Raw genomic sequence first — 57,671 nt, forward strand, 5'->3', positions numbered from 1 at the left:
ATGATGCTCCATCCTACTCATGAGTTGGAGCCTCCAGCAAACCCGGCGCGGTTCACTTCTTTACGAGGCCGCGCTCGTCATCCTGACCCGATCAAAGGCGCAAAGTGACCTGCAAACATGTGCACTCAAGCTCAAAGAACGTGTTGGCACGAAACGTGCAGCAGTTGCATTGGCGCGCAAATTGGCGGTCACAATGCACGCGATGTTGAAAACTGGATCAGTGTTCAACCCGATTGCTCAACCAAAAGGCCTCTAAAGACCCAATTGCGCTCGACAGCCTGAGCGCGACGAGACGTCCCCGCCGGGACGTGGGTTGAGCCATTCCGTTTGATGGGCTGCACTGGCATTCACTGTTGAGTGCGTCATCCACATTGGAAGCTATGCCTGCAAAACCCGTCATGCGGCGGCTACATATCGACCGCAAAGACGACCCTGCACCCGGTATACGAATACTCAAACCTCAGGATCACAGCGCAAAACCAGCTTTGCCATACACGTTGGAGCCTGAAAAGGTACCGCGAACGCTGGTTTATGGAAAAAAGTGCTTGCGAAACACTATGCGATTAGACGACCCCATCAGCTTTATCCGGAATGCACGTTTCGTCACGGATATGCAGTTCCTATTTGCGCCACAACCACAAGCACAACTTCGGGCCGCCTGACGCATCAGTTTCGCATGCGAAACTGTTCAGCACTGCCTTTGGGTCAACCAGTGCCGCAGGTCGGCCAAAAGCGCTGGCGTCACATTGGCGCCTGCCAGCACGACCCGCCCCCTGCCCGCCTCAAGCGTCACACCGGGCAGGACTTCCTCAACATGTTTTGACGGAGCTACCCTGCCCGCCTTCAAGGCCGCATCCAGCACCTTGCGCTCGGCTGCGGCGTCCTGTGGCGCGGCACCGCGCAACGCTTTTATCAGGTGAGCCCGAAAACGACCGCCCCCCTGCAGGGCTGAAACCAGCGCCAGGCCGACTTTCTCCGGAATGGCCGCCGGGAACCGCAGATCCGCATCAAGATGCTCTACCAGATGGGTGAAGGTCATGATCTTGGACCGTTTGGGGGCGCGAGCCGCGGAAAACAGGCTCTGTACAGCTGAATGTGTGTCTGGAAAGACGCCGGTGCGGGCCGCCTGCACGGCGATGCGGGCGCGTTCATAAAAGCTCAAATCAGCGCGGATCTCGTTTTCCTCGACCATTGCAAGATAGGCCGCCCCGACATCCTGAGGCTGGCGCAGAAAAGCATGGATAGTCTTGAACCGGTCCTCGCCGGTCTCCTCCGACAGGGCCTGTAGTGCCGTGAGCCGCCGCCAGCCTGAAATCAGCCCATAGCGCCCCTGCCCCAGGTCCAGCACCTCGATCGGTATTTGCTGGCCGCGCGCGCGCAGGCTGTCTTGCAGCACCGCCATCTCGTCCGGTGCCAGCGCCACCCGGTCACGCACCAGATGGGTGGCGTCGATGGCCTCAAGCGGCAGCGACAAAACCATACGCCCCTCGGCGCGTGCCCGCTGCAATTCGCCTGCAACCTCCTCAAAGGCGGAATGTTCGGCGGCATCCCCTGTGACATCCGCAATGGGTGGGCGGCGTGCGCTATAGCCAACCCAGCCAAGGGCCGCCTTGGTCTCGAGAGGGGCATCTGTCAGCGTGGCGGGGCTGAGACGTTTACGCTTGGCCATGAGGTTTCCTTTCGCAAAACGGCAAGCAGGATAAGGCAAGACGGCTTACCACCGGGTTTACCTGGCGCGCGCAGAGACTGATATAGGCTCTAACATGGGACATTGGGCACTTTCGCATGCGAAAATTCATTCCGCTGCCGTCTCTGAGGCCCCTGCCCCATGCGCCAACTCATCTCGCCGCCAGACCCCGTATAACAGCCGCTTGAAAGCAGCATAGGTTTCGTCAAAGGTCGCCCTGCCCCGGGCATAGGTATCGCGGTTGAAGTCGCGATAATCCGCCTCATAGATGCCATTGACGCTTTCACCGGCCTGCCCGATCAGCGCTGTGAAATCCTGCCGGAAGGGCGAGAGCGTGCGCCCCATGTAGCTTTGCATCAGGCTGGCCATTTCGCTTTGCTGAGAGGCATCAAAGCGGGTGATCACGGTTTGCACCGCGTCCCATTCAAAGGCGAGTTCCTCGCGGCCCAAGGCACGGGCGGCCATATTCTCGCCCTCCTCAATCGATGAAAACGTCGCATGCAGCATGTCGAAAAACCGCCCCGTGCTGTCAAATTCCACGAAAGAGGCCCCGACAGGCACCAGCAGGATATCGGCTGCCGACAACCCGTTGATGGTGAGATAGCCGAGGGCAGGGGGGGTATCGAGGAAAATGAGATCATACTCCTCCAGCACCGCGCTTTCGGCCAGCGCATCGCCCAAAGCGTCCCACAGCTTCCACGACCGGGCGGCCATGCGCCAGACGGGGATCTGAAACTCGGACCAATAGAGGTTCAGCTGCGCGCCGATCAGATCAATATTGGGCCAGTGCGTTTTTTGGATGATATCGCGGGGCGTGATCTTGAGCGCCTCAGATAGGATGTCATCAAAGGGCAGGGGGGTCTCACCGCGATCCAGTCGGCGCTGGTTTTCTGCCCGCAGATGGGTGGCGTAATGTTTCGCAAGCAGGGGAAAAACGGTCTGCCATTCGTCGTCAACCTGCGCGCCAAAAATCGACGACATGGACCCCTGGCTGTCCAGATCGACCACCAGCACCTTGTAGCCATCCAGCGCCGCAGACATCGCCAGATGCGCACAGGTGGAGGTTTTGCCGACCCCGCCCTTGAAGTTGGCCACAGCAACGATTTTCGCAGGCAATCCCTTGGGACGGTAGGGCAGGTATTCCTTGGCTTTGGAGCCTTCCTGCCCGAAATGTGCCCGCAGGCGCAGCACTTCGTCGAGGGTGAACCACTTGGCGCCGCCCTCGGTCTCGGAAATACCCTGCGGCAGGTCGGGGTTCTGACGCAGCACGCGGCGGAAATGCGCAGGCGCGACAGGGATCAGGTATTTGGTGATCTCCCATGTGGAAAAAGAGCGCAGATGCCGGGCCCCGCTTTCATCCAGACCACGGCCTGCCAGATCGTTGCGCCCCTGGTTGCAGGCCTGAGCGATGCCCAACAGGGCGGTTGTGTCCATGGGTGGGGGGAGTTCCGCACGTGCCTTGTCGGGGGATATATTGAAATAGGGGGGGCTATCGGTCATCTGCTCTGATTCCTTGGGGAAAACGCTTGTAACGCGTTTTCCCCAAGATGCCATAAAAGGGAGTATATGAGAAGAGGGTTGTTACTTCACACTGTTTTTCTCAGCAAAATAGCGACGATTCGTATCCGCGCAGGTCTTCGAAAGGCGGTCCGACCCTCAGCAGTCTTAGTTAATGATATGTTATTATTAGTTACAAGGAATATGTGCTGTCGGAAAAAGGCGTGTATTCAACATGTTCTGAGCTCTTTCCAAAGGAGTGCTGACTCTGAAACCCCGATAGGGTGACTCTGATCCCCCGTTTGAGTGACTCTGAAACCACAAAGCTCTTCCGGTTTTTCTGGACGCAGTTATCCACAGGCTTTAGGGTCCGTGTAAATGAAACCCCGAAAGGCAATCGGGGCAAATATGGGCCTGCCAACGTGCAGTTCCTTGAGGCAAATTCCAAAAGGTCGGGATCAACCCGGTCGGAAAGTGAGCAGGCATGAGCGGGGCAAACCCGACGGGCAGCGCGATGGGTCAGCCCATCGGACAGAGTGACTTTTTCGTGTGCGATTTTTTTGCAGCCGTTCCCAAACACGACCTGGCGGCGATGGAGCATCCGCTGTTTTCGCTCTCGACGCGGCCTGACAGGCGCATTCTGAACTACACCCACAATGATGCTGAAATCACCATCACCCCCAGCGTGAAGGGGCGGGCGACGATCTTTGATGCGGATATTCTGATCTTTTGCATCAGCCAGCTGATGGCCGCGATCAACGCGGGCAAAAAGACCTCACGGCATCTGACGCTGACGGCGCATGATCTGCTGCTGGCCACGGGGCGCGAAACCTCAGGCGATGGCTACAAACGACTGCGCGATGCCTTTGAACGCCTGGCAGGCACGCGCATCACCACCAATATCACCACCGGCGCGCTGGAGACGACCAGCGGCTTTGGTCTGATCGAGAGCTGGGAGATCGTGCGGCGCACGCGGGCAGGGCGCATGGTGAGCGTCAGCGTGACCCTGTCGGAATGGCTTTATCGGGCGGTGCTGAGCAAATCGGTACTGACGCTCAGCCGCGACTATTTTTCCTTACGCAAACCGCTGGAGCGGCGGCTTTATGAGTTGGCGCGCAAACACTGCGGTCGCCAGCCCGTGTGGCGCGTGTCGGTGGAGACCTTGCTGAAGAAATCCGGCTCGACCTCTCCCCGACGGGTATTTCGCGCGATGCTGCGCGAGATCATCACTCGCGACCCGCTGCCGGAATATACGCTGGTTGAGGACCCGGGCGATATCATCGCCGTGCGCCCCCAGACGCTGGTGGATCTGCCCGAGCGCGCGCCGCAGCTGTCGCCAGAGGCGCTGGAAGAAGCCCGCCGTCTGGCCCCCGGCGCGGATATCTACGCGCTGGAGGCCGACTGGCGCACCATGTGGGCCACCAGCGGCGCCCCACGCCTGTTATCCCCCGACAAGGCGTTTCTGGGTTGGGTCAAGAAACGGGAGGGGTGAGGGCGTTGCTTTAAAGCGCCCGGCTCGTAACTTGAGACATAACACGTATCGTCGTTGTCCCGGGAATGAGAAGCAGGGTAGGGTTGCCGCGATACGTGTTTGGAGCCAGGCGTGCTTTGCTTTGCGTCCGCTCATTTGTATTCGATCAGTTCCGCATCCCGGGCCCGCCACCGCCGCCATAGATAATCTAGGACGCCTTGCGCTTCGGCAAATTTTCCGACTGTCAGCAGGATGGCTTGTTCCCATGCGGTGCGGGTGCTGCCATTCCGGCGCGCAATCCGGACGACCTGAAGCGGGTAAAGCACCAGAGCCAACAAGGCGACGGGACCGATGGCAACCCACCCCAGTACCGTTACTAAAGGGATCACCACGGCCCACAGCACGGTCCGTCGCACCTCGGCAATGTCGTGGCGTTCGGGTGCCTGCCCGTACATCGCTGCACCTTGGGCATAAGCATATCCGCCGCGCCGGGCGCGCTGCCAGAACTGACCGAACCGCAGCATTGCTGCATCGTGCAGGGTCATCTCTGTGTCCAGCCGCCAGATTTTCCACCCGAGCCTGCGCATCCGCAGACACATTTCGGGCTCTTCGCCGGCGATCAGGGTAGGGTTGTATCCCCCCACAGCCATCAGCGCGTCCCAGCGCATCAGGGCGTCCCCGCCACAGGCGCGCGCCTCCCCCACGGGCGTGTTCCATTCTGCGTCGCACAGCCGGTTATAGACGGAGTTTTCAGGAAAGCGCTCGCGCCGACGGCCACAGACCACGGCTACCATTGGGTTTTGAGATAGAAACGCCAATGCCGCATCGACCCAATCCGGGTCTAATATGCAGTCGCCATCAAGGAATTGCACGAAACTTGGCACCGCACCTGATTTCAACGCGTCAATTCCCGAATTGCGCGCGCGTGCCGCAGTAAAGGGGCGGTCGGTATCCAAGGAGACGACCTCGGCCCCGGCGCGGCGGGCGGCAGCAATCGAACCATCCATTGATCCACTGTCCACGTAAATGACCCGCGCGAACCTCTGGTCCAAAGAAGCCAGACAGGCCACCAAGCGTTCCCCTTCATTACGCCCGATGATGACAGCGGCGATATCAGCCGTGGTAGAAGACCGCACGGGGCGACCGCATCCATCAGTGCAGGGTTGCGCATTCATCTGCAGGAACCCAGTCTGGGCGGCACATCGGGCCCGTCTGTAGAGACCGCAGGGCGTAAAGGCTGAGGTGTTGGGTCATCGCTGGTGAGGAGCGTTTTCAGCCAGGTCGCCTCCTTGTTGATGTCGAAATCGGCCTCGACCTTTGCGCGACCAGCCTTTCCCATCTGTGCGCAGACCTCAGGATGCGAGAGCAGGCGATCCATCCGCGCAATGAGTGTCTGCGTATCACCTGCGGGAATCACATGGCCTGAGACACCGTCCTCGACCAACTCCCCCACGCCCGCGACCTGGCTGGCAATCACCGGAAGGCGCGCGGCCATCGCCTCCATTAAGACCACGGGCACCCCTTCGGCGAAGCTAGGCAAAACTAACATATCAGCCTCTGCCAGCAAATCCGCCACAGCATCTTGCGAACGATACCCCAGAAACTTGACCATTTCGCCCAGCCCGAGCCGTGCTACCTGCGCTTCCAACTGCTCCCGGTGCGGCCCATCCCCCACGATGGTGATACGCGCATCCGGATGACGCGCGCGCAAGGCAGCTGCCGCATCCAGCAGCAGCGGCACGCCCTTGACCGCATCCAGACGGCCTACAAAGATCACACGTTTGGCAAAGGCGCTGCGTGGGGCCTGGCCATATTTTTTTGGATCAATACCGCAATGTACGATTTTCAATTTTGACCAATGCGCCTGATCTGCAAACATCATCCCTTGGGCACGGCAGAAATGGCTGATGCATGAGACGAACTGCGCGCGGGCCATTTTTTCGTCGATGCGCCAATGCATGGGTTCATAGAAAATCGCTGGGCCATGCATTGTGAAACTGAACGGGATGCCGCTCATGCAAGAGGCCAGCATCGTGACGGAACAGCTGGAGTTTGCAAAATGGTTGTGAATATGACGTACCGATTTCATCTTTAAATGGCGCGCGAGAACAGCTGCTTCCAGGAAGTAAAAGAGCTGCCATAGGCCGGAGCGCAGACCGGCAGGGCGGGTGCGCCATGCCAGACCAATTGCCGCTCCCCAGCGACGCGGGCTCTGGCGGATTATAGCTGCATGCGCGTGGATCAGGGTTATGGGAGACTTCGCCGCTTCCAGAATGCCGAACGTATTCGCCTCTTCTGCTTTCTGTGCCTTTCCTACCACTGTTTCGGCAGGTGCGCGCCGCACGGTACAGGTTTCGACAGACAGGCCCAGGTGACGCAGGGCCATGATCTCACGCTGGATAAACGTATGCGAGACCTTGGGGTATTCGCCGGTCACATAGGCAACCGGGCCTGTCATTTGATGGTCAATCATTTTGCTTCCTTTTGTCCGATAGGCCCAAATCTCGAGGTGCGCCTACTACGGTATATGGACGTTGAAGGTAAAGCGACAGTTGCGACCGATCAAAGTCAAGGCATCCGCGGGGCGAGGGCCAGCTGCGCCTCATTTGAAAATGCTTACCGTCCCCGGGTCCATTCAGATGCGGGACGCCGGACCCTTACTGCAATATGAACCGCCAGATAAACCGCGAAGCTCAGAGGTTTGCGCAGAGCCAGTGCCAGAAGGTATCGCAGACTAGGCCATTCCGTGTGGTCATTCTCCAGCAGCTCAGGATAAAGGCTGCGGATTTCAGCGACACCGGCGTCCTGACGGCGGCGGACCTTGGCTAGGTTTGAGAACCCTTCGATCATGGGCCAGTGATAGCGTGCAGGCACCTCAATACGCTCGGAGGGTGCGAAATTGAGCCTTACAAATGTATCATCCGAGATGATCGCGGGAAAGGCCTGCCATCGGCGCCGTCCTTCGGCGTTCAGGGCAAAAAGGCCTGCACCTGTCGTCCCGTCCTTGAAAAAGGGCAACTGCTGCCAAAGATCAGCATAAGCGCGTGTCACAAAGGTGCGTGCGGTTGAGACGACCTGAGACCCTGTCGCATAAAGCGCCTTTGTGGGGCTCAACGCCGACCTGATCTGCCCAATCAAATCAGGATCACAGATGATATCTGCATCCAGATAGATGCGGAGTCCCGGCTCCAGCCCTTTTTCAGCAGCGTTAAGAGCAGCCGTTTTGCCGGGGTTTGGCAGATCAAGCACCTCTAGCCTGCTATCCCGTTTTTCGAATTCGTTAGCTTTCGCGCGGGCCAGAGAAACAGTTGCGTCCGTACAGGCATTGGCCGCAACAATGACCCGCATCGCACCAGCAGTATCATCTTGCGCAACGAGAGCATTCAGGCAGGCTTCAATATAATGCGCTTCGTTGTGTGCTGGGATGATAATGGCCACAGGTACATTCATATCGACTACCTCTGGCGCTCCCCACCGTGTTGAAACGACAGTGTTTACGGTCATGGAATATTGACCCGTCGCGGGTCGGTATGCATCGCGAGGGTCTGGCGGTACATATTGGTAATGTAGCCGCAGCCAAGAAGCGCGATCGGGGGAAGACTCTGTGCGTTCATTACCGGTACCGGGGTTTAATGCGTGCAAAGTGTACCCTGATTGCCCTGCATCTGTATAGGTGCTGCGGTTTTGTAAGTTACCAAAGTCTAATGGCCTCTCCACGCGTTTCGGCTTGCGGCTTTTGGGACGCTATCGTCAAAAAGAGGGGGTTAGCGAGTGTTCTGCGGCGCATTGATCGCGAAATGATCCCTTTGGTAAAGCGCGCGTTTCGACATAACACGTATGTCAGCGCACTCCTCCATCACCCTGACGCAGATTCATGACCCCGCTCCAACACCCAGTTATAAAACAGCGATACCTGCCGGGCCTTGGCTGACCAAGTGAATGCCTGCATGGCGTGAGCGGCTGCACCCATACTTGACAAAACGGGGGCATCGGTGACAAGCGCTTGAGACGGAGTCCGTAGGGATGCCACGATCTCGGTGTAGGTGCCGATGGGAACTTTATACCATGTGGTCTCAGTAACGAGCTCTCCGGGACCAGCGTAATTTACCGCAATCGGTACAACACTGCGGGCCATGGCTTCGGGCACGACGCCGCCGCCAAATTCCCGAATGGAGGGCAGGGTTATCAGATTGGCGCGGGACAGGAGCGTTTGTACGTCCGTATGCGTCAGCAGACCATGAAACGTCACAGCGCCTTGTATTTTAACTCACTTCTGTCATTAGATTCTTGGAAATTACCTTTTGGCTTGGCTATAGCTTTACCAAAAAGGTAAAAAGTATGCTTTTCGATTATCGTGAAGACGGAAGCAACGTAATTTATCTATTGGACGGGAGGAGCGTAGCCAATGAAACTTGATGTTGGTGTTTTTGCATACAATGAAGCCAAAGGCATCGCGGAATTCCTTGAAAACCTCTTGTCACAATCAGCCATAACTTCGGGTGAAATGGACGTCCAACTTTTTTTGCTCGCAAACGGCTGCACTGACGACACCGCAGACGTTGCGAGGGCTATAATTGACAAGCAAAATCATTCCAACGTCAAAATATGTGAACTTACAGCGTCAGGCAAAAGCCGTACATGGAATACCTTCGTCCATGAAATTAGCCGAGGGGATACCGATATCCTGGCATTTCTGGATGCGGATATCGTATTCTCTACACCAGACGTGTTAGCGCAATTAGTCGAGCAGATCGAGAAACAACCAGAGGCTGCATGTATTGTCAGTAGGCCGGTCAAAGATCTTAGCTTTATGACCAGTGAGCTAACATTTGTGGAGAAGCTCATTGCATCAGGCGACTCGGCAGACGCGAACTGGCACAAGAGTATATGCGGTCAACTCTACATTATGCGCGAGCAAGCTGCCCGCCAGATCTATTTACCGATAGGGCTACCCGTTGAAGACGGGTTCATTCGCGCGATGCTGTTAACCGACAACTTAACCAAGGAAGAAGACTTTGATCGCATAAACGGGCTTGCTTCAGTGTTTCATATTTTCGAGGCTGAGCGCACCATTTCAAGCCTTGTGCGACATCAAGTTCGCATAATAATAGGTAGTGCAGTCAACGCAGCAGTATTCAGTTTCTTGCGCAAACTAGAGCCAGAACGGCGTGTAAACGCCCTAAAAGAAGCCTCTAGGAGTGAAAGCTGGCTGTCTGAAGTGCTCAGGCAGGAACTTCCTGCTTGGCCGCACGGGTGGGTGCCGGTTCACTTTCTCGTTAAACGAACTTCAAATGGATTAAAAACACGCGGCTTTGGACCTGCAGGGTTATCAAAGATTATACTTGCTTTTTTCTTTGACCTTGTTGTGTACGTACTCGCCCAAGCCAGAATGATGAGAGGGACTGGCGTTGGTTTTTGGTGAGGCATCTCGATGGGCGAAATTCGATGCATGTTCTCTTGATGTGACATTGCGATTTTGCGCTTAATATATAGCAAAGAAAATTAGGGTCTGTTGACGTTCAGGATTCTCAAATCACCTGACTTCTGATTCAAGGTTGCAAACAGAGGAGAGCAACCTTGGCCCGAAGAATTTTGAGTGATGCGCAATGGGCCATTATCGAACCGTATTGTCTTGGGAAGTCCGCCGATCCGGGACAGACAGGTGGTGATCCTCGCTTGTTCGTGGAAGCGGTCCTGTGGATCGTCCGCACCGGGGCGCAGTGGCGTGAGCTGCCGGTTGAGTTCGGCAAATGGAACAGCGTGTTCAAGCGGTTCCGCAGGTGGGTCAACGCGGACGCGTTCCATCGCATGTTCAAAGATTTAGCTTCAGACGCCGACTTGGAATACGGTAACCGCCCGATTAGCACCACCTGCCGCGCGAGATGATCAGATCTTATAAGACGTCGTTACTGACGTGGATAATGACGTCGTATGGGGTGAGGGCAGATTTTGCGACATGAGGTGATTGTTGGCATTGAGCGTCGGCGGTTTTGGCCGGACGACTTGAAGTTGTCGATATTGCAGGAGGTAGGGATCTGTGGTGCGACCGTGACGGAGGTTGCTCACCGTCATGATGTAACCCGGCAGCATATCTATCAGTGGCGACGGCAAATGAAGGACAAGGGCCTCTGGCCAGAGCCCGAAGGCATTTCTTTTCTGGCCCTGGATGCGCCAGAGCAGTCGGCGGCTTCCTTGGCCAAACCTGACGACGGTTTGCGCGCTGAGATCGTATTCGCAAATGGCCGTACACTGCGCTGCCCATCCGGTATGGCCGAGGCGGAGATCGTATGCTTGATCCGGCTGGTTGAGACGGCATGATCGGCCCCGGCACGGGAGTCCGTGTTTATCTTGCCTGCGGAACGACAGATATGCGCAAGGGGATCGCTGGCTTGTCGGCCTTGGCTCAGGATGTTCTGCGGCAACGTCCTGCGAGCGGCGCAGTTTTTGCCTTTCGGGGTGGCAAGGGCGACCGGATCAAGCTCTTGTATTGGGATGGCCAGGGGTTTTGCCTGTACTACAAGGTGCTGGAGAAAGGGTTGCGGCGGCGATTTGCGCGTCCTGGGTGAGGATGTCAGCGAGTTGATCGACATGATCGCAGCGCAGTTGAAAGTGATTGAGATCGCGCGGATCAAGAAATCCTGCCGCCGGTGTGAGAAGATTGTGCAGGAGCCTGCACCAAGTCGTCCGATCCCGCGCTCCATGGCCGGACCCGGCCTCCTGGCTTACATCCTCACGTCCAAGTTCGACGATCATGTCCCGCTTTATCGCCAGCACGAGATTTTTGAGCGCATGGGCGCGGACATTCCGGACACCACCTTAGTTGACTGGTGCGGCGCGGCAATGCGGGTATTGGCACCGCTGATTGAGCGCATCGAAACCGATGTCATGGCGAGCGATATCCTGCACGCTGATGATACCCCGATCCGGGTGCTGGATCGTTCTGCTAAATCGAAAGGCTTGGGCAAAGGCGTTAAACAGGGACGCATCTGGACGTACTTGCGTGATCAACGGCCATGGGCCGGGCAAGCACCGCCGGGTGCAGTCTATTACTTCTCGCCAGATCGAAAGGGCGAACACCCCCGTAATCATTTGCGGCACAGCGCCGGTATTCTGCAGGCCGATGCTTACACCGGCTTCAAAGCTCTCTACGAGACACGCGCCGATGGTAGCGCCCAGTTCCGCGAAGCGTAACCGCGCGATTGGTACCGCCTGCCTGATTTTGGCTTGTTGCGTTAAGACACGTGCATAACGACGTCGTTAGTGACGTGTCTTATGTGGAGGGTGTCATGCGCGGTGAGGTTTTAGGTGTTGAGCGTCGGCGTCGCTGGAATGACGATGACAAGTTGGCGATTGTTTCATCCGTCGGAATTGACGGGGCGACTGTCACGCATGTTGCGCATAGGCACGATGTGACGCGCCAGCAGATTTACAGATGGCGACATGAGCTTAAGAAGAAGGGGCTGTGGCCCACCGGCGAGGGTGCAGTTTTTCTGCCAATTGACTTCCATATTGCAGAGGCTGTGACACCACCGCCTGAGCCCACGCCGCCATCTGCTGTGGAGCTTCGCTTGAGCAATGGACGTTGTTTGCGATTTGACACTGCCGTGGACGCCGCCGCGCTGACACGACTGATCCGCGCGGTAGACGCGGCGTGATTGGTCCGGGAACTGGGGTTCGGGTCTATCTGGCTTGTGGCGTCACGGATATGAGGAAAGGCATCGCGGGCCTTTCGGCTTTGACCCAGGATGTGCTGCGTCAGAAACCGGCGGGTGGTGCGGTGTTCGCTTTCCGGGGGCGGCGAGGTGATCGGCTGAAGTTGCTGTATTGGGATGGCCAAGGGTTTTGCCTGTACTACAAGGTTCTAGAGCGCGGCCGATTTCCATGGCCAAGCGCCAAAGATGGTTCTGCGCGGTTGACCTCTGCGCAGCTTGCGATGCTCTGGGAAGGGATCGACTGGCGACGTCCGGATTGGGGCGCTCCGCCCGCGCGTGTAGGGTGATTTACGTCTGTATGGGCGTTATTTATATGGTGCCTCAGCCTGCTTTTTGGTAATCAGACGCATGTCGAAACCCGCTGAAAACCTCTCCGATGATCCTGCTGTATTGAGGGCGATGATCGCAGAACTACAGGCTGAAAACGCCAAAATCTCGGCGACGCTGCGGGTCCATGATCAGCTGGTCCAGGCGCTTCGTTTACGGATCGCTAAACTCCAGAAGCTGGCTTTCGGCAAGTCCTCGGAAAAGATTGAACGCGAGATCGAGCAACTTGAACTGGCGCTCGAAGACTTGCTGGTTGCCGTGGCCGAAACCGATGATGCGCCCATCGATGAAGGGTTGGACGAACCCTCGCAAGAGGCTGCCGATGCGCCCGTTTTGCGCCGCCGCCCGCGCGTCTCGGATATGACCCTGCGGGAGCGCCATGAGCTTGATCCTGGCACGTGCTGTCCTGACTGTGGTGGTGATCTGCGCGTGGTGGGAGAGGATGTCAGCGAGTTGCTGGATATGATCGCGGCGCAGATGAAAGTCATCCAGATCGCCCGCATCAAGAAATCCTGCCGTCGTTGCGAAAAGATGGTGCAGGAGCCCGCACCGAGCCGCCCGATCTCGGGCAGCATGGCGGGACCAAACCTGCTGGCCCACATTTTGGTCTCCAAATTTGATGATCACCTTCCCCTCTATCGTCAGCACGAGATATTTGCCCGCATGGGTGCCGACATCCCAGAAAGCACGCTTGTTGGCTGGTGTGGGCGGGCAATGAAAACCCTGTCGCGGCTTATAGTGCGGATCGAGGCCGACATCATGGGCAGCGATCTGCTGCATGCGGACGATACGCCGATCCGGGTGCTGGATCGGTCAAAGCGCGACAAGGGTCTTGGAAAAGGGGTCAGACAAGGCCAGATCTGGGCCTATGTGCGGGACCAACGCCCCTGGGCGGGGACTTCACCACCCGGTGCCGTCTATCGGTTTGCGCCAGACTGGAAGGAAGAGCATGTCCTTAGCCATCTGGCTGACGCGCGCGGCATTCTGCAAGCCGACGGCTATAAGGGATATGCCAAACTCTACGTGCCTGAACCGGGTGGCGTGCCGCGTTTACGCGAAGCGGCCTGTTGGGCGCATCTGCGGCGTGACTTCCATGATTTTTGGGCATCGACCAAATCCGAGATCGCCCGCGAGGCGCTCGACCGGATCGGCAAGCTCTACGACATTGAGCGTGACATCAACGGTCAACCCGCTGACGTCCGTCATGCCGCGCGGCAAAAGTTGAGCAAGCCAAAGGTCACGGCCTTCTTTGCCTGGTCTGAACAACAACTCCTGCGCATTCCCGGCAAAAGTGATCTGGCCAAAGCCTTCAGGTATGGGTTGAGCCGCAAGGATGCGTTCAGCCTGTTCTTGACTGACGGTCGTGTGGCCATCGACAACAATCCCGCCGAGCGTGCCCTGCGCCCGATTGGAATCGGCAGAAAAAATTGGCTATTTGCAGGGGCGGATACCGGTGCAGAAACTCTCGCACGCGCCATGACGGTCATTGAAACGGCCAAGCTCAACGGTCTCGACCCGCAGGCCTATCTTGCTGACATTCTCGACCGCATTCACGATCATAAGGTCAACCGGCTGGATGAGTTGCTGCCGTGGAACTGGGCACCGCTGAACGCGACCCATTCAGAGGCTGCCTGATGGCTGCGGTGACACATGTCTGCACCATCGACTATGTCGCCAAAATGCTGAGCGAGGACGTCGAGCTTCTCGAAGCGATCATCTCCAACGACGACAACCTCACATATGGCAACATCGTCAGCGTATATGCCGGCGCTGACGAAACCGTCTCCGCACTGACCGACGACGGCATCACGGAGCTGAAGGACATGATCGGCGACGCCCGCGCAATCACCAAAACCTGGCATGAATTCCTTGATGACTTCGTAGATGACGCCGAACTTGTCGCCCGCATCAAGGCTAAATCACCGCGGTAACAATGGAGCGGTTACCGCGAAGCTGCCTGTTGGGCACATTTACGCCGCGACTTCCATGACATTTGGACAGGAACCAAATCCGAGATCGCCAAGGGGGCACTCGACCGAATTGGTAAGTTCTATGATGTCGAGCGGGAGATGAAAGGTATGTCTGCCGATGAGCGCCATGCTGCCCGGCAACAGCAGACCAAACCAAAGGTGGATGCGTTCTACGCCTGGGCCGAGGCCCAACTGACGCGCATCCCTGGCAAGAGCGATTTGGCCAAAGCCTTCCGCTATGGCCTCTCCCGCTGGCTGTCCTTCACCTTGTTCCTGGAAGATGGGCGCGTGGCCATCGACAATAACACAGCCGAGCGCGGAATGCGCCCTATTGGCGTTGGTCGCCGCAATTGGCTCTTCGCCGGATCAGACACCTGAACTGCCCAGATTATGGCGCTGAGGCATTACCAATTGAACAGATCTTCCCCAATTGGGTTTTCCGAGTTGAAATCGGCAATAAGTTGTTCGGCAGATATGGCTCCATCGGTTCCAGAAAGCGAGCTTACGCTTAGGAAATCACGGCTACCGGCAAAAGCTAGGATTTCGATATTTGCCAACCGATCTTCAGCGTCTTCTCCGGTAACGTACAGGACTGAATTTTCATCAAAACGGAAGGTGAATTCATCGCTATGTCCGTCGAATAGGGCGATATCCACGCCGGCCCCGCCATTGAGACCGTCCGTTGATGCGCCACCGACCAAAAGGTCCGCGCCATCACCTCCAAGCAGGTAATCGCGCTGAGCAGTGCCGACCAGAATATTTGCTCCGGCTGTTCCGTTTGTCGTGACACCTTGCAAGAATGCCGTCTCGTCGCGACCTTCGTTGATGCTGCCAAACTGTTCGGCGGCTGAGGTATTGTAGTCGTCATAGGACTGTGAGATCGGGTTCTCGTCTTCTAAATGTGATCGGGTATCCCAAAGACCAAACGGCGTCTCACCCAGGTGAGCAAAGTCATTGACAAGTGTACCGCCTTCCTCCCGGAAGATCTGGGCGGTGATTTTGAGAATTTCCCCCATCTCTTCACTGAGGTTAAGCGCTTGGAACCATTCAGATTCTGCATCGGCGTTGTAGTTTTTCGGTGCAATATGACTGTCTGATTCATACTGGATAAGCTCTAGCCCCCAATCGTCAGCCATACGTTTGTTTTCGGCAAAGTTACCACGCAGATACCCTTGAAGGGGGTCGGTTATACTGTTGCGGAACGAACCGTTGGCTTCACGCACTACAAGCTCGAGTTCCTCCTCGGACAACGAATCAAGCCCATTTTTCAGATAGTCCGCTGCACGTTCGACAAAGAACTGATGTTTTGTCTCCGTAGCACCGCTTTCGAAGAGGGCCTCGGATTCGTCATACCAATGTTGCCGCAAATCATCCAGTCTCGAATTATTGATCCCTTCGAAGTAGCCAGTGACCGCGAGCGTATCGAAGACATCCGACATTTGACCGTCCTGATCATGCTCAGAGAAGTAACGGTCAACACCAGCTTCCACCATCTTCGCAACTTCAAAGTAGACGGTCTGGGTGCCCAGCACCAATTCTGCATCTACCCGCCCCATTTCGGTATTGAGAATGTTGCGGATCTCTGCTGAGCGATACCCGTAGTATTCTCTGGCATCGCGCAGGTTTCCGGCATCTTCCCCATCTGAGCCCAAAAGCGAGGCTTCCCGTACCTGCTCGAAACCGTACGCCCAGTTCCAGACCTCGTTGGAAAGCTCGAATTTCGCGACCAACCCATCGTCCAGATGCTCGTCTACATAAGCGGCAAGCGCTCGGACGTAGTCATCATCTGCCTTGAGGGGAATATTGAACCAGGGATCAGCGCCTGTTTCATTGGCAAGCTGGACCATGACCTCAAAAGGAATTTGTGATCCCAGCGCGAGGGCCCCTTCTTCTGCAATCTCAGGTGAGCTTGTTGCATTGACGCTTCCAGCCCAGGTCGCGCTGTCGACAGAGGCTACATCCTCTAGCGTTTTCACATCTGAGCCGTTCGTTTGCATCCAGCTCAAAAAGCGAAGGGTATGGTGATCCTCAATTAACTCAAGATACCGCGGGTCAAAGATCGCACCGACGTCATGCATGTCCTTGTACTCAGCTTTCACAACCGAGATATCGCGGATGTTGTTCCCGAGACCTCCCGGGTCAGTATCCAAGATTTTTACGATTTTCAGGTCGTCTTCATAACCCCATGTACCGGTCATGCGACCGCCGAGGATATTCCCGTTGGCATCCGATATGACTTCCTGAGAGGACACTTCGAATCCTACAAGGGAAATTTCACCTTCGCCTTTCCACTCGACCACGAAATCCCCGGAGGTCTCTTCACGTATGAAGTCATTTTGATGGTGGATTGAAACGATCATATCATATCCTTGCTGCCAGCCGGGCAGCGCGTCGTTTCCTTCATACATCCGCACCGGATAACCGTTAGCATCCACATAACCCTGCTCTACCAATGCCTCAACTTTGACATTCTCGCCGTCAGCATCTCGGATTGATGGGAATGTGGCTTGTTTCATCAGGTCGAGAAACGCTGGCGATTTCCAATAACTGAAACCACTCAGTCCAACCGCTAAGGACGGATCCGCTAGGCCAACGCCTGCGTTTGCCGCCGCCTGGTCCACGAGGGCTTGCGCATAGCTCTGGTCTTCCTCGGCTGGCGTTATGTCTACAGACACCGCAGCCGTGTCTGATGAGACACCATCGGTAAGGGTATATTCGAAACCTGCGGTTCCTTCCGCTCCCTGCGCTGCGGTAAAGTATATCTTACCACCTTCCATAAAGACCGTTGCCCCGTCAAAGGCCTGCACAGCCGCGACGGTAAGGGGTCCACCATCTGCGCCAGCGTCATTTTCCAGCAGATCTTTTGTATCGAGAACGAGGGTCGTACCACTGGTTTTGACGAAACTGTCGTCGCTGGCCACCACAGCTTCGGTTATAGGCGTATTGGGTGCATTCTCCGGATGCATCAATCTGCCTTCATCAAGAATTTCGCGGGGGCCGCCATTGACAGAATGCTCGATTTCGAGCGTGCTGCCACCCCTCCAGTCGAAATAATCCACGCGAATGTCGTGCCAGCCGGCCGTCTGTACCTCAATGACGCCCTCGGTCTCGGCTGCTCCCCTGCGCCCTTCGTAAGCCGCAGTATCCTGCCCATCGATCTGCAATCGGAACCCATCGTCGGTGAGGTTGTAGAAGGTATGCACGCCTTCCTCGAGCCAGATCTGCCCGGTCAGGCGAATTGCCGCCTGATCGAAGTTCTGTGTTGCATCGGCATCCGCCGAAAGGCTTTCCGCGTCATGGCCCAGCATTTGGGACAGGGGGTTGTAGCCCCAACCGGTTCCTTTGCCGTATTCCACACGTGTAGAGATAAAATCCCCGTCCGCTTCGTCCTCCATCAACGCAAGGGCGTCGCTCATGGACATCAATTCCGTGTCCGAGAAAAATACCTCGCCATAAAGGCCTTTGGGCAGACTATCGTTGGTGATAGCCCCATTGGGGTCCTCGTGCATCAATCGACCTTCGTCGAGAACCTGCCGGGGTCCCCCGTCCACAGAGTGCTCAATTTCGAGCGTACTACCGCCCTTCCAGTCGAAATAATCCACGCGTATATCATGCCAGCCTGCCGTCGTTGTCTCAAAGACGCCTTCGGTCTCGGCTGCACCCCTGCGCCCTTCAAAGGCCGCAGTGTCCTGCCCGTCGATCTGCAACCGGAACCCGTCGTCAGTACGGCTGTAAAAGGTATGCACCCCCTCCTCAAGCCAGATCTGCCCGGTCAGGCGAATTGCCGCCTGATCGAAGTTCTGTGATGCATCTGCGTCAGCCGAAAGGCTTTCCGTGTCATGGCCCAGCATTTGGGACAGGGGGTTGTAACCCCAACCGGTCCCTTTGCCGTACTCCACACGTGTAGAGACAAACTCTCCGTCCGCCTCGTTCTCCATCAACGCAAGGGCGTCGTCCATGGACCGCAGTTCCGTGTCAGAGAAAAATACCTCACCGAAAAGGCCTTTGGAGGAAAGAGCTGATACTGCAACCATGACGAAAATGCTCCTGGAAAAGAATGATAGGAGCTTGGATCGGTTGGGATTGTGGTAAAACTGATACCGCACAGCGTCTTTTCCTTGGTAAGTTCGTGTTGCCGCGTTGACATAATCGCGCCATTTTCAAGGCGCTGGAGCCTAAGGCATTCAAATGCTAGAGATATGACAGATGCCCTAAAAACACGACAAAAATATCTAAAATTTACCCTACCGGGATCGAAGAACGGCCAGATTAGGCAGCGGACTCATAAAACTCGATCCACAGCCTGACCGATGCCAGTTTGATCATCGATAGGAAATTGCGTGACGTCTTCTCGTATCGGGTTGCGATGCGGCGGAACGAGGCTTTCAGCCTGCCAAAGAAACGCTCGATTTTGTTGCGTTCCCGGTAGATTTCAGCATCAAATTCGGCGGGCAGTTTGCGGTTGGCCTTGGGAGGGATCACGTCGATAGCGCCCTGTTCCCAGATCAAGTCTCTGATCCAGTCTGCGTCGTATGCTTTGTCCGCGAGCACATGTTGGCCAGGTTGCAAATTATCCAGTAACGTCTTGCACGGCGGTGCGTCATGGGCTTGGCCGGGTGTCAATTCATATCGGATCGGCAGCCCATCCTGGTTGGTAAGTGCATGTATTTTCGTGCCTAATCCGCCCCGTGAGCAACCTAAACAGCGGCGCGGGTCTTTTTTTGAGAGTCGTGGCGGAATGATGCGCGCGTACGCTGGTCCCTCCGACCATCACTGTGTCCACGTTATGCGCGTCGGCGATGGCGTCCATGATCCGGTCCCAGTGGCCCGCATAGCTCCACCTGTTGAAGCGGTTGTAGACCGTTGTCGGTGGGCCGTATTCGCTGGGCAGATCGGCCCAAGGGATGCCGGTGCGCAGGACGTAGAAAATGCCGTTGACCACGCGGCGGTCATCTACCCGCTTCTTGCCGCGCGTTTTGTTCGGCAAAACAGCTTTGATGAATTCCCATTCCAGATCGCTCATGTCTGATCGCGCCACTTGCATCCTCCCACCCGTTGTTTGGACGAAATGAATCACAAACCTTTGCCTCTAAACAAAAATTAATGAGTGTGCTGCCTAGTTGCGCGCCTCTCCAAGATAAAGACTTACCTCTGGTAACTTTGCAATTCCAGCTTGACATAACGCTACAGGCGAACGTTTTTGTATGTATTTCAGCAAAACAACTGGAACGCTTCTAGGGTTTTGTGTAAGCGGTGTTTTGACCCGACCTTCCCCTTGAGTTTTTGATCTGCGATTCCAGCCCTTGTATTTTTGCGAGGGAGTTTCTCCATGGAGATATCCGATGAGTTTCTCACGGATGGCGATGAGGATCGTCGTAGGTGTCCGCGTTGGCCGCGCGATCTGAAGGCGCGGATCGTGGCTGAGACATTGGTTGATGGCGCGACGGTCAATGGGGTTGCAAGGCGTTATGGCTTGCGTCCGAACCATTTGTCGGAGTGGCGTAGGCAGGCCCGTGAGGGCAAGTTGGTTTTGCCGAACCTGGATGAGGTTGTGTTTGCGCCTTTGGTCGTTGCGGAACCGGAGGTATCGCGGCCGATGTCCGCTGAAGCGCCATCCGCATTGGAGACGATTGATCTGATCAAAGGCGATGTGACTGTCCGCTTGTCCTCGGCGACACCCGCACAGCGTATAGCTGAGCTGGTGGCGGTGCTGTGATCCATCCATCCCATGGGGTGAAGATCTTTGTGGCGACGAAGCCAGTGGACTTCCGCAAAGGTCATGATGGTTTGGCTGCGCTCGTGCAGAGCCACTTGAAGATGAAGCCCTTCGATATCGCCGTTTACGTATTCCGTGCCAAGCGGGCTGACCGCCTCAAGATGATCTGGTGGGATGGGACTGGGCTGGTGATGGCCTACAAGCGGCTTGAGCAGAACCAGTTCAAATGGCCCACCATCAAGGACGGAGTTTTGCGCCTCGACCCTGCGCAATTCGAGGCGCTGTTTGCCGGTTTGGACTGGCGACGTGTGACGTCTCTGGACGTGCCGTCTCCGGCTGCGGCCGAGTGACTCGGGGGGTGTTTTGGACGGGCGGTTATCGCCCTTTTTTGATAGGTCTGCGCTATGACTGCGCCGGACCAATTGCCTGACGATATCGATGCCTTGAAGGCGATGATCATCGCTTCGGAAGAGCGCAATGCGCGCAAAGATGTGCGGATCGAACGTCTTGAGAAGCTGCTGTCAGACTTCAAGCGCGCCCTGTTCGGGGCAAAGTCTGAGAGGGCCCATCCGGATCAATATCACCTAGCGCTGGAGGATATAGAGACAGCAATGGCTGCGGTGCATGCCGAAGACGAAGCTGTTGATCCGCCGAAGACAAAATTAGCCAAACGCAAACCTCGCGGCGTGCTACCCAAACATCTGCCACGTGTTGAAGAGGTCATCGCACCAGAAAGCACCACCTGCGCCTGTGGACATGAGCGTCACGTCATCAGCGAAGATGCGAGCGAGCGGCTGGACATTGTCCCCGCCCAGTTCCGCGTGATCGTCACCCGCCGACCGCGCTATGCCTGCCGCAAATGCGAGGGCAGCTTTGTGCAGGTACCGGCAGTGCCGCGTTTCATTGAAGGTGGCATGCCAACCGAGGCAACTGTTGCCACTGTCTTGGTCTCCAAGTTTGCTGATCACCAACCCCTGTTCCGCCAATCACAAATCTATGCCCGCCAAGGCGTCGAGATCGAACGGTCTACTTTGGCCTCATGGGTCGGTAAGGCAGCGCATGAACTGGTGCCGGTCTACGACGCGCTGCTCAGGCATCTGAAGACATCCACCAAACTGTTCATGGACGAGACACCAGCGCCTGTTCTTGATCCTGGCAGGGGCAAGGTGAAGAAAGGGTATTTCTGGGCACTGGCCCGTGATGATCGGGCGTGGACGGGGCCAGAACCGCCAGGTGTTGCTTTTACCTATGCACCAGGACGATCCGGCAAATACGCATCCCAAATATTGCACGGCTTTAGTGGCATACTGCAGGTGGACGGCTATGCCGGATACAACCGCGTGCTGGATCCACGGGACAATGAACCAATCCAACTGGCCTACTGCTGGGCGCACGCGCGACGGAAGCTCTATGAGCTGACCGAGAACAATGTCGCGCCCATTGCTGAGGAGGGTCTCAGGCAGATTGCGGCGCTTTATCGGATAGAGAGCAAAGCCCGCGGGCTGACAGCCGAAGAACGCCAGGCCATCCGGCAAGACCGATCCGCACCGAAGATTGCAGCGTTCAAAGAATGGCTCGATAGCTCACGTTCGCAGGTCTCTGCCAAATCCCCAACGGGTGAAGCCCCGAAGTACATCGCCAAATACTGGGACGGCTTGATCTTGTTCCTGACTGATGGCCGGATCGAGATGGGTAGCAACGCCGTCGAGCGCACCATCCGCCCCATCGCGAATGGTTGGTCATTATGCACCCCCTTTTTAAGTGCTTGTAAACATTGAAAGCTGCTGGTCGCTTTGTCTGCGACACGGGCGCTTTTTGCGGCGTAGTGCTTGTATTACCTGACCAGATTGTAGGTCTTCGGTCCTGATTTGGTAAGGCGCGCCATCGACAACCTGTTTTGCAGGCAGAATTGCGTCCTTGATCAGCCGTCGGATCACGTGATTGGTCACACCGAGCTCTTTTGCGGCCTCAGATATGGTGCGCCACGGGCTATCCTTGTCAGCGGAGAGGTAGCCGCGGATGTTGTTCACGCGCCTTATGGAGGACACGCGCTTTGCATTCCATGTTTTGTCCTGACCGGTGCGGATGCCCATGCGGTTCAGCGAGGCCGCAATGGATCCATCTGACCATCGCCCTGCCATCTCGCGGATGATCGCTAAGGCCTCCTCGCTGGTTTTTGCACCATGCTCGCCAGTCTTTGGTTTTTTGACCCGCAATTCCGTGTGTCGCCCGCCTTTCCAGTGGACGACCAGCACAATCTCACGGCTTGTGTCATCCACATCGGCGACGATGTCCTCGATCAAGGTCCGGAGCAGTTGCTGGCGAGCACGCATGCTCACCGTAGGTGCCTCCCATGCGGCTTTTAGATCCTGCGCCAATCCGTTCAATGCGCTTGGATCAAAGGTCTCGTGCGCGTCTGGAGAGCTCGCCATGCGTTCCTTGAAGGCTTGGACCCGCGAGAGAGCTTCCTCCCAGCGTTTCTCCAGCGTCGCGGCTATCAGGCGGTTCTCCGGGTCACACGCCGCATATCGACGTTCTGCAAGCGTGGCGTCATATTCCGCTTGCTTCAGTTCCAGCTCCAACAGCTGGCGTCGATCTTCCTCTGCATTGCTCATGTAGATTTGCGCCTGTAGCGCTGCCTCAATGGCCAGCGGGGCAACGGCTTGCAAAACGGCGCTAACAATGGGGGTCTCTGCGCGCGCACCACCGAATGTGAAGCACCGCTTTTGGCCCAAAAGCAGGTTGGGATTGTCACACCGATAGACAGGACGGTGTGTTCGGCCCGCATAGACAACGTGCAGCCGTCTCCCACATTTGGCACAGGACATGAGCCCGGCGAGCAAAGCTCGACCACCGCGGGCCGACTTTGTCCCACCGGCCTTGCCAAACGCATTGCGCGCGAGTTGCGCCTGATTGCGTTCATACGCCCCCAACTCGATATAGGCAGCGTGGTGGTCGTGGAGAACCACCTCCCAATCCTCGGGCGATTTGTGATTTTTGTAGCTGACATGGGCGCGGCCGTCCCTGATCTCCGTCTTCTTCCCAGTTTTACCATAAGCATAAACGCCTGCGTAGAACGTATTTTTGAGAATGCTGATGACATTGCGGTACCGGATTGGCTGCCACTCAAAAGATGTCAGCCGGATACCGTCCGATGGCCGTGGAAAATGGATACCCTGATCAGCCATCGACAACAGGACCTGTCTGGCGCTGCCAAGTTCTTCAAAACGAGTGAATATCCCGCGTATCACCTCCTGAATCCGCACGTCTGGATCAAACATGATCCCGACATCTCGGTCCCAAAGATAGCCAATCGGTGGGGTGTAGCGCAGTTCGCCACGCCTGGCCTTCGCACGGGCAGCGTCCAGCATCCGCGTTCGCAGTATCCCCAGTTCAAACTCGCTGATGCTGCCCTTCATGCCTAACAGAAGTCGGTCGTTCGGGAGGCGAGGATCATAAACGCCATCGTGATCCACAACGCGTGCCTCAACCATGCCACAGATCTCAAGAACATGGTGCCAGTCCCGTCCGTTGCGGGCCAATCGAGAGACTTCTAAGCAAAACACTGCACCAACTTCGCCAGAACAGAGAGCCGCAACCAAACGTTCGAATCCCGGTCGGACAGCGCTTCCACTCGCGGATATCCCGAGATCATCGTCGATGACATCTACCGCTTGGAAACCGTACTGGCGTGCAGAAGACACCAGGTCGTATTGCCGCCGTTGGCTCTCAAGATTGGTCATGACCTGGCTTTGTGTCGATTGCCGGACATAGACTATAGCCCGGCGCTGCAACAACGCAGGCGGCAATATTGCGATAGGTGTGAGGTCATTGTTACCCATCATTTGATCCCTCCTGTGTCAGGCTGGCCGCTTCCAGAAGCAATTGTGCAAGAGCCTGCCTCAGCATCTCTCGCTCCTGCTCGTTCATCGGGGCAGTCACTGGCGGATGAAATGGAAGAGGCAGTTGCGCCAGATTGGTTGTTCTGAGGGTGGTCATGTTCGGCTTCCTTCGATGAGTCGCTCTCATCAAAGCTTCGCCGAAAACCTTGCAATGTCAGAATTGAGGACAAATCCAGCAATCCGGCCACCGACACCTCCGGTGATCCCAATGTCATCAGCCCGCAAACTGTAGCATCCAGAACCCAGGCCGGAGCCATGACAGCAACGCCCGGATCTCGTTCAATCCCCACATACGTCCCATCGCCGCGCCGATAGGACCTATAGACTTTTACATTGGCACCAAAATATGCGTGCCACCTATACTGCACGCGATAAACTGACCCGACATGGGCAGAATGAACGGAAACTGGCCCTTCAGCGCAAGAACGCGCTCTTCGCGGGCCACGACGCCGGCGCCCAGAACTGGGCCATGCTCGCATCGCTCATCGAGACCTGCGAACTCAATAAAATTGAGCCACACAGCTACTTGAGCGGCGTGCTTACAGCCATCGTCAATGGCTACAAAAAAAGGACATCGACCAGCTGCTACCATGGAACTTTAAAGGCTGAAGCAACGCTTACCGCTGACATCGCCAAGTCAGAATATCACATGGCTGAAGTGTGGGTTTTCGGCAAAACGACCCCCTGTGATCAAAGCGCGGTTTTCACAGTGTCCAACACAGCCGCGAGCAGGGTTTCTGCGTTAGCGCTCTTCTTCGCCTCAATATAAACCCGCAGTTCAGGCGCATTTCCCGAGGGGCGGACGTGGATGACGTCTCCGTCTGTCAGTATCATGCGTAACCCGTCCGTCAGATCAAGGTGTGCCTCGTTCTTGCCCAGAGCTGACAGGAAATCAGCGCGGGCAGCGGTATCGTTCTGCCAGCGTTCGATCAGGGTACGGCTTTTGGCCGGGTCCACTTCCTGTAGCCGGTCTGCGACCGTAACCACGGGAGGCTCTTGGGCCACGCGAGCAGCTATACCTCCGCGCCCGGCATAAAGCGTCATCAGGATCGGCAGGGTGCAGTCGCGCGTCACGAGGGCAGGGAGGGGACCTGCGGGGGCCATCGCGTCGAACCCCAGAAGGAAGCCGCCGTTGGCTTCATAGCCTATGACCCGGCCCTGTGTCTCTTCCATCGCGGCGATGACATAGGGCGATCCGATTTGCGTCAGCTTGACCTCTTTGAAGCCCTTCTGGGTCACCCCACTATTCGAAGAAATCGGCGTTGCGATGACCTCTGCCCCCAAGGCTTGTGCTGTGATCTGGCCCAGAATGTCACCCGGCACCACGCGGCCCGTTTCATCCGCCAGCAGGGGGCGATCTGAATCGCCATCGGTCGACACGAGCGCGTCCAGCCCATGGGCCCGAACCCACGCCACGATCTGCGCGCGGGTGTCGGGGTCGACAGCTTCGGTATCGACGGGGATGAATGTGGCGGATCGGCCAAGCTCGACCACCTCGGCCCCCAGACCGTTCAGGATCTGCATCAGGTCATCCCGGCCCACCGCGCTATGGGTATAGACGCCGATGCGCCGACCACTAAGCGCCGCCGCGCCGAAGGCATTCACATAGCGCGCGACATAGGCCTGCGTGGCGGTGGTATCCGTTTCCAGCGTGCCGGGCGTGGCTGGTGGCGCAGGTGTTTCGCCCAAGTGCTGCAGGATCGCGGCCTCGTCCGCCTTGGTGATCTCTCCTTGCGTGGTATAGAATTTCAACCCGTTGCGATCGGCTGGGATATGGCTGCCGGTAACCATCACGGCCCCCGCACCCCGACCTTGCGCCGCCAGTGCCAGCGCAGGTGTGGGCAGGGCCCCGCAGTCGATCACGCGGATACCCCGCGTGCGCGCAGCCTCCATCACATCCCCTGCGATGCGCGGGGAGGAGGGGCGCAGGTCCTGCCCAACACACAGAATTCCGCCCGTATCGCAGGCGGTCAGAAACGACTGCACATGGGCGGTGATGAGCTCCGGCGTCATGCCGGTGACCAACCCGCGCAGCCCGCTTGTTCCGAATTTGACCGTCATGAGGCGCCCCCTAAAGCTGGCTCAGATAGGTGCCGTAATCATTCTTGGCGTATTTTTGCGCCTCGCGGGCGAGATCCTCGCGACTGATCCAACCCAGTTCAAAGGCAACCTCTTCGGGGCAGCCGATCTGTTGGCCTTGCCGTTTTTCGATGGTGCGCACGAAGTTGCCCGCATCGAGCAGGCTGCCATGGGTGCCGGTATCGAGCCATGCATAGCCGCGCCCCATCCGCTGCACGGTAAGGGTCTCTTCGGCCAGATAAATCTCCAGCAGAGTGGTGATTTCAACCTCACCGCGCGCAGAAGGTTTGACGGTGCGGGCTTTGGCGGGGGCGGTTCCATCGACAAAATACAGCCCCGTGACCGCATGGTTGGAAGGCGGCACCTCGGGTTTTTCGATAATCCCGCGCACCACGCCATCATCGTCGAAATCCACCACGCCGTAGCGCTGCGGATCGGCCACCTGATAGCCAAAGACGGTCGCGCCCATGGGCTGCGCATCGGCGGCAGCCATCAGGTCAGGCAGGCCCTGTCCGAAAAAGATATTATCCCCCAGCACCAGCGCCGAAGGGGCCCCGGCCAGAAAGTCCTCCGCCAGAATAAACGCCTGCGCGAGGCCATCGGGGGAGGGTTGCACGATATAGGTCAGTTTGATGCCCCATTGCGCGCCATCCCCCAGCATGCGCCGGAACTGATCCTGATCGCCGGGGGTGGTAATCATCGCGATCTCGCGGATGCCCGCCAGCATCAGCACCGACAGCGGATAATAGATCATCGGCTTGTCATAGATCGGCAGCAGTTGTTTCGACACACCCAGCGTGATCGGATAGAGTCGCGTGCCCGAGCCGCCCGCCAGAATGATGCCTTTGCGCTGTGTTTGGGGGGGGGTCATTAGGTCGTCTCCTCAGGTGTTCAGATCGCTCAGGACCCCGGCCAACCCTGTGCGCCAGTCGGGGCGCTGGATGCCAAATGTCGCTGTGGTTGTGCTGCAATCGAGGCGTGAATTCAGCGGGCGTTGCGCCGGGGTCGGGTATTGGGACGTGGGGATATCGGTGACATCGACGCTGAGCGCGCTTTGCGCAAAGATTTCGCGCGCGAAATCGGCCCAGCTGACATCCGGCGCACCGCTGAAATGATAGGTGCCCGATTTTGATGGGTCTTGGGTCAGCGCGCGCGCAATTTCCACACAAGCGGCGGCAATATCGCGTGCCGGGGTCGGCCCACCGATTTGATCCGCCACGATGGTGAGGGCGTCCCGTTCTGCCCCCAAACGCCGCATGGTTTTGACGAAATTGGCGCCATGGGCGGAAAACACCCAGGATGTGCGCAGGATTGCATGAGCGCCACCTGCCGCTGCGACACCCTTTTCCCCGCCCAGCTTGCTGGCCCCGTAGACGCCCAGCGGGCCGGTCGGCGTGTCCGGTTGCCAGGGCTTCTGCCCGGAGCCATCAAATACGTAATCGGTGGAGATATGCACAAAAGGGATGCCCCGCGCAGCAGCGGCCGCTGCCATCGCAGTCGGTGCCATGGCGTTGACGATCATCGCCGTGTCGCGGTCCTCTTCGGCTTTGTCCACTGCCGTATAGGCGGCCGCATTAATCACCGCATCCGCGTCACACCCGGCAATCACCGCCTCACAGGCCCCGGGGTCAGTCAGATCCGCCACGTCCCGTCCCAGACAGGACACGCCGTCGAAGCGCGCCAGTTCCATGGCCACCTGGCCTGTCCGGCCAAAGACGAGAAGACGCTTCACGCAGCGCCTACAGCATCTAACATGGCCAGATAGAGTTGTGACCCCCATGAGCGTGACCTGTCATAAATTAGATCGCAAACATCTGCTGTGCGCCGAACTAGCTCAGCATAGGTCGCGTCCTTCTCAATAAGCTCGGATAAACAAGCGCGCAGTGCCGCGCCGTCGTTTGCCGGGAACACCAGTGCGCAGGGGGCAAGCAGATCCTTGGCAGGTACGACAGAGCTGAGGACGCTGGGCACACCGTGCGATGCGGCCTCAAACCCAACAACGGCCAATCCTTCGTTAAAGCTGGTCATTGTTGGGCAGACGAGAAGATCAGCTTCTGAGATAGCCTGATGAATACCCTGCGCCGATAAGCGCCCCAGCAACTTCACTCGGGAACTGCCTAACGCTTCAACACGTTCCCGCAACGCAAAATCCGCACTCCCTGCCCCGGCAAAGCTTAAAGACAGGTCAGGATGGTCACGCATCAGGCTGGCAAATGCCTCAAGCAGCAGGAAAACACCTTTATTCTCCTCAACCCTTCCAATGAACAGCAGACGTCTGGCTCTTTGACGCGGTGTTTCCAAATATGTACTCGGTATTTGTGGACACACTAATCTGCCGGCGACCCGACCATCGGTCAACCCACTGACCTGCCGGGCACACTCGTTCGAAATACAAACCGCCGAGCTGGGATAAGTGGCTTGGCGCCGTAACAGCCTGTATTTGAGATTACCTTGGATTCCCACCAACGGACGCCCCATCGGCCAGAATGTGTTATGGATTGAAAGAATGACTGGGGCCCGTCGCGAAAGTGCAGGCCATGCCGTGGCAGGAACATGGGACGATGCAACGATTAAATGAGGCCTGAAGGCATCCATGGCTGCAAGCGTTGCACGAATGCGGCGTGATTGACCAAGTCTGTAACCAATGCGCCCACGGTAGCTGAGGGAGGGAAGACGCACAAACTGAAAAGGGTCAGTGCAATCAGATGGCGGCTCCACTTCGCAAAGAAGCTGCCCGTGCCCATCAAGCAGGGATGCAAGCTCATAGAACATTGTCGAGTACGCAAAAATCGGAACACGAGCATCAGTCTGCCCGTTCTTCCATTGTTCATAAGTGCCGACAACATCGCCAGGACCCGTGATATAGCTGATACGCAATTCGTCTGTTGGCATGAGGCCAAGGCGAGATCGCAGCATTACACCGGCCTCATCAGGCAGGCGCAGACAATCGATGCGGGATTTACTCTCACTCAAAGCCTTATCCTTTACCTATGCGCTTTCCAACACCCTCACGATCCTGCAGGGCGCGCCACCAGTCTTCGTTGTCGAGATACCATTGCACGGTTTTTTTCAGCCCCTCCTCCAGGGTAACGGAGGGGCGCCAGCCCAGTTCTGTGGCAATGCGGGTGGGGTCGATGGCGTAACGCAGGTCGTGGCCGGGGCGGTCGGTGACAAAGCGGATCTGGTCCGCGTATTGGGTCTTTTTCGGAATTTTAGTGTCTAATATGGCACAGATCATCCGTACGATATCGACATTTTTCACCTCGTTCTCCCCGCCGATGTTATAACTGCGCCCTAGCGCGCCCTTTTGCAGAACAGTGAGCAGCGCGTCCGCGTGATCCTCGACATAAAGCCAGTCACGCACGTTCAGCCCTTGGCCGTAGACAGGGATATCCTTGCCCGCCAGCGCGTTCAGGATCACCACGGGGATGAGTTTTTCGGGGAAATGGTAGGGCCCGTAATTGTTCGAACAATTGGTCATGACGATCGGCAAGCCGTAGGTCTCATGCCATGCGCACACAAGATGGTCGCTCGCGGCCTTGGAGGCGGAATAGGGGCTGCGTGGGTCATAGGGGGTTTCTTCGGTGAACTGTCCGGTCTCGCCCAAAGACCCGAATACCTCATCGGTGGAGATATGATGAAAGCGGAACCTTTGGGGCCTATCTTGGGCTGTCCAATAGGCGCGGGCGGCTTCCAGCAGGTGATAGGTGCCGGTGATATTCGTCTCGATGAAATCGCCCGGTCCGTCGATGGAGCGGTCCACGTGGCTTTCTGCGGCCAGATGCATCACCGCATCGGGTTTATGGGTGGCAAAGATCCGGTCGAGGGCCGCACGGTCGCGGATATCGGCGTGCTCAAAAACATAGGCGGGGTCGTCCGCGACACTGGCCACATTCTCAAGGCATGCCGCATAAGTCAGCGCATCAAGGTTCACCACATGGTGTCCTTGTGCAATTGCCTGCCGCACCACCGCAGAGCCGATGAACCCCGCGCCGCCAGTCACCAGAAGTTTCATTGCGCCCCCTCCCAGACGAACGGGCTGTCGAAATCCGCAAGCCCTTGGGCTGCAGCGTCTTTGTATGACAAAACAGGCTCTATATTGCCCAAACCCCAGTCGATTCCGATGGTCGGGCAGTCAAAGCGGACCGCTCCGTCACATTCGGGCGCGTAATAATCAGAGCATTTGTAGATGATTTCCGTCTCGGGCTGGCGGGTTGCGAACCCATGCAGGAAACCGGTGGGCACCAGCATCTGCTTGCCATTCTCATAGCTCAACTCTTCCCCAACCCATTGCCCATAGGTGGGCGAACCGCGCCGGATGTCGACAGCCACATCGAAAAACGCCCCACGCCCGCAGCGCACGAGTTTGGCCTGCGCATGGGGGGGAGATTGAAAATGCAGGCCCCGCACCGTGCCTGTCTGCATCGACAGGGAATGATTGTCCTGCACCCAGGTGAAATCCAGATCCTGCGCGGCCATCTCCCGCGCACTCCAGCTTTCGCTGAAAAACCCACGCTCATCCCCGAACCGTTTGGGTGTCAGAACAAAAACACCGGCCAATTTCGTCTTTTCAATCTGCAACTCTTTATCCTCGCCCTGATCAGGCATTCCATACACCGGGCATGGCGTTGGTTAAACAAGTATCCTTACCATGGGGATATCAGGGGCGGGCTCACGCGGGATGTGTGGGATCCGTTTACCTAAAATCCTCATCATTTGTCCAAACGCCGGTTTTGCGCCCCGGAACCCCATGGTTTCTCACCCTTCGTCAGAGGTGGAGTTGGCGTTTGTGTAAGCATTCAGAACGGTCCCGATAACGTTGGTCTGTTCGCTGATCTCACGCTCGCACGTGTCAAACTGGCTATAGCGGGTCGCATTGGCGCGGGCGACGATCAGCGCACAATCCACATTCTTGAGAAAAGCGCGGGTGTCGTCATTGACCAGCACGGAGGGCAAATCGAAGATCATGATATCAGGCGCATAAGTCGCCTCGATGTGGTCGATGACATAAACGGATTCCTCCGCCAGCAGCAGACGGGTCGGGTCGTTTTCTGCACTGCGGGCCATCGAAACAGCCACGTTTTCCCCGATCCGCAAAGCCTGTTCGCTGAACGCCGTGCGCCCGGCCAGCAGATCCCCGATCCCATGCGCGGGCTCTGCTTCGAAAAAGGAATGGACCGAAGGATCACGCAGATCGAGGTCCATCAAAATGGCGCGCAGGTCTTTCTGGCGGCCCAGCCCCAGCGCCAGATTACAGGCAGTGGTGGTCTTGCCCGAGTTTGGCATCGGGGAGGTAATGGCCAGTCGTTTCCAGCCGTTCTGGCGCATCTGCAACAAGACCTTGGTGCGCAGGATATCGAAAGGCGCGGCACTGGGTCCGGCCTGGCGGGTCACGATGCGCTGTTCACTCAGGTGTTTGTCGGAGACGTCAAAGGAGGACAGCCCTTCCCATAAAGCATCCTGAGGAAGGATCTTGCCCGTACTCTGCCTTAGGGCACTGTGCGGTTTTTCCCGGAATGTCCCCATGGGCGTGCCCCGGGCCTGACGTGCTTTTTCCAAAGCGGCTTGCAGTTTTTCCATACGCGACGTGACCTTTTACCTTACCCAAGCCCCAAACGGGCCAGACCCTTTTGCACAATCAGTTCCAGTGGTAGATACGTGCTGTCGATATACCAAAGAGCCAAAGGAACACTTATCAACACGAAAACCGTAGCACCGATGATGCTTGCGCGGCGGATCAGGCGGCGGCGGCGGCTTTCCATATAAGGAATGGTTGCGATAGGGGTGATATCAAAGCGGCTGACCAACTCTGCCGGACGGCGGATGGTCCGGTTGAGAAATTCAAGCAGGGCAAAATAGGCCCCCGCCAACCCGATGCCAACGGCAGCCCCCGCAATGGCGATCTTGGGCCGGTTCGGGCCGGTCGGCTCATTGGGAACGGTGGCGCTTTCGATGATGGTGATGCGCTGACCCTGTGCAGTGGTTTCGATCCGTTCACTCATCTGCGAGGCGTTCAGATTCAGCACGGCAGCATTGTAGCGGCTTTCGATGATCTCATATTCGCGCTCCAGCCCAGTCAGAATGATGCCATTGCTGGAACTGCGGGTGATCGCTTCCTGTAGCTGAGCCAGCTCGCCTGACGTGCTTTCGATGTCATTCCCGATAAAGCTCAGCCGGGTATCGATCTCGGACAATGTTGCGATCAGGATGGGGTCTTCGGCGGCCTCTTCATCTGCATTTGCAGCCACATTCTCTCCCTGTTCGGCGAGGACACTGGCCTCCAGCCGTTCGATCAGGGCACGCAGGCTGACGATATTGGGGTGTGTCTCGGAGTAGCGCGATAACTCCTGGTCGAGCTGGGCTTCCACCTGCTTCAAACGCTGTTCATCGGCACTGAGAGAAACCTGGCTTTCGCCCTGTCGGACCCTGCCCGTTGCCTCATAGATTCGAACGATATCCGCGCGTTGTGCCTCATAGACACTACGCTCGCGCTCCAGCCGTTCCAGCCGTTCTTGCAACAGCGTTTGCCGCCCCAGCCGGTAGCTCTGATTTTCGGGCAGGGCCGCAACATTGTCGGATTTAAACTGCGAAATCTCGGCGCTTTGCCGGGCCAGCTCTTCCTCCATACGCTGCACTTCCTGTTGGAAAAACTGCAAGGTGCCTGCTGCCCGTGCGATGCGGAAACTGGCGTTCTCGTCCAGAATAATGGTGACATATTCATTGACGACCGCCGCTGCGATCCGGCCGGAACGCGCCTCAAAGGAAATGCGCAGAACGGTCGCCTGATTGCGCCCCTCAGTGCGCCGGATGCGGGTGGCGGTGCGCATCGCTTGTTCGACCTCATCGGGGTCCATTGCACGCAGGTCTTCGAATACGTTCAGCCGGTTGGCGATATCGATCAGATTGGCCCGGGTCAAAAGCCGTTCCTGAATGATATCAAGCTGTTCCAACGCATCTGTCTGAATGGTCGAGCGGACCATTTCATCCGGAATTTGCGGTGCTTCGACCAGTAGGCGCGCCTCTGTGGACCATGTCTCGGGCAGCTTCAGTGCGGTGATGACCCCAAGGCCTGACCCGAGCAACACGAACAGCATCATCACCGGCATGCGGCGCACAAGAAGTTTCCAGTAGAATGCGATATCCAGATTCATTCTGCAGCCTTTTCAGGAAGATCCACCCGGTCGGTCAGGACCAGCAGCGGGGGGGCCGGTTTCAGGATCAGCCCGTCGCGGATCAGCTCGTTGAGGATCGGCTTGCCGACAACCGTATTGCCCGCACTTGCCGCATAGACCAGCGCGAGATCGCACAGCTTGTTGATCGAGCGCGGAATGCCTTCTGCCTCAAGGTGGATATGGCTCAGGGCAGGGGCGGTGATTTCATCCCCCGTGCCACCGACCCGTTGCAGACGGTGTTTGATATAGGCCACGCTGTCGGCGCGCGAAAAGGGGGCCAGATGATAGGTTGCGGTCACACGTTGGGCAAACTGGCGCAATTCGGGGCGTGAAATCAGATCGCGCAGCTCCGGCTGGCCGGCCAGAATGATCTGCAACAACTCGTCCTTGCCCGAATTGATGTTGGTCAGCATGCGCAGCTCTTCGAGCATCTCAGCGCCCAGGTTCTGCGCCTCATCGATGATCAGCACCACATGGCGCCCGGCGGCATATTCACTCACCACAAAGTTCTGGAAATGCTGGAACAGCGACACGTAATCCGTCTCGGATGGCAATGCGACATCCAGCGCATTCAGCACCCAACGCAACAGATCGCCCCGGTCCCCCTGCGCATTGGACACCAGCCCCAGCGTGATGTCATCCTCCACCTTGCGCAGCAAAGCCTGCAGCAACATCGTCTTGCCCATCCCAACCTCACCGGTCAGCATCGTCAAGGGCGCATGCGTCATAAGCCCATATTCCAAAACGGAAAAAGCGCGCGTGTGTGATTTTGACAGGAACAGGAAATCAGGATCGGGCGACAAAGAGAAAGGTCGCTCGCTGAAACCGAAATGTGTATTGTAAAGTTCAGCGGCCATAGCTCTGAAACTTTATCCTTATCCTGATACCGACAGCAAAGACGTAATCATCTTGCGTAATAGTTACCAGAAGGGGCTGTATTGCCAAAATAAGTGTATTTCAAGGCTCGCATCTCGCCAGATGTAGCATTGATGCCCTTAAATTTGATTCGAAAATACCGGCAGACAAGACCGACAATGACGAAGTTAATTCCTGTCGTCTGACAATTAACCACATCTACACCTAATTTTTTCTACCTCTGCGGGTAAAATGTTGATTTCAGCAAAAATTTCTATCAATTCTCCTAAAAATTTACCAAACAGCGCTCACTGGGCTATGCTTGAGCCCGGACAAAATGCTAACAATTGTTCCAGTCGTATCTGGAAGACTTTATTAGGCATTTTTGCGCATGTGTTCTGTAAGTCAAAACGATGCGCGTTGTGTGTAACAGTATTTGGAGCCGGGTCATTTCGTCCGGAAGTGTGTATGACATTACATTTTGCGCCGCATGTTGTGGAGATTGAAGAGCAGTCACAACAGATCCAGAGGCCCAAGGTGGCGTCCGGGCCCACCAAGGGCGTTTATCGGGACAAGATCAAGCGTTTCTTCGATATAGTGGCGACTTTGATCATAATACCTATTATATCACCTGTTATCGCGCTCATGGCTTTGATCATCGCGTTTGACGGACACAGCCCGTTCTACACACAATTGCGCGTCGGCAAGAATGGCCGGATATTCCGGATATGGAAGCTGCGCACCATGGTGCAGAACGCAGATGACCTGCTTGAAGCTCATCTTGCAGAAAACCCCGCCGCCCGTATCGAATGGGACACGACGCAGAAGCTCAAGAATGACCCCCGCATCACTTTCGTGGGCCGCGTTTTGCGCAAGACGTCCGTTGATGAGTTGCCCCAATTGCTGAACGTATTGAATGGTACGATGTCGCTTGTGGGCCCCCGGCCGATGATGGTGTGCCAACAGGCGGCCTATCCCGGCAAAGGTTATTACGGCCTGCGTCCCGGAATCACCGGCCCGTGGCAGGTTTCAGACCGTAACACGGTCAGCTTTTCAGACCGTGCCCGCTATGACGATGAGTATTATCAGACCGTTTCGCTCAAAACCGACGCCCTGTTGCTGCTGCGCACTGTGAGCGTCGTTGTCCGCGGGACGGGCTACTAAAGCGTTTGACGAAATACCTGAAATATCATGCGCCGCGTAACGCGTTGAAATCCTTGATTTCAGACAGCGTTGAGAGGTCCGGGTTTTTCGCATAACGCTATAGGCGGTCCGCAAATTGTGACCATACATGTCTGTCTGGCTCTGGCGTCTGAAACCGCACTGGCATAAACTTTTAAGACTCATCTTTTAAAGAGAGTTTTCAAACTGTGCGGAGAGTTGGATTGTTCAAGATTATTCCCATCATGCTGGTTGCGGTACTCACGCTCAGCGCCTGTAAATCATCCGAGGAACGCGCTGAGGAATACTACCAAAGCGGACTCGAGCTTATTGAGGCGGGCGATTACGAGCGCGGTATGGTTGAGTTGCGCAATGTTTTCGAATTCGACGGCAGCCACCGCGATGCACGCTTTCTGCTGGCCAACATCATGCTTGAGAATGGCAACATCCGCGGTGCTTATGGCCAGTTCCTGCGCCTTGCGGAACAATATCCGAATGATGCCGAAACCCGCATTCTGCTGAGCGAGATGGCTTTCAACGGCACCAACTGGGAAGAACTCGAACGCCACGGCACCAGAGCGGTGGAGCTTGCACCGGACGACACGCGGGCCAAGGCCATCGCCATTGCACTGGCGTATCGCACGGCTTCTCTGGCCAATGATGATCCCGCGCGCCGTGATCAGGGACGCGCAGCACAAGACCTGCTCGCGTCGCTGCCCGACAGTGTGATGCTGCGCAAACTGTTTCTGGACACGCTGGTGCGCGACGGTGACACAGAGCAGGCGATGGCTGAACTGGAATGGCTGATCGAACGTGAACCTGACAACATGCTGTATTGGCGCCAACGTCTCGGTATCCTGCTGCAGAACGGCGATATGGAAGGGATCGAAACACAGCTGCTTGAGATGGTAGACCGCTTCCCGGAGGATGTGGAAACCAAGCAGGCACTGCTGCGCTTTTATCTCTCCCGCGAGCAGAACGCCGAAGCAGAAGCTTTTTTGCGCAGGCTGGCCGATGCGGCCGCGCCCGGGGATAACACCCCCCGCGCCGATCTGGTGAACTATCTGCTACAGACGCAGGGGCCAGAGGCCGCCCTTGCCGAACTGGACGCCGCCATCGCCGAAGAGGAAGACCCCATTCCCTTCCAAACCGTGCGGGCGGGAATTATTTTTGGTCAGGGCGACACCAGCCAGGCGATTGCAGATCTTGAGGATATTCTCGCCGGCGCTGAGCCTTCGGAGCAGACCAACGATATCAAGGTCGCTCTGGCGCGCATGCTGCTGTCAACCGGCAATGAAGTTGGCGCGCGCGCGCAGGTCGAAGAAGTACTCGTCGCGGATGAAGGTCACCCGACCGCCCTCAAGATGCAGGCCTCCTGGCAAATCCGCGCCGATGACGCGGATGCCGCGATCAACAACCTGCGGCTGGCGCTGGATCGTGACCCTGAGGATGCACAGGCCATGGGGCTGATGGCCGAGGCCTATGCGCGCACCGGACGCCTTGAGTTGTCACATGATTTTCTGGCTCTTGCGGTGGATGCCTCCGGCAATGCTCCCGAGGAAAGCCTGCGCTATGCGCGGGTCCTGATTGAACAGGAACGCTATCTGCCCGCTGAGGATACTCTGATCCCAGCGCTGCGCCTCGCCCCACAAAATATCGAGCTGCTTTCCGCTCTGGGTAACCTCTATTTGCTGATGGAGAACATGGGACGGACCGAACAGGTGGTCAACACCCTGCGCGGGATCGAAACCCCTGCCGCGCAACAAGCCTCCACCCGGCTTGAGGCGCAGTTGATCAGTGTGCGCAACGGCGTCGAAGACGCGATCAGTTATATCGAAGGCATCGCCTCTTCTGATGATGCGACCCTGAACAGTCAGGTTGAACTGCTGCGCGTCCGTCTTGGGACAGGCGATGTTGACGGTGCCTTGCTGCTGGCCGAAGAATTGATCGCGGAAAACCCGGATAATCTGGCCTTGCGTGCCATTGTAGCCTCTGTCGAGGCGGCGGCAGGCAACCCCGAGGGGGCGGCGGCGATCTACCGCGAGGTTGTGACCGCAGAGCCACAAGCTGCAAATGTCTGGCTTGAACTGGCCCGGGTCACGCAACGCCTTGAGGGTGACACCAGCGCCAGCGCCATCGTCGACGAGGCCCTTGCGGCGGCGCCCGACAACGGCAATCTGCTTTGGGCAAGTGCCTCCTACAAGGAACGTGCCGGGGATATCGACGGTGCAATCGACATATACGAGTCGCTTTATGCGCGCGATTCAAGTTCTGTGATCGTGGCCAACAATCTGGCAAGCATGCTGACCACCTATCGCACCGACGAGGCAAGCCTTGATCGTGCATGGGCCGTGGCACGGCGTTTCCGCGACACTGAAATCCCTGCCCTGCAGGATACATTCGGCTGGATCCTGCACCGGCGCGGCGAAAGTGAAGAGGCCCTGCCCTATCTTGAAGGCGCAGCACAGGGCCTGCCCAACGACCCGCTGGTGCAATATCACCTCGGCAAAGCATATGAGGCGCTGGAACGTCCCGAAGATGCCTTGGCGCAGTTCCGCAAGGTCGTGCAGATTGCCGGCCCTGATGACCAGCGCGAGCAGGTGATCGAAGCCCGCGACCTCATCGCTGCCACGGAAAACTGATCGGTTGATCCCGGATCAGCGCTTTGCGCCTGCTCCTCCGTGGGGCGGGCGATCGGGTTGAAATCACGGATCCTGCGGGCCTGTGACGTCATAACTACATTTTTGACTAATTTTTACCTGAGCTTAATCAGTTCTTTTCATGCAGGAGCTGGCAATAGATGATGGCCCAAAGCTGCAATGGAGCAGAAACGACGATGCAAAATGTCAAAAATATTCTCATGGGGCTGGTTCTGGTACTGGTGGCCAGCATGGCGCAGGCGCAATCGGAGTACCGGGTGCAACCCGGTGACGGCCTGAACATCGAAGTGCTCGAAGACGCCAGTCTCAACCGGTCTGTCGTGGTTTTGCCCGATGGACGTTTCAACTTTCCCTTTGCGGGCACCGTGCGGGCCAGCGGTCGCACCGCTGTACAGATCCAAAGCGATGTGACGACCGCTATCCAGTCCAATTTTGCGAACCCGCCCACGGTTTTCGTCTCGGTCATTCCCTCCGCCTCGAATGTGCAGGAAGCCGCGGATGGCGACATGATCGACGTCTATTTTCTGGGAGAGGTCAACACCCCCGGCCTGCTTGAAGTCAAACCCGGCACAACCCTGTTGCAGGCGATTGCTGTCGGCGGGGGCGTGACGCGCTTTGCCGCCGTCAAGCGCATCCAACTGCGCCGCACGAACCGGCAAACCGGCGTGCAAAACGTCGTAACACTAAATTATAAGGCCCTGGCAAACGGGACCGCGAGCAATGTGATCGAGCTGAAGGACGGAGATGTCATTCTGGTACCGGAACGGCGTCTGTTCGAATAAGACCCATTCGCACAGGCACATCATGAATACAGGCCGCGCGCGCCACAAGGTTGGCGCGTTTGCAGCCCTGTGCGGCATCGGCATTGCCGCCCATGCCCAGGAGGCCCTGCCCCCCGGCATCACCGCCAGCTTCGATGTCACCCAGCGGCTTGAATACAGCGACAACCCCGATCTGGATATCGAGGGTGATCCCGATTTCTTTGGCCGCACGATCCTGGGCTTCAATCTGGAAAGTGCCACTTCCCTTCAAAACTTTTCCCTCGGCCTTGGCACCGATATCGAAGAGGGCCGCAATGACAAATCCAGCGTCGATCTCACGAATACGTTTCTGCGACTGGGCTATGACCGGGCCACGCGCAACGCCAGCATCGGAACCTCGCTGAGATACCGCGAATCCGACGCCACTACGACATTCTTTGATGATGATTTCGACAATGACAGCAACGCAATCGATCAGGACACCGGCACCCGGCAAAACTATGGCTTTGGGCTGATAGGTGCGATCGGGGTAGAAGCCCCCATCGGCGCCAGTTTCGACGTTGATTACAGTGAAGTCCGCTACAGCGGGACAGACGACCCCGATCTGACCGACCAGAGCACGTTGGATACCTCTGCACAGGTCAGTTTCCGCATCGACCCCCGCATCATCCCGCGGCTGACAGCAAAATATTTCAACTTCGACGCCCGGGGCGATGGGACCAATCGCGAAACAACCGGCTTTGGTGCGGGCGTCCTGCTGGAGTTTTCCCCCCTCCTCACCGGTGATTTTGAAGCAACCTATGACTCCATCGAGCGCACCGGAGATGAGGTCGCCACCGACGACGGGGTCAGCTTTAGTGCTGAGTTGACGCGGGATCTGACGAACGGGACACTGGGGGCGCGGCTCAGCTCCGAGGTGAGTTCCAACGGGGACGGGCGGCGCGGGTTTTTCACCGTCAACCGCGACATGGATCTGTCCCGGCGCGCGGCCCTGTCGTATTCGCTGGGCGGCACCCGCAGTGAGAACAGCAGCTTTGAACCTCTGGTCGATGTTGATTATGTCTATGCCCTGCCAACCTCGCAGATCAGCTTTGGTCTGTCGCAACAGTTCAACACCAACAGTGATAACGAAGAACAGATTAACACCACCCTGAATGCAGGCTACCAGCATCAGGTCAACAGCCTGTCGAGCATTGGTGCGGATTTCTCCCTCTTTGACCGCAACGAACTGGGGCCTCAGGCGGATGATGGACGGCGGGTTGATTTCAGTCTGTCCTACCAATACGCCCTTACCCGAGACTGGGGCCTCGTCAGCGGGGTGTCCCATATCCTGTCCACATCCGACAGCGAGGAGGATCGCAGTTCCAACACCATCTTTGTCGGGCTGCAAAGGAACTTCAGTTGGAATCCCTGATCACCCCCCTTGCCAAGCCATGACAGGGCTGTTCATTGTTGAACATGGCTAAGGATAGCGTCTTTTCATCCGCGCCCGGCCTTGCGCCGCGCACCAAGATCCCGGGCAGCAACGTTTTGCTTGTCCTGATTGCGATCTGCTGCGCGCTCGAATTCCTCCTGCAACTCAGTGATTTTGGCCTGGTCAGGCCAGAGCGGCTGCGGGGGATGGCCTATGAATACGGCGGCTTCTGGCCTGGACTTTTGAAAGACTGGAACCCCAATTTCGCCCTGCAACCCTACGCCATGTTTCTCAGCTATGGGTTTTTACATGGCGGCGTGATCCATCTCATCGTCAACATGTTCACCCTGTGGTCTTTGGGCGCTGCGGTGCTCGGCCGTGTCGGGGTGCGCGGGTTTTCCATCCTCTATGTTGCCTCGATCCTCGGTGGAGCCGCTGGCTATGCGGTATTGGCGCCCGGTCTACAGCCGATGGTCGGTGCCTCAGGGGCGCTCTTTGGCCTCGCCGGCGGAGTGTTGGCGTGGATGTATGTGGACCGCTTCACCTTTCAACAAGGCCTGCTGCCCATCGCCCAAGCCGTCGCCCTGCTGATCGCCCTCAACCTCATCCTGTGGTGGGCCATGAGCGGGCAACTGGCCTGGCAAACCCACCTGGGCGGCTTCATCGCAGGCTGGATCACCGCCCTCCTGATAGACCCCCGCCCCTTTGATCCGGAAGCTTCAAAAACAAGCTAACTGGATCACCCGAACCGTGCCCGCAGATACATCACATGCCTGACACTTTTGGCATCAGGGTGAGACGGCGATCTGCATTCGGCCGACTTCTGTACGTCCTGCTTCTGATACAGAAAACCGCAGATCCACTTTGCCTGTGAAGCCTTTGGACGGGGTATAGTGCCAACCTCCATCGCTATGACGGACAGTGCCCTGCGCCGGCCCTTCGATGATGGCATGGATCTGGTCGTTTTGCGGGGTGTTAAAGACCTGCGGCAAGGGGGCGGGCTGGCCTGCGTGGGTGGCCAGCGTCATGCTCTGCACAAAATTCTCGTTAAGGCCGCTGAACGCCCCTTGAGAGAGCGTGTAAAAAGACCCTGCATAGACATCCTTGAGGCCGTAAGCGCGCACCATGTAACGGGCATCTGCCACGGGCGCGGTATCCAGGAAAGTCAGGGCGGTTTGAGGGGTGCCCCCGTCCAGGGGTTCGAAATAGTCTTCAGGTGCCGCGCGCCAGATCCGGTAGCCGGTCACACCGCCGTCGGGGGACGCCTCCCATGACAGCTGCACCCCTGCGTCTGTTTGCTGTGTCCTCACCCGACCAGACGGGGCCTGGGGAAAGGCCCGCAGCGTCGGATCGCCCAGCAAGTTCACCCACACAGGGTTGCGCCAGAGGTAATTGCCGGTGGGAAAGTAATCCATCGTCTCGCGGTAGGGTGCGGCAGCCACGCCGTTGTTGACGGTGCGGCGGTGCACCTCTCCGATGGTACCGCCCAAGGCCATATGGTGAAGCCACCACGCAGGCCGCCCGCCCCAGCCCACGGCGAGCGGATACCATGGCTGCGCCAAGAGCGCTGTCATCGCATTGAAAGGGCGTTCGATCTTTTGCTTGTTGCTGCCGAAGTTGATCGCAAAGACCGCCTTGTTGGCATATTCCGCCGCATAGTCACTGCCTTTCCAATGCCCGAAGTCCACCCCCCAGAGCCAGGGTTCGCGCTCACCCACATCGTGATGTCCGCCTGCCTCAACCGCCTGTGGGCCTACGATGTTGCGCAGCCCATATTGCTCGGTGGTCAGGTGGTTGCTCTGGCCGTAGGCGCCGCGTAAATCCCCCAACAACCCCATGCGCCAGTGGTGGTTCTTGTCGAAATAAGCCCGCAACAGAGCCACTTCGCGCGCCTTGTCGCCCTCACTGACCGGTGACAGATCAATGCGCCCGATCTGCATTTCTATGGCATCACTAGGCAGGGTGTTTTCCAAAAGAACACCCCCGGGTGTCGCGCGCCATTGCCCGTCCATCTCAGCATAGAAAAGATCTGTCGCGTGGGGCTGTGCTTCGTGCCCGTCGGGACCCACTCGCCCGCTGAGAACAATCGGAACGTGGCCAATCAGAATGACAGTATGTTGCCCAAAGGGATCCTCCGAATACTGGCCCTGCAGCCATGTCTTGACCGCCAGCGCGGCCGTCAGGTTCCGCGGCAGATCTTTCAGATCACCACGCGGGGCGTCAAAGCGCTGCACCTGCCAGCCATCCCCCAGCAGATCACGATTGAAGCGCTGCAGGTGGGCATCCAGATCAGCGGCGATTGTTTCATCAACGACCAGATAGGCGGTGCCACGCGCCTCGGTGGCGGGGATCTCGACCCCGGTCGCCCAATAGCCCACGTCCACGATGTCACGCGCCGTGCGCATCACCTGATATTCGTAAGCCACGCCCGGCTCGGTCGTGTCATCGGTAAAGCGCAGGACCGGCCCCAAAGCAGGCCCCAGCGCTTGCCAGCTGTCCGCCCCCGTCTGCCCCAGAGTGCGGCGATTGACGATGACGCTGCCCACGCGCGGTGGATCCGCGTCAAACCAGCTCAGCTCTACCGCGCGGCCATTGGAGGCAATACTGCCATCCAGTGCGAGAGGTTTTTCCACAGATGTCTGCGCCGTCAGAACGGTCGCGCCAAACAAGACACTCAGGATAGTGGCGAAGATAAACACGCGCATTATTCCGCACCTTAGGAAAAAGATGCGAAATGTGCTACGGCTTTCGGAACCCGTCACGGGCAGAGATCACCCCCTTTGATAGGCCAGTTCCATGCTGATCGCTGAGATGCCAGAATTTGTCCAGATACCTGATGAACAGGCAGTCGCTTTGTTGGGTCTTGCACTAATTGCACATGACAGTGGGACACCTCGAAGAAAACGCGCTATCGGCAGCGGACGGCATTTATTGCGGTATGTCATGTTCCAGGCAGCTCTAGTCGCGAGCCATAACACCCGGGAATTAAACCCTTCGCAGACTGCCTATGCGTGATAGCCATTCAACTCGGGCTGGTCATCAAAGGTAAGCAATGGGGTGGATTGTCGAGGGAGCTCGACACAACCAAGCAGCGATTTTAGACACTGGTGTCTTTGCAATACGCCGATTGGCAATCTTGCGGCGTTCGCCCAGACTAAGGTGGAGGTAGCAGTGGCCTATAATCAAACTACATACAATTCAGTCGTTTGGTCAAGATGACCTGCTGCCCTGAAATGTCTGGTGTTTTGAGTTAGCCCTGTTCTCCAACAAGGAGACAGACGATGAAGAGAAGCGGTTTCAGCGAAGAGCAAATCATCGGGATATTGAGGGAGCACCAGGCTGGGCTTGGTGCGAAGGAATTGTGCCGCAAGCACGGTGTGAGCGATGCTACATTTTACAAATGGCGATCCAAGTATGGTGGCATGGAAGTGCCTGACGTGAAGAAGCTGAAGGGCCTTGAGGCGGAGAATGCCAAGCTCAAGAAGTTGCTGGCTGAGCAGATAATGGATGTGTCCACTCTCAAGGAAATGCTGGGAAAAAACTTTTGAGGATGTGGCCATTTCCGCCATTGGTCCGAGGACAATGGACGCATGATCGCGACGCAATGCTGCGGCCTGGGCCATGAAAGAGAAGCGATACAATCAGAAGCGCGCCTGCGCGTTAGCTGGGATCGATCCGCGTGTTTATCGTCGGACATCCCAGCGACCAGCGGATACTGGTCTGCGGGATCGGTTGAAGGAGCTGTCGTCTGAGCGGCGACGCTTTGGATATCGACGGCTGCATATCCTGCTGAAACGCGAAGACTGGCACGTGAACTGGAAGAAACTGTATCGGATTTACCGCGAAGAAGGATTAACAGTCCGTAAACGGAGCGGTCGCAAGCGTGCGGTGGGCACCAGAGCACCGATGGCAGTCCCACAGGGGCCGAACCAGCGGTGGTCGCTGGACTTCGTGTCCGACAGCCTGTCGTGTGGCCGCAGGTTCCACATTCTCAATGTTATCGACGACTTCAGCCGCGAATGTTTGGCTGCTGTGGTCGATACCTCTCTGTCTGGTGACCGTGTGGGTCGTGAACTGGACCGCATTGCTGAGATGCGTGGATATCCATTTATGGTGGTCAGCGACAATGGAACCGAACTGACATCGAATGCGATCCTGAAGTGGCAAGAAGACCGCAAGGTTGATTGGCATTACATTGCGCCCGACAAGCCCATGCAAAACGGTTTTGTGGAAAGCTTCAACGGACGCATGAGAGATGAATGTCTGAATGAGCATCTGTTCGACAGCCTAAGTCATGCCCGCAATCTGATCGCAGCGTGGCGCACCGACTTCAACAAAAGCCGCCCGCATTCCAGCCTCGCTGGCCTGACACCGTCGGAATATGCTAACCGGTCAAAGAAAGACCAAAACCTGAACAGAGCTAACCAATAAACGCGGACTCTAAGGGGAGCAGGTCAAAAAAATTACACTTCATTTGTAAATCAACCCAAATTAAACTCAAAACACTATAATCCACGCTCGATCTTTGTGCATTAATAATTCTAATTTGGGAAGAACCCGTGGCGCATAAGTTATTACGTTTTTCGCTTGTAGCTGGTATAGGATTTTACGAAGCCACCACTGCGCTCTACCATCATATTGCTGTTTGGAAACATCTGGCGCATACGCACTTTCGGTATTACGACTGTTCCTTCGATCATCTCCGCCCATTTTGGCAAGCGACGTCGCCAACTGCGCATGAAGGCTTTTTTGACAGGAGTAGGATAAAACCACCAGAACGGCATGTTGTTGTGAGCTTCGATGGGAAACCACACCGAAGGAGTTTGGACCCAATGTGCTGGCGCTAACCTATGAACCTCAGATGCGAGACGGTTCTCATTTTCTTCGCCTCCTACATGCTCGATTACTGAATTCGAGAATGCGATATCGAAACTTTGGTCGGCGAAGGGAGCAGCGCAGGCATCTCCTTCAAGTACGGTAATTTTGTGATGCGACGATCCGTCATAGGGCGGATTGTAGCCAGGCAAATTTAAGATAGTGATATTCATTACTGCAGAAACATTGTCCCAGAACTCGGGTGCCCCTCCAAGATCTACGATTCGCTCACCGCCTTTTATATCCATGACAGCCATGAATTTCTCGGCGCGCCGCGCGCGGGAGCGTCGCGAAAACCATAGTTTCAGTTTGGACACTCTATGAAAAATGAAATAGCCCATGTCTAGCACCTATTTTATATTAGTAATTAGATCCCAGACGCTAGCACTGTGATTGTAAATTTTTTGACGCCGATACACAAGTTTGTCACTTGACAACATGGGGTTGCGCTATCCATGAGCACTGACAGATGAATGGCAATTGTCTAAAACTACAAAATATTCTGCTTCATATACATAACGTCGCGGCTCTGAAAAGAGGCTCAAGCCTTACGGTCAAAGCGGCGCATCGCACCCAGACCACCGAGACCGGCAATCAGCAGGAGTGCAGAGGCAGGCAGAGGCACGGGAGCGATTTCTATCAGCTGCAGATCCCATGTGCCGACTTCGTGGGTGCTTCGGTCGGCTGTCGTCGCGAACTGACCGAAAATCGGATCGACGGAGAAAAACAGGCCGTCTCCGGTCAACTCTCCAAGATCAATTGAGCCAGAGGTTCTGACGGGGTTGTCTTTTGGTCCGGTAGTGAAATCGTAACTGCTCCCGCCGACGATGGTGTTCCCCGAAAGCGTATCGCCCACGACGATCTGACCATCAAAGTTCGGGTTTGTCCGGGCATATTTGACCTGCCAGTTAAACGTGACTTTGAAGACTTTGCTGCCCAGATTCATGGTCCAGTTATCAACAAACCGCAGCGCGCTCGAGCTGCTGTTGTCGCGGTGGGCAACACCGCCCCAGATGGTGGCATCACCGTCGAGACTGATCTTTACCTTGTTGAAATTCGTTCCGAAGTCACCAAGATTGTGATCGGCAGGGCAAGCACCGTCAATCGGCGGCACACCCCCTTCACAGATATTTCCTGATATTGCATTCGTCGCGCCCGATGTCATGGTCGCTGCACTAGCTGCAGTGAAACTTCCACCGACAGCGAATGTCGCTGCCATCAGAATTGCCGTCAGCTTCATATTCGTACTCCTTGAGATGTCGGGCAGCTTTTCGCCGCGACAAAAACTGGTAATCAGGCGCGCAAATAACGCGAATGCCTGAGTTTATTTATATCGATAAGTTTGAGGAATGACAAAGTCTCAGCGGCGCGTTAACCAAAAAATAAGACCACCTACGGCGATTTAGTTTCCCGTTTGGTCCGTTCCGGTTCGGCAAATACTCGCCATGCGAGCACCGCTGCGATTTTTCACTTTTATCGTTTTCTTGGGCGCAAGGTGATTCGTTTGCGCGATATCCGCAAAAAGGGCGCGTATCAGAAGCAGGATGCAAAGCCGCGAGGCGTCCTCCTATCATGCCACCAGAAAGAAAAAGGGCGCCCAAGAGGCGCCCTTTTAAAGTCAGATAACGGAGTGCTTCAGGACTTGCGGCCAAAGCGGCGCATCGCGCCCAGACCACCGATGCCGGCGATCAGCAGAAATGCCGAAGCTGGAAGAGGTACTGCCGCGATATCGAGCCTGTATTCCATAACATTTCCATCAGTCGCGCCACCAGAAGCATCTAGACTGAATGTTGTTAATGTAGACAGATCAACCACTGTGGTAAGCGAATAAACCTCAGGGCTTACGAGGTTACTGATCGTACCAATCGTTGAGGTACCAAGCATCCAAGTCGCATCGAACGGAGATTCCGGGGTTTGCACATTGCGATTGGTGTCTGTGATACGAATGCTCGACAATGTTAGTCGGTATTCGCCGGGGCCCTGCAAGTTGAAGACGTCGAGGAACCTATTGTTGTCCAGACCACGGATACCACCAAAGACGACCCCTGAGCCGGTTCCGCTGAAGTTGATGTTGACTGTCGGGCCATTGGCTTGCCCGCCATCGCCAAATGTCGCGTCGCAGCTCACACCCAGCGGAAGCAGAGAGTTTGGTCCTTCACAAACCGACCCACCGTTGTTCAATGTCGCCGCGCTGGCACCGGTCAATGTGGCTCCAAGTGCGAAGGTCGCCGCCAAAAGGGTTTTCGTAAATTTCATGTCTCACTCCTCATATACCCGCGCCGCTTACGGGCATCGGATGTACTGATATAAAACCCGATCACAACTGATCCGGAACTTAATAAAGTCTTAATTCAATAACTCAATTTTAAAACAATTACAAAGGATACGTGACGTATAAAACCATGAAAAAGCCGGAAAATATGCGGAGAAATGGCAAAAGGAGCCAGAATGACCTCGCAGTCCCGTCGGCGAATACACGCCAAACGGGAGGTATCTGCAAGATTTCACTTTTCAGCAGAGATCATGGACCACAGGTGATTCGTTTCACCAGGATCCATCATGGGGGTCTGCAGCGACCGGGGCAGGCCGTCAGTCGCGTGCGTAAACATCCTCGTAGCGAATGATGTCGTCTTCGCCGAGATAGCTGCCGGTCTGCACTTCGATCAAGACCATGGGCACTTTGCCGGGGTTTTCCATGCGGTGCGTGGCCCCCAGCGGGATGTAGACGGATTGGTTCTCACTGACAAGTTTCACCGTCTCGTCCACTGTGACTTTGGCGGTGCCCTCCACCACGATCCAATGTTCAGACCGGTGGTGATGGCTTTGCAGCGACAGGGCGGCGCCGGGATGCACATGGATGCGCTTGACCTGAAAGCGCTGGCCGATCACGAGGCTTTCAAACCAGCCCCAGGGGCGGTGATCTTTGGGGAAGGATTCAGCCTGCAGCGCGGATTTCTCTTTCAGCGCGGCCACGGCCAGTTTCACGTCCTGCGCGCGGGATTTATCCGCCACCAGCACCGCGTCGGGCATGGCAACGACGATGGTGTTTTCCAGCCCGATGCCCACGACCTCGAGCGCAGCACTTTCCGAGCGCAGCAGCGTGTCGTGGCAGTCGATGGCGGTGGCATTCTCTGAGGTAGCAACGCCTTCCGCATCCGGTCCGGTTTCGGCCCAGACCGCGTCCCAGCCGCCCAGATCAGACCAGCCTGCTGAAAACGGCACGACGCTGAGGTTGTCGGCCTTTTCCATGACTGCATAATCGATGGATATATCTTCGGCGCGGGCCCAGTTGTCCGGGTCCAGCCGCAGGAACCCCAGATCTGCCTTGGCTTGCGCGTAGGCACTGGAAACAGGCTCTAACAAAGCGGTTGCGTGGGCTTTGAAGGCGGCAATGATGTCACTGGCGCGGAACAGGAAGATGCCGGCATTCCACATGAAATGCGCATCTTTCAACATCGCCTCGGCCCGGGTCTGGTCGGGTTTTTCGACAAAGCGTTTCAGCGGCGCGGGGGTCGTACCCTGAGGGGGGTCCACCAGTTCCAGATAGCCATAGCCCGTTTCGGCCTGCGTCGGCGTGATGCCAAAGGTCACCAGTTGCCCGGCCTGCGCGGCGGTTACCCCGGCGTTGACCGCTGCACTGAACGCCTGCGCATCGGGGATCACATGGTCAGACGGGGCCACCAGCATCAGCCCGTCGGGATCGCTTGCGGCGATATGACAGGCGGCGGCCAGCACGGCGGGGGCAGTGTTGCGCCCCGCAGGTTCGATCAGGATCGCGCCGGGGTCGATGCCGATGCCCTGCAATTGCTCAGTCACGATAAAGCGGAAATCAGAGGCCGTGACCACCACGGGGGGCGCATAGGCTGCACCCGAAAGTCGGCGGGCAGAGGCCTGAAACAGGGTCTCATCCCCCAGCAGGTTTGCGAATTGCTTGGGGTAGGATTTGCGCGACAGAGGCCAGAGCCGCGTACCGGAGCCGCCGCATAACAGGACAGGGGTGATCGTGCTCATGGGGGCGCTCCTTACTGCAACTGCTGACTGCTTTTCAGGTTTCAAAGCCCGGTTCAAGACGTTAGCCGGACGGCCGTCCGGGACCTCCAAAACAATTAACCCGGTTTTAGAGGGTCATTCGTTAAAGAGTTCCCATCAACATCATATTTTCGTCAGGCGGGGTATGATACTATGGAAATGAGCGCAAAAACCTGCCATTGCGGTGCCATTAAGTGCCAGTGTTTGGGTGTGTGGGAGTATTTTTATGTCGGCCTCTGATTTTCAGACCTCGGTGCGGGGCGGCTTTGCGGCGTTTTTGAACTGGGGCGTGTTCTGGCTGCTGGTGGCCGTAATCGGCGCCGGTATCTTTTTCGCCGACGGGATCGACGCCCTGCTGGAGGCATGGCAGCTTCCCGAATACAGCCATGGCCCGCTCATTCCCGTACTCTCGGCATTTCTGTTTCTCAAACAGTTAAAAGACTACCCGATCAACCCGGATGTCTATCGCAACCGCTGGCCCGGTGTGGCGCTGGTGACGCTGTCGCTGGTGATGGCTGCCTTGGGGATCATGGCCGGCATTGGCGATATCGTGGCCTATGCGCTGATCCTTTGGGTCGGGGGCGTGCTGCTGATCAGCTGGGGCTGGGACACGGGCAAACATTTCTGGCCCGGCGTCGTGCATCTGGTCTACATGCTGCCGCTGCCCGGTGTGGTCTATTATAAAACAACAACTTACCTGCAGTTCGTTTCCTCCGAGCTGGGCGTATGGATGCTGCGTCTGTTTGACGTGCCGGTGTTTCTGGACGGCAACATCATCGATCTGGGCATCATGAAGCTGCATGTGGCCGAGGCCTGTTCGGGGCTGCGCTACATGTTCCCGATCATGAGTTTTTCCTATATTTTCGCCACGCTCTATAAAGGGCCAGCATGGCACAAGGTCTTTTTACTGCTGGCCGCCGTGCCGATCGCAATCTTTATGAATTCGGTGCGGATCGCCGTGGCGGGTGTCATCGTGCAGTATTACGGGGTCGAATGGCTGGACGGCTTTACCCACTTCTTTGAGGGCTGGGTGATCTTTCTGGCTTGTATCTTTATCCTGTTCGGGCTGGCCTGGCTGATGCTGTTTCTGCATCCCGACCGCCCGACGCTGGTTGACGCGCTTGATCTGGATACCTCCGGTCTGGGCACGCAGCTGGGGCGCCTTCAGTACATTCAGCCTTCCAAGGCGCTGGTGTCAGTCTCTGCGCTGATGCTGGCCGGTGTGCTTGCGTTGCAGGCGGTGCCGGATCGCGGCAGCCTCGCGCCCGAGCGTGACAGCTTTGCGCTTTTCCCCCGCACCTTGGGCGAATGGCGCCAACAGGGCCCGCGCCAGATGTTGTCACAGAGCGTTGCAAGCACGCTGGGGGCAGATGACTATCACCAGATCAATCTGGTAAAAGCTGATGATCCGCATAGCGTTGGCCTTTTCATGGCTTGGTACGACGATCAGAGCGACGGCGGCGTGCACAGCCCCGAGATATGTCTTCCCGGTGCCGGTTGGGAAATCGCTTGGCTGGAGCGGAGTGACATTACAGAAGCAATGGACACTGATGTACCTTTCCAGATCAACCGCGCCATCATTCAAAAGGGTGAAACGCGCATGATGGTCTATTACTGGTTCCAGCAGAAAGAGCGCCGGATCGCATGGGATTTCGCTGCGAAGTTCTGGCTGATGGTAGACGGCATCACCTCAGGCCGCACCGACGGTGCGATGATCCGCCTAACGACCCTGATGGACCCACGCGAAGACGACGCAATGGCCGAGGCGCGTTTGCTCGAAGTGCTACGCAAACTTCAAGATCCCATCGAACGGTTCATTCCAAGCGGGTGAATGCCCTGACTGGAATGATCAAACTCTGGGCAACTTTTTAGATAGATCAACTTGGCAAAAAGTTATTGAGGCCCAATCTGTGACCGCACCGTATCTACAACTGCTAGGAAACGGTTGTCTCGGTAGTTGAGTTTGTGAACAGGTGAAAGCTCAAGAAAAGATGTCATTTCCGCGATTAAATCATTAGGTGACGTGTCGATATCACAAGATGCGCGTTGTATCATTTGAGGAAGCCGATGCCATAGAGTCAAGCACGCCTCCCATTCGCGTCTTACTTCAGGGTCAGTTCTGATCAGGAAAGAAAGGTGGTAATTATGTATGGCGTAAGGATAAAAGAAGCAACCACGGCCTTCTTCGGGGTTGGCAAACCATGTCCGACAGCCTGTTTTATTAAATTTCGTATATTGAAAATAATCTGTCAGCTTGAGATAAAACAGGGCCTTCTTCCAAGAATGCAAGCTTCTTGGCGATTTGAAATAATTCAGGTAAAAGTCACACCACCGTGCCATCAGTACTGAATGGGTTTGGGCCGCAAGAAACCAGTTTTGCATTATGAGATCTGGATCCCCGCTGGAAGTGAAGGCGAAGAATGTGCTTTCGCGCATTATCGGCGACAGCCATTCGTCCAAACTTCGCGTTGGCAAAAGGGTAGCGTCAACCCACACGCCACCATATTTTTTCAACATTAAGGACCGCAATATATCTGCTTTAACCTGTGGGGTTAGGAGTGATGGTTCAATACCCTCACTCCTTAATATCTCCGAGGTCTCCGGATCCGCAAAGACAGTCAACTCATAGTCTGGATTAAACTCGCGCCATAACTGAATAATTTTTTGAATGTGTTTGGGGGCGTGATCAAGGCCCTGATGCCAAGCACACCATATTTTTTTTGGAAAGTGCTGTTTTCTATTCATTAAGACAATGTTACTTTATGTGGTAAGTCTTTAAGGGTGATTTCTGCTACACAGACATCGTAGAGCATATTAACATTAGCTCAACCTTAACTATTTCATTTTGGCGATTACAATCAGTTTATTTAAATTTTTTGTACGTGTTATACTTTTGATCAGCCCCACCTGAGTGTTCCAGTTTGATGATGAACGCCTTCTGCGCGTCCGTGAACTTAGATGCTGTCTTGCGTTCCCGCTCCTCTCCCAGCCAAGGAAAACCTAGCGGAAAAATCTAACCAAAAAAGAGGACGTTTCTAGGGATCACAGCAGACTAATCTGATCCAATTTTGCGACGACATCTTCTCTTTTATAACTGAACTGTGAATTCAGCATCGGCATGTAACGCTAGTAGGTTAGGCCTCGCCTACACTAAGACCATCCCGCGTGCCGCGAGGCGGGTGCGGTGCGGTGATAGATGTCTTCCAGTTCCGGCACGCTGCGTGATCCTGCGAATACGATGGCTTCGGCGATTGAGATCTGACCACTGAAATTGGCCCGGTCGAAATGCAGGTTGCCGATCCCGATTGTGCGCGGTGAGGTGGTCTGGTTTGAGGTGGCTGTCAGAGCCTCATGGCCTGATGCAGCACCGGCAAAGATGACGTAGTCCCGCGTGCTCACGTTCTTGGAGACCGCCACGAAGACGAAATCGGTCATATAGGGGGATGCCGTCGTGACGGCAGGATTGCCCCAACCACCGCGCATGTTGGCGTAGATGCTCGTGGGTCCGGCGGTATAGGGCGACACGCCGTTGCTGCCCGATGTTGTGAGCGTCCCCCCGATCATGGAGTTCGTGCTGCCCGCCAGCCGGAAGACAAAGCACATGGTTTGCGCGTCCGCCTCGGCAATACCCGTATCGCGTCCCTGCATCACGCCCGCAGGGCTGGTCATGTAGCCAGCCGACAGGGCATGGGCGGGGCCTGTTGCGATGCGTCCGCTGACAAGATCGGCATAGGTGGGATTATCATCGCCAAAAAGCCAATGCGCCGTGGCACCTGCTTCGGGTGCCGGGCCTGTGGGCGGCAGGGTCGCGGCGACAGGTGTGGCCGAGATGATCGCTGAGGCAGGCCCGGTGCCTGCGCTGCTGACAGCGCTCACCCGCCAGCGGTGAAGCACACCGTTGGTCAGCCCGATATCGCTGTAGCTGCGATCTGTTGAAACGCCATCAGCGAGCGGGGTGAACCCGGTGCCTGCGTCGCGTTCGATCAGGTAATCCGTGATTTGCGCGCTGCCGGGCGCGGTGGGGGCCGCGGTCGTATTGCTTTGTGCCGCAGCCAGCGCAGCCTGATACCGCGCTCCAAGGGAGCGCAGGGCGGCGGCGTCAAAGTGGTTGGCATCAGCAAGGCTGAGATCGTCCGCCGCAGCAAAGCCCGTATGCGCCACCCGGTCCGGGGTGGTGGCGATCAGCGCTGTAATTGCGTCGCGGGCGGCGTCTCCTGCAGCCAGACCACCCAGAATAAAGGGCGTTGTGGCATCGGCGGTGGTCACATCGCTGCGGAGGGAGTGGATCATGGTATCCAGTAGCTCTGCATAGGTGTCGGGGACGCCTGCATCGGTCTCGCCCTGATGCCACAGAAAGCCTTTGAAGAGGAAACCGGGGTTGGCGGTCATCGCCGCGTTGATCCGGGCGACGGTATCGGTATAAAGCCCATCGCCTGGGTTCCACGCCCCGTTTGAAAACCCCGTGCCGCCCTGCGCACAAGGGATAAACAGCAAGGTGACGTTCGGCTTGTCGACCAGATAGTCGATGGCAAACTGGATATCGAGCCCCATGTCCCCCGGCGTCGGATTGCCATGGGCCAACGGTCGCGAGGTTGCAGGCCCGTCGCTCGGGTTCCGGGCCGGGATGATGGCGCCGTCCTCGTCCCCGCCCCGCCCGATCTGCAGCGTGCCTTCGGGCCATTTCGCGCCGCCATCAAAAGCGGCGCGCCCGATCATGTTGGACTGGCCCATCAGCGCAAAGACATGGGTCTCGCGCGGTTGCGCCACAGCCTGCGGCGTGCCGGTCACGCCGGTGCTGAGCTGGTAGACCACCAGTTCGGTGCCATTGGCCAGCGCCGTGACGGTCAGGTTCAGATCGGTGGTCGAGATCGCATTGCTCAGCGTGGTGAGCCTGCCCCCCTGCACATCTGCGGATGGGACGATGAGAAAATTGTCGGGCATGTCGCCTCCTTAAGGGGTGATCGTGAGGGTGGCGTCGCCAAAAAGGGCGGTGAACGCGGCGGCGGGGGCTGGGCGCTGAGGGGTGATCTGCACCGATCCATCCCCAAAACTTACTGTCAGGGGCAGGCCGGGGGTCGCGCCTTGCACGTCAGACAGACCCGTCTGCACCATGCGCGACAGCAAGGATGTGGTCAGGGGCCCCAGCGGCAGAGGCGCAGGCGTCATGTGTTCAGCGTCACTTCGAATTTTGCAGCACCCGTGGCGATGATCCTGATGGGGGGTGTGTTGGCGCGCTCCACTCGGGTGGGGCCGGCTTGTGTCAGCGTGTACTCCGCCGCATCCGGCGTGACCCAGTTGCCACCGCTGTCGCGAAACTGGATCTGGGCAGACCCGCCATTTGGTTCCACGACGATGGTCATTGGCCGGTGGTGTTTCTCTCCGGGGTCAATATCAAAGGGGGTCGTGCTGTCGTTCCATGCCATGGTGTGGTCCTTTCGGGGGGTAGGGCGGCGGTGAAATCCGGGCGTGGGCCGTTTGCCTCTGCCCGCGCGGCAGGGCTGCGGGCGGCGCAGGACGGCCCGTCTGTCATTGCCGGAATATCCGCGCAGCATCGCAAGGCGGGGTAAGCGGCGCGCTAACAGACCAGACGGTGGCGCAACCTCTTGTTAAGGCATGTCGCGGTTTGCCTCGGGGATCAAATATCACCCAACGTGTGGAAACCCCTGATTTCAGACAGCACCGGGTGCGTCAGCTTTGACGCAGAATACTGCACCGCAAGGTTTGAAATCCGAGATTTCGCGTGCGAAACCGGTGCATTCTCCTTAGAAGGCGCGCAGGACGTGCGCCTTTCAGAGGCTCGCAGGAAAAACAAGGAACGGGACATATGAAGATAGCGGTTGCAGGCATAGGCTATGTGGGTCTGTCCAACGCGGTTCTGCTGGCGCAGGACCACGTTGTGGTCGCGCTTGATCTGGATGCGGACCGTGTTGCCGCGCTCAATGCCGGGCAGGCCCCGATCATGGACCCCGACATTGAGGCGCGCCTCGCACAAGGCGGCTTGAACCTCACCGCGACGCTGGACAAGGCCGCCGCCTTTGAGGGTGCCGATTACGTGATCGTGGCGACGCCCACGAATTACGACCCGCAGACGGCCTTCTTTGATACCTCGTCGGTGGAGGCCGTGATTGGCGATGTGATCGCCCTGAACCCCACCGCCACCATCGTGGTCAAATCGACGATCCCCGTGGGTTTTACCGACCGGGTGCGTGCCGAGATGGACACTGATCAGGTGATCTTTTCCCCGGAATTCCTGCGCGAGGGCCGCGCGCTGCATGACAACCTGCATCCCAGCCGGATCGTTGTGGGCGAGCGTTCAGACCGCGCGCGGATATTCGCGGATATGATGCTGGCGGCATCGGATGAGACGGATGTGCCGGTGTTGTTGACGGGGGCATCAGAGGCCGAAGCGATCAAGCTTTTCGCCAATACCTATCTTGCGATGCGGGTGGCCTATTTCAACGAGCTCGACAGCTATGCCATGGCGCTGGGGCTGGACAGCCGCGAGGTGATCTCGGGTGTCAGTGCCGACCCGCGGGTGGGGAATTTCTACAACAACCCGTCCTTTGGTTATGGTGGGTATTGCCTGCCGAAAGACACCAAGCAACTGCTGGCCAATTACAGCAATGTGCCCCAGAACCTGATCCGCGCCATTGTGGATGCCAATACCACACGCAAGGATTTTCTGGCTGACCGGATCATCGACAAAGAACCCCGCGTCGTGGGTATCTACCGGCTGGTGATGAAAGCCGGGTCGGATAATTTCCGCGACAGCTCCATTCAGGGCATCATGAAACGCATCCGCGCCAAGGGCATCGAGGTGATCATCTATGAACCCCACCTGCCTGAAGAGAGTTTCTTCAACTCGCGCGTGGAACGTGATCTGGAGGTCTTCAAACGCGAGGCCGACGTGATCGTCGCCAACCGGCGCGAAGCCGCGCTCGAAGACGTCGCCGACAAGGTCTTTACCCGGGATCTGTCCGGGGAGGATTGAGCCCAGCCGCCCTCTGCGGGGCATTGACGATCTGGTCTGCGATCAAGGCTGCCCCGGTGATCGAGATATGGTCGTCATCAAAATAGAGCGCCCGCCCGTCATGGCTCAGATAGCAGTGTGATGTGTCACAAAAGGTTGCCGCCGGGTCATGGATATGCACGGCGTCCGGGATGTCATCCAGCCGCTGCAGCACATAGGCCATGCGCGCCTCCCACCATGCACGTGGCACGCCCGCAAGCGACAGCTTGTTGGGTGCCCCCGCGCCAGGTCCGGCACGGCGCACCATCTGGTTGATATGTGCGGGCACTTCGGGGGCCTGCAGGACCAGATGCACGGTCTTGCCATGATCGACCAGCGCCTGCATCATCGCAACATAGGCCTCCCAGACCTTCGTGCGGGTCCGGGCGTCCACGTCATTGGGTAGAGAGGGGTAGATGCCTTCATGATTGCCTTTGAGATAGGCGGCGATGCGATAAGAGATGACAACCGTGTCGATGGTATCATCCGCCAGCAGATGTTTCATGCCCCGCGCTGCCCATTGGCTGCAGGGGTCGCCCGTGTCCATGCCAAAGCGGGGGCCGCATCCGGAGGCAGAAAAATGTGCAAGGCTCTTTTTCTGTGGCTGTAGCGCTCCGGCCAGCCCATGGGCCAGCTCCACCGCGTGACTGTCGCCGATAATGGCCCATGTGGGCGTGTCGCCGTTATAATGGCACGCGTCCTGCGGCAGAGCGACGTTGTGGCAGCGCCCGCGACTGGGAGAGGAGGTCGCGGAAGCGAACAAATCCTGTTTCAGGGGTGAATAACGCGCAGGCAAGCCGTCCTTCAGGTGTAGCGTGATGCCAAGGGCGGCAAGCCCCGCAAGCATGGCCCCACTGGCGCCAAAGATCCGGGTGCGGTCGATATACTCCGGGGCGCCTCTTGCGATCCGGAACGGTGTTTCGACCCAGCGCCAGCTTGCATAGGCCAGCAAGAAGGTCACCAGCACAAGCCCGGCCATGATCACCCCCGGCGGATGCCCCGCATTGGCATAGCGGGTAAAGGCAAAGAGCGGCTGGTGCCACAGATAGGCGCTATAGCTGACCAACCCGATCCCTACGAAAGCGCGCTGACAGAGCAGGGCATGCACCACTGTTCCCTGTCGGGCGCACAGGATGATCAGGACAGAACCCAGAACCGGCACCATTGTGTAGAGACTGGGAAAGGGGGTCTGCGCATCAAAGACAAAGATCGCGTAAAGCACCATCGCCAGCCCCAAAAGGCTGCCCGCCTGCGCCAGCCAGGCTGACCCCGGCAAATCAGGATACCGTTGCAGCGCAAAGGCCACGAAAGAACCCGCCAGCAATTCCCACCCGCGCGTGGGCAGCATGAAAAAGGCAAAGGATGCATCCTTTG

General features: G+C 57.1%; 48 protein-coding genes and 7 pseudogenes (1 of these 55 running past the window's edge). 25 read left to right on the forward strand and 30 right to left on the reverse strand.

What is annotated here, in order from left to right; translation table 11 throughout:
* Window positions 1-40: 40 nt before the first annotated feature.
* Window positions 41-256 (forward strand): annotated as a pseudogene (locus tag K5Q35_RS21085) (hypothetical protein); the annotation flags it as partial.
* 432 nt (window positions 257-688) lie between these two features.
* Here the strand turns inward: K5Q35_RS21085 and K5Q35_RS21090 are convergent.
* Window positions 689-1,669: a ParB N-terminal domain-containing protein gene (locus K5Q35_RS21090; protein ID WP_220801243.1), complete on the reverse strand. Its 981-nt coding sequence runs from the start codon at window positions 1,667-1,669 to the stop codon at window positions 689-691.
* A gap of 126 nt (window positions 1,670-1,795) precedes the next feature.
* Entirely contained in the window at window positions 1,796-3,187 is a 1,392-nt protein-coding gene (locus K5Q35_RS21095; RefSeq protein WP_220801244.1) for an AAA family ATPase, read from the reverse strand.
* Window positions 3,188-3,668: 481 nt separating this feature from the next.
* Between K5Q35_RS21095 and K5Q35_RS21100 the strand changes: the two genes are divergently transcribed.
* Window positions 3,669-4,676 (forward strand): replication initiator protein A, encoded by a 1,008-nt coding sequence (locus tag K5Q35_RS21100; RefSeq protein ID WP_220801245.1) that lies wholly within the window; start codon window positions 3,669-3,671, stop codon window positions 4,674-4,676.
* A 131-nt stretch (window positions 4,677-4,807) separates the two neighbouring features.
* On the opposite strand, the gene K5Q35_RS21105 is transcribed toward K5Q35_RS21100, so the two are convergent.
* From K5Q35_RS21105 to K5Q35_RS21120, 4 genes are all read right to left on the reverse strand, one after another.
* Entirely contained in the window at window positions 4,808-5,830 is a 1,023-nt protein-coding gene (locus tag K5Q35_RS21105; protein ID WP_220801246.1) for a glycosyltransferase, read from the reverse strand.
* Window positions 5,827-7,128: a glycosyltransferase family 4 protein gene (locus K5Q35_RS21110; protein WP_220801247.1), complete on the reverse strand. Its 1,302-nt coding sequence runs from the start codon at window positions 7,126-7,128 to the stop codon at window positions 5,827-5,829. The genes K5Q35_RS21105 and K5Q35_RS21110 overlap by 4 nt, the downstream gene beginning before the upstream one ends.
* A gap of 143 nt (window positions 7,129-7,271) precedes the next feature.
* Window positions 7,272-8,105, reverse strand: coding sequence for a glycosyltransferase (locus K5Q35_RS21115; RefSeq protein ID WP_220801248.1), 834 nt, complete (start codon window positions 8,103-8,105; stop codon window positions 7,272-7,274).
* 406 nt (window positions 8,106-8,511) lie between these two features.
* Complete coding sequence (locus K5Q35_RS21120) at window positions 8,512-8,904, reverse strand: glycosyltransferase (protein WP_220801249.1); 393 nt, start codon at window positions 8,902-8,904, stop codon at window positions 8,512-8,514.
* A gap of 156 nt (window positions 8,905-9,060) precedes the next feature.
* Between K5Q35_RS21120 and K5Q35_RS21125 the strand changes: the two genes are divergently transcribed.
* The 10 genes and pseudogenes from K5Q35_RS21125 to K5Q35_RS21170 form a co-directional block, all read left to right on the forward strand.
* Window positions 9,061-10,077, forward strand: a complete 1,017-nt coding sequence (locus tag K5Q35_RS21125) for a glycosyltransferase family A protein (RefSeq protein ID WP_220801250.1) — start codon at window positions 9,061-9,063, stop codon at window positions 10,075-10,077.
* A gap of 155 nt (window positions 10,078-10,232) precedes the next feature.
* Entirely contained in the window at window positions 10,233-10,541 is a 309-nt protein-coding gene (locus K5Q35_RS21130; protein WP_220801251.1) for a transposase, read from the forward strand.
* Window positions 10,542-10,616: 75 nt separating this feature from the next.
* A complete protein-coding gene (locus K5Q35_RS21135) occupies window positions 10,617-10,973 on the forward strand; it encodes a transposase (protein ID WP_259650628.1) in 357 nt (118 codons plus the stop codon).
* Window positions 10,970-11,221 carry an IS66 family insertion sequence element accessory protein TnpB gene (tnpB, locus tag K5Q35_RS21140; protein ID WP_220801253.1) on the forward strand — a complete coding sequence of 84 codons (252 nt, stop codon included), beginning with the start codon at window positions 10,970-10,972 and terminating at the stop codon, window positions 11,219-11,221. Before K5Q35_RS21135 ends, tnpB (K5Q35_RS21140) begins: the two co-directional genes overlap by 4 nt.
* Window positions 11,193-11,843: pseudogene (locus K5Q35_RS21145) on the forward strand (IS66 family transposase); the annotation flags it as partial. The gene tnpB (K5Q35_RS21140) and the pseudogene K5Q35_RS21145, both read left to right, overlap by 29 nt.
* A gap of 98 nt (window positions 11,844-11,941) precedes the next feature.
* Complete coding sequence (locus tag K5Q35_RS21150; protein ID WP_013961420.1) at window positions 11,942-12,310, forward strand: transposase; 369 nt, start codon at window positions 11,942-11,944, stop codon at window positions 12,308-12,310.
* The gene (gene tnpB, locus K5Q35_RS21155) at window positions 12,307-12,654 is read left to right on the forward strand and encodes an IS66 family insertion sequence element accessory protein TnpB (RefSeq protein WP_013961421.1); all 348 of its coding nucleotides are present in this window, start codon (window positions 12,307-12,309) and stop codon (window positions 12,652-12,654) included. The genes K5Q35_RS21150 and tnpB (K5Q35_RS21155) overlap by 4 nt, the downstream gene beginning before the upstream one ends.
* Before the next feature lie 61 nt (window positions 12,655-12,715).
* A complete protein-coding gene (locus tag K5Q35_RS21160) occupies window positions 12,716-14,329 on the forward strand; it encodes an IS66 family transposase (RefSeq protein ID WP_220801254.1) in 1,614 nt (537 codons plus the stop codon).
* Window positions 14,329-14,625, forward strand: coding sequence for a hypothetical protein (locus tag K5Q35_RS21165; protein WP_013961423.1), 297 nt, complete (start codon window positions 14,329-14,331; stop codon window positions 14,623-14,625). Before K5Q35_RS21160 ends, K5Q35_RS21165 begins: the two co-directional genes overlap by 1 nt.
* A gap of 15 nt (window positions 14,626-14,640) precedes the next feature.
* A pseudogene (locus tag K5Q35_RS21170) lies at window positions 14,641-15,039 on the forward strand (transposase); the annotation flags it as partial.
* A 29-nt stretch (window positions 15,040-15,068) separates the two neighbouring features.
* On the opposite strand, the gene K5Q35_RS21175 reads toward K5Q35_RS21170, so the two are convergent.
* Both K5Q35_RS21175 and K5Q35_RS21180 read right to left on the reverse strand, forming a co-directional pair.
* Entirely contained in the window at window positions 15,069-18,698 is a 3,630-nt protein-coding gene (locus tag K5Q35_RS21175; RefSeq protein WP_220801255.1) for a PA14 domain-containing protein, read from the reverse strand.
* A gap of 235 nt (window positions 18,699-18,933) precedes the next feature.
* Window positions 18,934-19,708: pseudogene (locus K5Q35_RS21180) on the reverse strand (IS5 family transposase).
* A gap of 285 nt (window positions 19,709-19,993) precedes the next feature.
* On the opposite strand from K5Q35_RS21180, the gene K5Q35_RS21185 reads away from it, so the two are divergent.
* From K5Q35_RS21185 to K5Q35_RS21195, 3 genes and pseudogenes are all read left to right on the forward strand, one after another.
* Window positions 19,994-20,380, forward strand: a complete 387-nt coding sequence (locus K5Q35_RS21185; protein WP_220801256.1) for a transposase — start codon at window positions 19,994-19,996, stop codon at window positions 20,378-20,380.
* A 29-nt stretch (window positions 20,381-20,409) separates the two neighbouring features.
* A complete protein-coding gene (gene tnpB, locus K5Q35_RS21190) occupies window positions 20,410-20,730 on the forward strand; it encodes an IS66 family insertion sequence element accessory protein TnpB (RefSeq protein ID WP_220801257.1) in 321 nt (106 codons plus the stop codon).
* A gap of 54 nt (window positions 20,731-20,784) precedes the next feature.
* Window positions 20,785-22,152: pseudogene (locus K5Q35_RS21195) on the forward strand (IS66 family transposase); the annotation flags it as partial.
* Here K5Q35_RS21195 and K5Q35_RS21200 read toward each other — a convergent pair.
* Window positions 22,138-24,225, reverse strand: coding sequence for a recombinase family protein (locus K5Q35_RS21200; RefSeq protein WP_220801258.1), 2,088 nt, complete (start codon window positions 24,223-24,225; stop codon window positions 22,138-22,140). The pseudogene K5Q35_RS21195 and the gene K5Q35_RS21200 overlap by 15 nt on opposite strands.
* Window positions 24,215-24,379 (reverse strand): hypothetical protein, encoded by a 165-nt coding sequence (locus tag K5Q35_RS21205; RefSeq protein ID WP_158308131.1) that lies wholly within the window; start codon window positions 24,377-24,379, stop codon window positions 24,215-24,217. Before K5Q35_RS21205 ends, K5Q35_RS21200 begins: the two co-directional genes overlap by 11 nt.
* A gap of 303 nt (window positions 24,380-24,682) precedes the next feature.
* Here K5Q35_RS21205 and K5Q35_RS21210 point away from each other — a divergent pair.
* A pseudogene (locus K5Q35_RS21210) lies at window positions 24,683-24,891 on the forward strand (transposase domain-containing protein); the annotation flags it as partial.
* An 81-nt stretch (window positions 24,892-24,972) separates the two neighbouring features.
* Here K5Q35_RS21210 and K5Q35_RS21215 read toward each other — a convergent pair.
* From K5Q35_RS21215 to K5Q35_RS21255, 9 genes are all read right to left on the reverse strand, one after another.
* The gene (locus tag K5Q35_RS21215) at window positions 24,973-26,343 is read right to left on the reverse strand and encodes a phosphomannomutase (protein ID WP_220801259.1); all 1,371 of its coding nucleotides are present in this window, start codon (window positions 26,341-26,343) and stop codon (window positions 24,973-24,975) included.
* 10 nt (window positions 26,344-26,353) lie between these two features.
* The gene (gene rfbA / locus K5Q35_RS21220; RefSeq protein ID WP_220801260.1) at window positions 26,354-27,232 is read right to left on the reverse strand and encodes a glucose-1-phosphate thymidylyltransferase RfbA; all 879 of its coding nucleotides are present in this window, start codon (window positions 27,230-27,232) and stop codon (window positions 26,354-26,356) included.
* Window positions 27,233-27,244: 12 nt separating this feature from the next.
* Window positions 27,245-28,093, reverse strand: a complete 849-nt coding sequence (gene rfbD, locus K5Q35_RS21225; RefSeq protein WP_259650624.1) for a dTDP-4-dehydrorhamnose reductase — start codon at window positions 28,091-28,093, stop codon at window positions 27,245-27,247.
* Complete coding sequence (locus tag K5Q35_RS21230; RefSeq protein ID WP_220801262.1) at window positions 28,090-29,334, reverse strand: glycosyltransferase family 4 protein; 1,245 nt, start codon at window positions 29,332-29,334, stop codon at window positions 28,090-28,092. Before K5Q35_RS21230 ends, rfbD begins: the two co-directional genes overlap by 4 nt.
* 4 nt (window positions 29,335-29,338) lie before the next feature.
* A complete protein-coding gene (gene rfbB, locus K5Q35_RS21235) occupies window positions 29,339-30,376 on the reverse strand; it encodes a dTDP-glucose 4,6-dehydratase (RefSeq protein WP_220801263.1) in 1,038 nt (345 codons plus the stop codon).
* Window positions 30,373-30,942: a dTDP-4-dehydrorhamnose 3,5-epimerase gene (gene rfbC, locus K5Q35_RS21240; protein ID WP_308443359.1), complete on the reverse strand. Its 570-nt coding sequence runs from the start codon at window positions 30,940-30,942 to the stop codon at window positions 30,373-30,375. The genes rfbB and rfbC overlap by 4 nt, the downstream gene beginning before the upstream one ends.
* Window positions 30,943-31,119: 177 nt before the next feature.
* The gene (locus K5Q35_RS21245; protein ID WP_220801265.1) at window positions 31,120-31,941 is read right to left on the reverse strand and encodes a CpsD/CapB family tyrosine-protein kinase; all 822 of its coding nucleotides are present in this window, start codon (window positions 31,939-31,941) and stop codon (window positions 31,120-31,122) included.
* A 20-nt stretch (window positions 31,942-31,961) separates the two neighbouring features.
* The gene (locus tag K5Q35_RS21250; RefSeq protein ID WP_220801266.1) at window positions 31,962-33,512 is read right to left on the reverse strand and encodes a chain length-determining protein; all 1,551 of its coding nucleotides are present in this window, start codon (window positions 33,510-33,512) and stop codon (window positions 31,962-31,964) included.
* Window positions 33,509-34,390 (reverse strand): ExeA family protein, encoded by an 882-nt coding sequence (locus tag K5Q35_RS21255; protein ID WP_220801267.1) that lies wholly within the window; start codon window positions 34,388-34,390, stop codon window positions 33,509-33,511. Before K5Q35_RS21255 ends, K5Q35_RS21250 begins: the two co-directional genes overlap by 4 nt.
* 466 nt (window positions 34,391-34,856) lie before the next feature.
* Between K5Q35_RS21255 and K5Q35_RS21260 the strand changes: the two genes are divergently transcribed.
* The 5 genes from K5Q35_RS21260 to K5Q35_RS21280 all read left to right on the forward strand — a co-directional run bounded on the left by K5Q35_RS21260 (window position 34,857) and on the right by K5Q35_RS21280 (window position 41,118).
* Window positions 34,857-35,552, forward strand: coding sequence for a sugar transferase (locus K5Q35_RS21260; RefSeq protein WP_220801268.1), 696 nt, complete (start codon window positions 34,857-34,859; stop codon window positions 35,550-35,552).
* A 221-nt stretch (window positions 35,553-35,773) separates the two neighbouring features.
* Entirely contained in the window at window positions 35,774-38,191 is a 2,418-nt protein-coding gene (locus tag K5Q35_RS21265; RefSeq protein ID WP_259650625.1) for a tetratricopeptide repeat protein, read from the forward strand.
* 194 nt (window positions 38,192-38,385) lie between these two features.
* The gene (locus K5Q35_RS21270; RefSeq protein ID WP_220801269.1) at window positions 38,386-38,991 is read left to right on the forward strand and encodes a polysaccharide biosynthesis/export family protein; all 606 of its coding nucleotides are present in this window, start codon (window positions 38,386-38,388) and stop codon (window positions 38,989-38,991) included.
* Between the two features lie 22 nt (window positions 38,992-39,013).
* Window positions 39,014-40,384 carry a hypothetical protein gene (locus tag K5Q35_RS21275; RefSeq protein WP_259650626.1) on the forward strand — a complete coding sequence of 457 codons (1,371 nt, stop codon included), beginning with the start codon at window positions 39,014-39,016 and terminating at the stop codon, window positions 40,382-40,384.
* A 44-nt stretch (window positions 40,385-40,428) separates the two neighbouring features.
* Window positions 40,429-41,118 (forward strand): rhomboid family intramembrane serine protease, encoded by a 690-nt coding sequence (locus K5Q35_RS21280; RefSeq protein WP_220801271.1) that lies wholly within the window; start codon window positions 40,429-40,431, stop codon window positions 41,116-41,118.
* A gap of 54 nt (window positions 41,119-41,172) precedes the next feature.
* Here the strand turns inward: K5Q35_RS21280 and K5Q35_RS21285 are convergent, their stop codons facing one another.
* Window positions 41,173-43,089 (reverse strand): hypothetical protein, encoded by a 1,917-nt coding sequence (locus tag K5Q35_RS21285; protein WP_220801272.1) that lies wholly within the window; start codon window positions 43,087-43,089, stop codon window positions 41,173-41,175.
* A 91-nt stretch (window positions 43,090-43,180) separates the two neighbouring features.
* Between K5Q35_RS21285 and K5Q35_RS22995 the strand changes: the two genes are divergently transcribed.
* Window positions 43,181-43,399, forward strand: a complete 219-nt coding sequence (locus K5Q35_RS22995) for a transposase (protein ID WP_220801273.1) — start codon at window positions 43,181-43,183, stop codon at window positions 43,397-43,399.
* Between the two features lie 24 nt (window positions 43,400-43,423).
* Here K5Q35_RS22995 and K5Q35_RS23000 read toward each other — a convergent pair whose 3' ends face one another.
* Entirely contained in the window at window positions 43,424-43,570 is a 147-nt protein-coding gene (locus K5Q35_RS23000) for a helix-turn-helix domain-containing protein (RefSeq protein ID WP_220801274.1), read from the reverse strand.
* 95 nt (window positions 43,571-43,665) lie between these two features.
* Here K5Q35_RS23000 and K5Q35_RS21300 point away from each other — a divergent pair.
* Window positions 43,666-44,815 (forward strand): annotated as a pseudogene (locus tag K5Q35_RS21300) (IS3 family transposase).
* A 143-nt stretch (window positions 44,816-44,958) separates the two neighbouring features.
* Here the strand turns inward: K5Q35_RS21300 and K5Q35_RS21305 are convergent.
* The 4 genes from K5Q35_RS21305 to K5Q35_RS21320 all read right to left on the reverse strand — a co-directional run bounded on the left by K5Q35_RS21305 (window position 44,959) and on the right by K5Q35_RS21320 (window position 49,270).
* Entirely contained in the window at window positions 44,959-45,600 is a 642-nt protein-coding gene (locus tag K5Q35_RS21305; protein ID WP_220801275.1) for a class I SAM-dependent methyltransferase, read from the reverse strand.
* Window positions 45,601-45,800: 200 nt separating this feature from the next.
* Window positions 45,801-46,499, reverse strand: a complete 699-nt coding sequence (locus K5Q35_RS21310) for a VPLPA-CTERM sorting domain-containing protein (protein ID WP_220801276.1) — start codon at window positions 46,497-46,499, stop codon at window positions 45,801-45,803.
* A 395-nt stretch (window positions 46,500-46,894) separates the two neighbouring features.
* Window positions 46,895-47,515 (reverse strand): VPLPA-CTERM sorting domain-containing protein, encoded by a 621-nt coding sequence (locus K5Q35_RS21315; RefSeq protein WP_220801277.1) that lies wholly within the window; start codon window positions 47,513-47,515, stop codon window positions 46,895-46,897.
* 333 nt (window positions 47,516-47,848) lie between these two features.
* On the reverse strand, window positions 47,849-49,270 hold the full coding sequence (locus tag K5Q35_RS21320; RefSeq protein WP_220801278.1) for a mannose-1-phosphate guanylyltransferase/mannose-6-phosphate isomerase: 1,422 nt from the start codon (window positions 49,268-49,270) through the stop codon (window positions 47,849-47,851).
* Between the two features lie 244 nt (window positions 49,271-49,514).
* Here K5Q35_RS21320 and xrtD point away from each other — a divergent pair, with 244 nt between their 5' ends.
* A complete protein-coding gene (xrtD, locus tag K5Q35_RS21325; RefSeq protein WP_220801279.1) occupies window positions 49,515-51,119 on the forward strand; it encodes a VPLPA-CTERM-specific exosortase XrtD in 1,605 nt (534 codons plus the stop codon).
* Between the two features lie 62 nt (window positions 51,120-51,181).
* Here the strand turns inward: xrtD and K5Q35_RS21330 are convergent, their stop codons facing one another.
* The 4 genes from K5Q35_RS21330 to K5Q35_RS21345 form a co-directional block, all read right to left on the reverse strand.
* On the reverse strand, window positions 51,182-52,033 hold the full coding sequence (locus tag K5Q35_RS21330; protein ID WP_220801280.1) for a capsular polysaccharide synthesis protein: 852 nt from the start codon (window positions 52,031-52,033) through the stop codon (window positions 51,182-51,184).
* A 405-nt stretch (window positions 52,034-52,438) separates the two neighbouring features.
* Window positions 52,439-54,229: a sialate O-acetylesterase gene (locus tag K5Q35_RS21335; protein WP_220801281.1), complete on the reverse strand. Its 1,791-nt coding sequence runs from the start codon at window positions 54,227-54,229 to the stop codon at window positions 52,439-52,441.
* A 9-nt stretch (window positions 54,230-54,238) separates the two neighbouring features.
* Window positions 54,239-54,454 carry a hypothetical protein gene (locus K5Q35_RS21340; RefSeq protein ID WP_220801282.1) on the reverse strand — a complete coding sequence of 72 codons (216 nt, stop codon included), beginning with the start codon at window positions 54,452-54,454 and terminating at the stop codon, window positions 54,239-54,241.
* The gene (locus K5Q35_RS21345; protein ID WP_220801283.1) at window positions 54,451-54,711 is read right to left on the reverse strand and encodes a hypothetical protein; all 261 of its coding nucleotides are present in this window, start codon (window positions 54,709-54,711) and stop codon (window positions 54,451-54,453) included. Before K5Q35_RS21345 ends, K5Q35_RS21340 begins: the two co-directional genes overlap by 4 nt.
* Before the next feature lie 401 nt (window positions 54,712-55,112).
* On the opposite strand from K5Q35_RS21345, the gene K5Q35_RS21350 reads away from it, so the two are divergent.
* On the forward strand, window positions 55,113-56,279 hold the full coding sequence (locus K5Q35_RS21350; protein ID WP_220801284.1) for a nucleotide sugar dehydrogenase: 1,167 nt from the start codon (window positions 55,113-55,115) through the stop codon (window positions 56,277-56,279).
* Here K5Q35_RS21350 and K5Q35_RS21355 read toward each other — a convergent pair.
* Window positions 56,251-57,671 carry the 3' portion of an acyltransferase family protein gene (locus tag K5Q35_RS21355; protein ID WP_220801285.1) on the reverse strand. 538 nt of this gene lie beyond the right edge of the window, so 1,421 of the gene's 1,959 nt are visible here — the last part of the coding sequence; its start codon lies off the right edge, out of view; it ends in the stop codon at window positions 56,251-56,253. The two genes, K5Q35_RS21350 and K5Q35_RS21355, sit on opposite strands and share 29 nt — an antisense overlap.

The sequence above is a fragment of the Roseobacter sp. OBYS 0001 genome, from assembly GCF_019654895.1.
GTDB classification, from domain to species: domain Bacteria; phylum Pseudomonadota; class Alphaproteobacteria; order Rhodobacterales; family Rhodobacteraceae; genus Roseobacter; species Roseobacter litoralis.

What these genes read in the sequence shown, in the direction of transcription:
- K5Q35_RS21260 (WP_220801268.1), top strand. Translation starts at nt 34,857, where the DNA reads ATGACATTACATTTTGCGCCGCATGTTGTGGAGATTGAAGAGCAGTCA.
- K5Q35_RS21095 (WP_220801244.1), bottom strand. Translation starts at nt 3,187, where the DNA reads ATGACCGATAGCCCCCCCTATTTCAATATATCCCCCGACAAGGCACGT.
- rfbB (WP_220801263.1), bottom strand. Translation starts at nt 30,376, where the DNA reads ATGAAACTTCTGGTGACTGGCGGCGCGGGGTTCATCGGCTCTGCGGTG.
- K5Q35_RS21280 (WP_220801271.1), top strand. Translation starts at nt 40,429, where the DNA reads ATGGCTAAGGATAGCGTCTTTTCATCCGCGCCCGGCCTTGCGCCGCGC.
- K5Q35_RS21165 (WP_013961423.1), top strand. Translation starts at nt 14,329, where the DNA reads ATGGCTGCGGTGACACATGTCTGCACCATCGACTATGTCGCCAAAATG.
- K5Q35_RS21245 (WP_220801265.1), bottom strand. Translation starts at nt 31,941, where the DNA reads ATGGAAAAACTGCAAGCCGCTTTGGAAAAAGCACGTCAGGCCCGGGGC.
- K5Q35_RS21350 (WP_220801284.1), top strand. Translation starts at nt 55,113, where the DNA reads ATGAAGATAGCGGTTGCAGGCATAGGCTATGTGGGTCTGTCCAACGCG.
- K5Q35_RS21270 (WP_220801269.1), top strand. Translation starts at nt 38,386, where the DNA reads ATGCAAAATGTCAAAAATATTCTCATGGGGCTGGTTCTGGTACTGGTG.
- K5Q35_RS21335 (WP_220801281.1), bottom strand. Translation starts at nt 54,229, where the DNA reads ATGCCCGACAATTTTCTCATCGTCCCATCCGCAGATGTGCAGGGGGGC.
- K5Q35_RS21100 (WP_220801245.1), top strand. Translation starts at nt 3,669, where the DNA reads ATGAGCGGGGCAAACCCGACGGGCAGCGCGATGGGTCAGCCCATCGGA.
- K5Q35_RS21150 (WP_013961420.1), top strand. Translation starts at nt 11,942, where the DNA reads ATGCGCGGTGAGGTTTTAGGTGTTGAGCGTCGGCGTCGCTGGAATGAC.
- K5Q35_RS21255 (WP_220801267.1), bottom strand. Translation starts at nt 34,390, where the DNA reads ATGGCCGCTGAACTTTACAATACACATTTCGGTTTCAGCGAGCGACCT.
- K5Q35_RS21160 (WP_220801254.1), top strand. Translation starts at nt 12,716, where the DNA reads ATGTCGAAACCCGCTGAAAACCTCTCCGATGATCCTGCTGTATTGAGG.
- K5Q35_RS21330 (WP_220801280.1), bottom strand. Translation starts at nt 52,033, where the DNA reads ATGAATAGAAAACAGCACTTTCCAAAAAAAATATGGTGTGCTTGGCAT.
- K5Q35_RS21315 (WP_220801277.1), bottom strand. Translation starts at nt 47,515, where the DNA reads ATGAAATTTACGAAAACCCTTTTGGCGGCGACCTTCGCACTTGGAGCC.
- K5Q35_RS21175 (WP_220801255.1), bottom strand. Translation starts at nt 18,698, where the DNA reads ATGGTTGCAGTATCAGCTCTTTCCTCCAAAGGCCTTTTCGGTGAGGTA.
- K5Q35_RS21310 (WP_220801276.1), bottom strand. Translation starts at nt 46,499, where the DNA reads ATGAAGCTGACGGCAATTCTGATGGCAGCGACATTCGCTGTCGGTGGA.
- K5Q35_RS22995 (WP_220801273.1), top strand. Translation starts at nt 43,181, where the DNA reads ATGCTGATCGCTGAGATGCCAGAATTTGTCCAGATACCTGATGAACAG.
- K5Q35_RS21110 (WP_220801247.1), bottom strand. Translation starts at nt 7,128, where the DNA reads ATGATTGACCATCAAATGACAGGCCCGGTTGCCTATGTGACCGGCGAA.
- K5Q35_RS21250 (WP_220801266.1), bottom strand. Translation starts at nt 33,512, where the DNA reads ATGAATCTGGATATCGCATTCTACTGGAAACTTCTTGTGCGCCGCATG.
- xrtD (WP_220801279.1), top strand. Translation starts at nt 49,515, where the DNA reads ATGTCGGCCTCTGATTTTCAGACCTCGGTGCGGGGCGGCTTTGCGGCG.
- K5Q35_RS21090 (WP_220801243.1), bottom strand. Translation starts at nt 1,669, where the DNA reads ATGGCCAAGCGTAAACGTCTCAGCCCCGCCACGCTGACAGATGCCCCT.
- K5Q35_RS21185 (WP_220801256.1), top strand. Translation starts at nt 19,994, where the DNA reads ATGGAGATATCCGATGAGTTTCTCACGGATGGCGATGAGGATCGTCGT.
- rfbA (WP_220801260.1), bottom strand. Translation starts at nt 27,232, where the DNA reads ATGACCCCCCCCCAAACACAGCGCAAAGGCATCATTCTGGCGGGCGGC.
- tnpB (WP_220801253.1), top strand. Translation starts at nt 10,970, where the DNA reads ATGATCGGCCCCGGCACGGGAGTCCGTGTTTATCTTGCCTGCGGAACG.
- K5Q35_RS21285 (WP_220801272.1), bottom strand. Translation starts at nt 43,089, where the DNA reads ATGCGCGTGTTTATCTTCGCCACTATCCTGAGTGTCTTGTTTGGCGCG.
- K5Q35_RS21340 (WP_220801282.1), bottom strand. Translation starts at nt 54,454, where the DNA reads ATGACGCCTGCGCCTCTGCCGCTGGGGCCCCTGACCACATCCTTGCTG.
- K5Q35_RS21105 (WP_220801246.1), bottom strand. Translation starts at nt 5,830, where the DNA reads ATGAATGCGCAACCCTGCACTGATGGATGCGGTCGCCCCGTGCGGTCT.
- K5Q35_RS21215 (WP_220801259.1), bottom strand. Translation starts at nt 26,343, where the DNA reads ATGACGGTCAAATTCGGAACAAGCGGGCTGCGCGGGTTGGTCACCGGC.
- K5Q35_RS21275 (WP_259650626.1), top strand. Translation starts at nt 39,014, where the DNA reads ATGAATACAGGCCGCGCGCGCCACAAGGTTGGCGCGTTTGCAGCCCTG.
- K5Q35_RS21205 (WP_158308131.1), bottom strand. Translation starts at nt 24,379, where the DNA reads ATGACCACCCTCAGAACAACCAATCTGGCGCAACTGCCTCTTCCATTT.
- K5Q35_RS21200 (WP_220801258.1), bottom strand. Translation starts at nt 24,225, where the DNA reads ATGATGGGTAACAATGACCTCACACCTATCGCAATATTGCCGCCTGCG.
- K5Q35_RS21115 (WP_220801248.1), bottom strand. Translation starts at nt 8,105, where the DNA reads ATGAATGTACCTGTGGCCATTATCATCCCAGCACACAACGAAGCGCAT.
- K5Q35_RS21305 (WP_220801275.1), bottom strand. Translation starts at nt 45,600, where the DNA reads ATGGGCTATTTCATTTTTCATAGAGTGTCCAAACTGAAACTATGGTTT.
- K5Q35_RS21125 (WP_220801250.1), top strand. Translation starts at nt 9,061, where the DNA reads ATGAAACTTGATGTTGGTGTTTTTGCATACAATGAAGCCAAAGGCATC.
- K5Q35_RS21320 (WP_220801278.1), bottom strand. Translation starts at nt 49,270, where the DNA reads ATGAGCACGATCACCCCTGTCCTGTTATGCGGCGGCTCCGGTACGCGG.
- K5Q35_RS21345 (WP_220801283.1), bottom strand. Translation starts at nt 54,711, where the DNA reads ATGGCATGGAACGACAGCACGACCCCCTTTGATATTGACCCCGGAGAG.